We start from the raw sequence: 56,296 nt of genomic DNA, 5'->3' as shown, positions 1-56,296 counted from the left end.
ACGAGGTGCTGATGCTAAGCGATATCGAGATCTCCCGCCAGTCCCCCCGCCTTCCCATCCATGCGCTGGCCGAGCGCTTGCGCATCCCGGCTCAGCTGCTCAGCCCTCACGGTCACTACAAGGGCAAGCTCAGTCTCGATCTGCTCAAGCAACCCGCTGGCAAGGCGGGCAAGCTGGTGCTGGTAAGCGCCATCACACCGACGCCCCTTGGCGAGGGCAAAACGGTGACCACTCTGGGTCTCTCCATGGGGCTCAACCATATCGGCCAGTCCAGTATCGCCACCATACGCCAGCCAAGTCTGGGCCCGGTGTTCGGGGTCAAGGGGGGCGCCGCCGGTGGCGGCCACGCCCAGGTGGTGCCGATGGAGGAGATGAACCTGCACCTCACCGGCGACTTTCACGCCCTTACCGCCGCCCACAACCTGGCCGCCGCCGCCCTCGATGCCCGCCTGTTCCATGAGCGCAAACTCGGCACCGAGTTTACCGCCAGGACGGGGCTGGCACGGCTCGATATCGACCCGGCCAACATCCTCTGGCCGCGCACCCTCGACATGAACGATCGCGCCCTGCGCCATCTCAGCATCGGTCAGGGTGGCCCGAGCGACGGGGTGGAACGCCAGGATCGCTTCGTCATCACCGCCGCCTCCGAGCTGATGGCCATTCTGGCGCTGGCAAGCGATCTTAAAGACTTGCGCGAGCGCATCGGCCGCATCCAGCTGGCCCTCGATAGCCAGGGCCAGCCCATCACCGCCGAGCAGCTGGAAGTCGCGGGTGCAATGACAGTGCTGCTCAAAGACGCGCTGCAACCGACCCTGATGCAGACCACCGAGCAGACCCCTGTGCTGGTGCACGCGGGCCCGTTTGCCAACATCGCCCACGGCAACTCCTCGGTGATCGCCGATCGCATGGCGCTGCAACTGACCGACTATGTGGTGACAGAGGCGGGCTTTGGCTCCGACATGGGGCTGGAGAAGTTCTTCAACATCAAGCACCGCCAGTCCGGCATCACGCCAGCCTGCGTGGTGCTGGTGGCGACGGTGCGCGGCCTCAAGGCCAACAGCGGCCTGCTCGACATCCGCCCCGGTCAGCCGCTGCCCGCTAGCCTGCTGGGGGAAGACTTGCCCACCCTTGAGAAAGGCTGCGCCAACCTCGCCTGGCATATCAACAATGCCCGCCGTTATGGTGTGCCCGTGGTGGTGGCGGTCAACCGCTTCCCCACCGACAGCCAGGCCGAGCTGGATCTGCTGATGTGCGAGGCGCGCCAAGCTGGCGCCTGCGGCACGGCCATCTCCAACGCCTTCACTCAAGGGGGCGCGGGTGCCAGCGAGCTGGCCCGTGCCGTGGTCGCCGCCTGCAAGCAACCGAGCAAGATCACCCTGCTCTACCCCGATGAAATGAGCCTCAGTGCCAAGCTCGCCACTCTGGTGGAGTGCGGCTATGGCGGGCGCGGTGTCCTGCTCTCTGACAAGGCACGCCGCCAGCTGGCGGCGCTCTCGGCCGCAGGCTGGGATCACCTGCCCATCTGCGTGGCCAAGACGCCGCTCTCCATCAGCCACGATCCCGCCAGGAAGGGAGTGCCGACCGATTTCGAGGTGCCCATCGACGAGGTGAAGCTGTGCGCCGGTGCCGGCTTCGTCTATGCGCTGGCGGGCCCCATCATGACCATGCCGGGGCTCGGCAGCCTGCCGGCCTATCGTCATATCGACATCGACGATAACGGCGAGATAGTCGGCTTGAGCTGACGTTCTGCATGCTCAAGCTCGCCAGAAACAACAAGGCCCCGCCAATGGACGGGGCCTTCTGCTATCTGCAAGGTGGCAGCAAGATTTAGAGGGTAAAACGCTGGGTCATATGATGCAGCGAGGTCGCCAGCTTGCTCAACTCGACGCAGGCCTGGGCGGTCTGCTGGGCCCCCTGGGCGTTCTCGTCGGCGGCATTGTGGATGTTGACTATGCTGCGGTTGAGCTCCTCGGTCACCGCATTCTGCTCCTCGGTCGCGGTGGCGATCAGGGTGTTCATGTCGGTGATCTGGGTGACAGCCCCATTGATGGTATCTATGCTGCTGCCGGCATCCCGGGCCAGCCCGACACTCTCCTGCATCTGCTGACGGCTCAGCTGCATGGCGCTGCCCGCCTCGGCGGTACGCTCCTGCAACACTTCGATCATCTTGCTGATCTCTGCGGTGGAATTCTGGGTGCGCTGGGCCAGGGAGCGCACCTCGTCGGCAACGACCGCGAAGCCGCGTCCCTGCTCGCCGGCACGGGCTGCCTCGATGGCCGCGTTGAGCGCCAGCAGGTTGGTCTGCTCGGCGATACCGCGAATGACGTCCAGCACCATGCTGATATTGTTGCTGTCCTGCTCCAGCTGCTGCACCACTGCGCCCGCCTGTTCAATTTTGACCGACACTTCCTCGATGCTGCTGATGGCGCTGCGCACCACCTGGTTGCCCTGAGTCGAGGTGCGAGAGGCATCCTTGGCCGCACTCATGGCATCCGTGGTGTTGCGGGCCACCTCGTTGACGGTGGACTGCATCTCGTTCATGGCGGTGGCGACCTGGGAGACCTCGCTCTGCTGGCGAGCCATGCCGGTGGCGGATTGCTCGGAGATGGCGCTCACCTCCTCCACCGCGCTGCTGAGCTGGCTCACCGAGCCGGCAATTTCGCTCACCAGGTCCGCGAGCGCTCCCTGCATGCGATCGATGGCGGTGCCGAGCTGACCCAGCTCGTCACGCTTGAAGCGACCGCCGCGGATCCACTCCTGCAGTTCACCCTTGCCGAGATCACCGCTCGCGATGCGCTGGGCCTGGCGGGCCAGCATCACCAATGGATCGCGGATCTGGCGGGTCAGCACGGTGGACAGCACGACCGCCAGCCCCAGTCCCAGCAACAGGGCGATGATGATGCTCAGCTTGGCGCTGTCAAACGCCTCCACCACCTGGGTACGGGAGTTGACGGAATAGCCGTGGTTGATGCGGACCAGATCCGCCACCGACGTGGCCAGGTTGGTATAGAGGGTGATCCCCTCGCTCATGAAAAGCTGCTGGGCCTCGGCCAGTTGGCCGCCATCCTGCATCAGCCGGATGCGCTGGTGCAGGGCAACGTACTTGTCCCAGTTCTGCTTGACGATGTCGAAGGTACGACGCTCCTCCACATCCTCCGCCCAGATGGTGGCATCGTGCGCCTTTATCTGCCGCGCCGCATCTTGCAGGCTCTGCTCGCTGGCATCGCGGTAGTGGGCCTTCTGCTGCGGGTCGGCCGCCACCAGAAACACATCCAGCTCATACCGGCGCAGGGTATTGATGGTCTCACCCAGGGTGCTGGTGCGCACTACGGCGGGCAGTATGCTGTCGGTGAAGCCGATGGCCGCTCGGTTCATGTTGCCAAACTGCAGCAGCGAGAAGCCGCCAATGAGGGCCATCATCAGACCGAGCACGGCAAAGCCGGCGGTGAGTTTCTTGCCAATGGTCATGGTACTGGTATTCATGGCATGTCCTGGATATGAGTGAACCGATAACGCTCGTCTGAACCGTACGGATACGGTCCGCTGTCACCGCCTCCATGGCGGCTCATCCAGCCTTGATGAATATGTGTCCTTGCATGAACGAGGCGAACATTTTTGCAAAGTGCCGGGCGCCAGCCTGAATGAAGCATTGCGGGGGGCGACAGCAACATTTCGGTCGAGAGAGCCGCCGGAACATGACACCTTGCTGGCTTGCATGCACTCCCCAGGAGCGCGATCAAGCCATGACAAGGTATATCGACCGGGCCTGCCAATCCCTTGAGGAAAATTGTCGGTGCAGGCGTCCGCCAGCAACCAAATCATCAAGGGAGGCAAAAGGAGGCGAAAGCCAGGAGACATGCCGCAGGGGCGGCACGTCTCCTGGCGGTTCAGCCCTTCAGGCCGGCCAGAAATTCGGCGCGGGTATCGGGCTGGGTCTTGAAGACACCGCCGAGGGAGGTGGTGGTAGTGTAGGAGGTGGAGTCCATCACGCCGCGCGCCTTCACGCAGAAGTGGGTCGCCTTGATGCTGATGGCCACGTCCTTGGTGCCGAGCAGGGTCTGCAACGCCAGCAGTATCTGCTGGGTGAGCCGCTCCTGCACCTGGGGACGGCGAGCGAAGAACTGCACTATGCGGTTGATTTTCGACAGCCCGATCACCTTGCCGCGGGGGATATAAGCCACGTTGGCCAGCCCGTCTATGGTGACGAAGTGGTGTTCGCAGGTGCTGGTGAGACTGATGTCCCGCACCATGATCATCTCGTCCACCTTCATCTTGTTCTCGATCACGGTCACCTTGGGGAAGGTGCTGTAATCGAGGCCGGAGAAGATCTCGTTGACATACATCTTGGCGATGCGGTTCGGCGTCTCCGCCAGGCTGTCATCGGTCAGATCCAGCCCCAGCGTCTCCATGATGGCGCGCATGTGGCCTTCGATCTTCTCCCGTTTCTGCTGACCATCCAGTGTATTGGCCACCAGAGGTGTCTCGAGGCCCTCGGCCTCGAGGGCAGCCCTGACCAACAGGGCTGCCTGGCTTAAGCTCGTCATCTTGTTCCTCTCCCACGCTCAGGGACTGTGATGGCCGTCTTGTCTGTGACGGCATTCGTTGTGGCGCAATAGTAAACGGCGATTATTGTCATAATTCAAGCTAACTCAAGTCCGTCTCCTGACTTTATGTCAATCCGTCGGGTTTTACCCCTTGATGGCCTACCCCATACGGGGAGGATGTCAGAAGACGACCTCTCTTTCGTAACTCTCAGCGTCAGGCGGGCGGGTGTCAGCCCTTGATAAGCCTGCCCATCCACCCTGATTTTTGGGATAATCGGTCTTCAACTACACCAAAAAGAGGTAACGACGATGGGATTTGATACCAGCGGACTACTCCCCCTGAGCGATGCCCTGCAAGGGATGCTGGACCAACTCGCCTGCTGCTGCGACACGGAGCAAGTGCCCTTGCCCCAGGCCCTTGGCCGGGTGCTCGCGGCAGATATCGCCTCCCCCTTGTCAGTGCCTCCGTTCGACAATGCCGCCATGGATGGTTATGCAGTACGGCTGGCCGATCTCGCCGGCGGCGCTCCCCTCATCATGGCGGGCAAGTCCTTCGCCGGTCAGCCCTATCAGGGGGCGTGGCCCGCCGGCCACTGCGTGCGGATCATGACGGGCGCCCCCGTGCCTGAGGGGACGGATGCGGTGGTGATGCAGGAAGAAACGCAGGCCGACGGCGACAGGATCACCTTTTTGACCACGCCGGAGCCCGGCCAGAACATTCGCCGCCGCGGTGAAGACATCCGCGAGGGCGCCAGCGTACTGGGCACCGGTACCCGGCTCACTCCCCGCGAGCTGCCGCTGCTGGCCTCCTTGGGCATCGCCACCGTCAGCGTGCGCCGCCCGCTGCGAGTGGCCATCTTCAGCACCGGGGATGAGCTCAAGTCGGTCGGTACTCCCCTCGCCCACGGCGACATCTACGACTCCAACCGCTACGGCGTGCGAGCCATGCTGGATCGCATGGGCTGCGATTGTCTCGACCTTGGCATCATCCCGGACGACCCCGCCCAGCTGCGCGCCGCTTTCCTTAGGGCCGACCGCGAGGCCGACGCCCTCATCACCACCGGCGGCGTCTCAGTGGGGGAAGCGGATTTCACCAAACAGTTGCTGGAGGAGCTCGGCGAAATCGGCTTCTGGAAGCTGGCCATCAAGCCGGGCAAGCCGTTTGCCTTCGGTCGCCTCCCCCACGCCTGGTTCTTCGGCCTGCCGGGCAACCCGGTCTCCGCCATGGTCACCTTCGATCAGCTGGTGCAACCGGCGCTGGCCAAGCTGGCCGGGCGACAGTTCGAGCGCCCACTTCAACTGCAAGCCATTGCAGCAGAGCCGCTCAAGAAGGCGCCGGGTCGACTCGACTTCCAGCGCGGCATTCTGAGCCAGGGGCCAGACGGCCTGGAGGTGCGCAGCACCGGTTCCCAGGACTCCGCCGTGTTCAGCTCACTGTCGCGGGCCAACTGTTACATCGTCCTCGAACGTGAGCGCGGCAAGGTGGCGGCGGGTGAAACCGTCACCGTCGAACCATTCGGGGGTATGCTGCTGTGAGCGACATTCTCTCGGACGCAGAACTCTTGCGCTACAACCGCCAGATCATCCTCAAATCCTTCGACTTCGAGGGGCAGGAGGCGCTCAAGCAGGCCCGCGTGCTGGTGATAGGTGCAGGGGGCCTGGGCTGTGCCGCCAGCCAGTATCTGGCTATCGCCGGCGTCGGCCAGCTCACTCTGGTGGATTTTGACAAGGTGGAGCTATCCAATCTGCAGCGTCAGGTGCTGCACAGCGATGAGCGCATCGGCCAGTACAAGGTAGACTCCGCAGCCACCTCCCTGCGTGCCCTCAATCCCTGGCTCCAGATAGAGACTCACGCTTCTGTTGCCGACGAGGCTCTGCTCGATTCCCTGCTACCCAGCCATCAGCTGGTGCTCGACTGCACCGACAACCTGGCCATCCGCAATCTGCTCAACCAATACGCGCGCAAACACAGGGTGCCCCTAGTCAGTGGCGCCGCCATCCGGCTGGAGGGACAGATCTGCAGCTTCACCTGGCAGGAGGGGGAGCCCTGCTACGCCTGCCTCAGCGCCCTGTTTGGCGAACAGGCGCTCACTTGCGTCGAGGCGGGGGTGCTCGCACCTGTGGTCGGTCTGGTGGGCAGCCTGCAAGCGCTCGAAGCCATCAAGCTGTTGGCCGGCATGGGCAAGAGCTATAGCGGCCGCCTCCTGATGATCGATGGCCTTGGCGGCACCTTTCGCGAGATGAAGCTGCCCAAGCGCCCCGACTGCCCGGTCTGCTCGCACGGGTGACTCATCCCCGCCAGCCTTTGCGCCAACAAAAAGCCGACCCAATGGGGTCGGCTTTTTGTTGGCATGCCTACGGCGAGGATTAACCGGCGCAGTAAACACGCGCCTCGCGCGGGGTGTAGACACCAAAGGTAACCGCACCTAACAAGCCATTAAGGAAAGTGTGCTGCGCTTCGACACGCACCACTTTATCGGCACCATTACAAACGGCGGCGGCATCGATGGTTTTGCTCTGACCCAGGCCGGAGATGAAGAAGTGATGAGTCACTTCTTTGGTGGGTTTCACTGCATTACCGGAATGCACGGTAAAACCTTGCTGAGCACAGCCCGCCATCATCATTGCAACGGCCGCAGTCAATACCATTTTTTTCATTTTATTATCCCTGACAACATTATTTTTCCCGGCTATGCCGGTGATACGCAAAGAAACATTTTCGTTAATTATCAATTACATAAATACGTAACATGCCTAAGCTCGCGCACACTATCAAAATCCAGAGAGGGCAACAAGGCTTTATTTGAGACTTTATAATGCCTGCACAAAAATCACAGGCTGCAATAAACCCGCGCCGTTCTTGGGGTATAAATTCCCAGCGTCAATGCTGCCATCAAACCCTCCAGTGGTGTCTGCTGCATCTCCACCCGTACCACTTTTTCCGGGTCGCCATGACAGGCCAAAGAAGCATTGACTGTTTCACTCTGACCAATACCTGCCAGTACAAAATCATGGCTAACTTCCCTGGTCGGCTGACCCGGGTTACCCGCATGCACGAAGAAGGTCTGCTGGGCGCAGCCCGATAGCAGCAAGGCGCACCATGCCATCCATACTACTTGTTTCATGTGTTTGATCCTGACGATAACGGCATCTTGATCGAGGCGAAGTGCTTAGAAAATACCCTTGGCCTTGACCTTCTTCATGTTGGCAACCTGGTGCGAGAGGTCCTCGATCAGGGGTTCTGCCTCACCCACCGTCGTAACCTGACGGCCGGGTGCGCTGGCCAGTCGCTGGATCAGTCGATGCTGCTCGCGAATCAGCCTGGATTGCTCTTCAAGCTGACGGGAGAGCAACTGGATACTGCTCTGGAGCGACGATAGATCCTGCTCCACCGCTGACGGCAGTTTGCCTGCGATAGCTTCGGCCAGTTGATCATGATCCAGCGCTGTTGGCAGCCCTTGCCTGAGCTCATCCCACAACTCAGTGGGCTGCTGCTCGCCCAAGCGGCTCACAATCTCATCCACCAGATTGTCCTGTGCGGTGGAGGAAGATTGCTGACCAAGGCGATGGACGATTTCATCCACCAACGAGGCGTTATCTCCCTGCCCCAACTGGGGAAGCAACCGTGCCACTATCTGATCGATCATGACGTCGGCGGCGGGTGGTGCAGCCGAGCTCCCCTCTCCCAGGTTGAAGCCACAACTGGCAAAGGCGTGGCGCAACGTAGTCAAACTCACCTGTTCCGACCCCAGTGCGTTGGCAATGGCCTTGCACAGATTGGGCGCCAGCACATACATGAACATGCCGGAAAGGTAGATATCCTTGTGAAAACGGCTCTTGGAGAAGTCAAACTCCTCGGCGCCATCCTGGATCTTGCGGGCCCGTTGATACCAGTTTTGCAACACCCCGACCGCATAGCGATCAGACTCCAGCGCACCCGGATCCATGTAGATGGAGAAGGTCATGCGCTTGAGTTGACTACTCATCGCCAACCTCGGCCATCACGGCAGCCTCGCGATAAACTTCGTCTTCTTCCGTGGTGTAGAGGCAAATCTCGCGAGCCAACGCAGATTGGGCATCATCCAGCAGCTCGACTCTGTCTCCCAGGGTCGGATAAGCCGCCTTGATCGCCTCATAAATCAGCGAGGCACCACCGCCCACCAGATAGACCCGGTTCGGGTTCTTGGCAAACTTCTTCGCCTCATGAGCAACCTGGGTACCCAGCTCGTCGATCTTGTTCTGCATCTTCTCGAGGATCTTGGGGATCTGGCGCTCGTCGTTCACCACATCGCGCACGAAGCTCATGTCGTGACGACGCTTGATGAACTCATTGGCCACCAGATAACTGGAGTCGCTGTCCGCCGCCGCCAGTGCCTTGCGCACGGCATCGGTCACCATGGACACACCGATCTCGTTGTTGCCATACACATCGGACACATCGTCAAATTCACCGACGATGATGCCCATGTCCAGTGTGGTGCCACCGCAGTCAATCACCAGCGTCTTGGTGAACTCGTTGCAGCCAGAGCCAATCAGTCGGGAAAGGGCCGCTGGCAGGCTCTCTGGCATCACTTCCACGCTGACGATATTGAACAGCTCTCCCTTGTTGAGGGAGATGGCCCGCATCAGGTTGCGGCGTTTCTTCTCGATTTTTTCTTCGTTTCGCTGACAATCGTCCGGGTTGTAAAACTCGGTGATCGGTAGAGTCACGGTAATCGCTACATCACAAGGGATGACGCCGGTCTGTAGCAGCGCGTGGTGAACGGACAGCAGATTGAGGTCGTCGTACTGGTATTCCACGTGGGTAGTCGCCAGTGATTTGTCCGACGTAGCGTCGTAGGTGTACTTGGTATTACCTATCTCGTAGTTGTAGATCTTCTTGTCTTTGCGCAATGCGGCGCTCTTCCAGTCCTTGCGAAAGGAGTTGGGAGAGATGATGGTCTTGAGTACCTTGTTCTCAATCCAGCTCACCTTGACATTGGTTGAACCATCATCAATGGCCATTTTAATTACTTCAGACATGAGGAAATACCTGTTAATAGAGCAAAATGGGTCCGATTGCCTTGCCTTATGCCATTGGCAAGGCAATCGGACCAATACATACACGGGTTAAAGGGCGACAAGTTTAATGAGTTTCTAAAATCCGGTGAAGCAAATGATTAAACCCCGAGGGATCTTCTGCCGGCCAGGCGTGGTGGCCATTGGGGGTATGAATGGTGGCGTTGGGCAGGGCGGCGAACTGCTCCACCCGCTTGGCGAGCGGCAAATAGTCCTGACTGGTGGAGATGATGGCCACCGGCTGCCAGATGGCGCCGAGCCGGGCACGCACCGACCAGCCGGGCAAGGCATCGAGCAGCGCCTTGTAGACCCGCTTCCGGTTGCGCACGAAACGCAGCCGGAAGGTATGGCGCACCAGGGCAAGATCGGGGCCGGGGAAGAGCTCACGCCCCAACCACCAGGCGAGCGGACGCATGCCAAACCAGCGCAGCCACTTGAGGCGCTGGGCGTAACGCTCCTGCTCCCTCGGCGTCTCCAGCAGAAACTCGCTGACGCCGTTGACCAGCACCAGGCCTCGCACCTTGTGCGGGAGTTGCAAGGCCAGCTCCAGCGCCACCATGGCCCCCAGCGACAAACCCACCACCCAGGCGGGCTCCGGCTGCTCGTCGAGCCAGCGCACCACGTCGGCCGCCAGGGTCGCCACGTCGAAGGGCCCCTCCTGCATGCTCTGGCCGTGGCCGCGCAAGTCGAGCGCCACCACCCGGTAATGTTCGGAAAATCGTTCAATCTGCGCCTGCCAGTCGAGACTGGAGGAGCCCAGCCCGTGCAACAGCAACAGCAAGGGGCCCTCCCCCGCACTGCGCAGGGCAAGACCGTTGGATTTCATCACCTGATTGCGACGCATCAGTTCATTGCCTCTCGACTCATCGCCTGAACCATCTCTTGTTGTTATGTTGCCCGTGGTCATCGAGCCACGTTATCAGATCGGCGCCCACTCAGCCTTCGCTGACCAGACTGACTGCCTTGATATAGGCGTAGATCTGCTGCTCCGGCGCCAGCGCCAGCCGGGTGGAGGAGCGGCTGGTGATCCGGGCCAGCAGTATCTGCTCACCCAGCGCCAACTGCAACAGGGTCTGACCGGGCCGCACCTCGCGCACCGCCAGCAAGCGAGTGACGAGACAGTTGGAGAGGCTGGAGTGCTCGATGGGAGCGGTGGCGATCACCACATCCCGCCCCGCCACCTTGATCTGCAAGAGGCCACTCTCGTCAGGCACATGATTCATGGTGACCCGTAGCTGCTGCTCGCCGAGCTGCAGAGTCGCCATCTGCTCGTCATCATCGTAGTGGGCCAGAGTGGCATCCAGCATCACCCCGGCATCGTCGCGACTGGCAAGCGAGAGATCTGTGCGGGCGAAGATCTCGCTAGGCCGCCCCTGCGCTTCCAGCCTGCCACCTTCCAGCAACACCAGCTGATCACACAGCAGGCTCACCTCCTCCATGGCGTGGCTGACGAAGATCATGGGGATGCCGCTCTCCTGCTGCAAGCCCTTGAGCACGTGGGCCTGATGGATGCGGCTGCGTCTGTCCAGCGCAGAAAAAGGCTCATCAAGCAGCAGCAGATCGGGCTCGGCCAGCAGGGCCCGCCCCAGCGCCACCCGCTGGCGTTGGCCACCTGAGAGGGCATGGGCCGGCTGCCCCAGCAGTTCGGCAAAGCCGAGCCGCGTCGCCAGCGCCTCGGGTTGCCAGCGCCCTCGCCCCTTGCGGGCCGCCAGTTGCAGGTTGCCGAGCACGCTCAGATGGGGGAAGAGCCGCGAATCCTGAAACACCAGCCCGATGCGGCGCGCCTCGGGCAGCAAGTCGGCCAGTTCACGCCCTCGCCACCACAGGCGGTCGCCGTTCTTGCGATCCAGCCCGGCCATGATGCGCAGCAGTGTGCTCTTGCCGCAACCGGAGGGGCCGAACAAGCCCAGGATGCCACCCGGCTCAAGGGCCAGTTCGCAGTCGAGGGTAAAAGCGCCAAACTCACGCCTGGCATTAAGTTGCAAGGACTGGCGGTGCAGGGCGTGGCCCCGAGAAGTATTGGCTGATGGGTTCATCCGAACAGCCTCCGTTGCCGGCGCTGCAATACGCCATAGACCAGCACCAGCATCACCAGCGAGAAGCCCATCAGGCCGCCCGCCAGAATATGGGCGTTTTGGTAATCCATCGCCTCCACATGATCAAACAGGGCAATGGAGAGCACCTGGGTCTCCCCCGGGATATTGCCGCCAATCATCAGCACCACGCCAAACTCTCCCAGGGTGTGGGCAAAGCCGAGCGCCGCCGCCATGACGAAGCTGGGCAGCGTCATCGGCAAAATGATGTGAAAGAAGCGCTCCAGCGGCCCGAGTCCCAGCGTGGCGGCAGCTTCGAGCTCCTTGTTGCCCATGTTGACGAAGGCGGAGGTGAGCGGCTGCACCACGAAGGGAAGCGAATAGAGGATGGAGGCCAGCAGCAGACCGAGAAAGCTGAAGGCAAGCGGTGCGCCGAAGGTGTCACGCCACCAGGCACCAAGGCCGTAGGAGGGCGAGAAGGCGAGCAGCAGATAAAAACCGAGTACGGTGGGGGGCAGCACCAGGGGCAGGGCCACCAGCGCCTCCACCAAGGGCCGCAGCTTGTTCTGGCTGCGTGACAGCCACCAGGCCAGCGGCGGCGACAGCAGCAATAGAATGCCGGTGGTGCTGGCCGCCAGCTTCAGGGTCAGCCAGACCGCCTGCAGATCCCCTTCACTCATCGACACGCTCCCGGTTGAAATCAAGCAACGGCATGGTCTGCACCCTCATAGCAAAGCGTGGTCGACCCTAAGGCCGACCACTCATCAAGCAGGTGTGTGCTGGTGCCATCACTGGGGCAGCGCATAACCCGCAGCCTTGATCTGCGCCTGACCCGGTCCCTTGAGCCAGGCGACCAGCGCCTCGACGGCGGCGCCTTTTTTCAGCACCAGCCCCTGCTGTTCGATGGCCGGATACAGCTGGTTAGGCACAGCCCAGGCTTCGCCGGTCTTGCCCGCTTCCACCAGGTTGGCCCAGGCGACGAAGCCCAGTTCGGCGTTGCCGGTATCGACGAACTGCCAGGTCTGGCCTATGTTGGCGCCGGTCAGCAGACGGTACTGTTTGGGATCAATCTTGAGGCTCTCCAGGGTCGCCATGGCAGCGGCGCCATAGGGGGCGGTACGGGCATTGGCGATGGCTAGGTTGCCTTTCCAGCTGCGCAGGCTCGCCTCATCGGGGGCAGGGCCGCCCTTCTTCCACAAGCCCAGCTGGCCGATGGCGTAGGTGAAACGATCGCTGCCCTTGCCCTCTTTCTCCAGCTTCTCGGGGGTGGCCACATCGGCGGAGAGGAAGAGGTCGAATGGCGCGCCGTGACTGATCTGGGTGTAGAGCACACCGGTGGCAGCAGAGCTGATGATGACGCTGTGGCCGGTCTTGGCGGTGAACTCCTTGCCAATGCGCTCTATGGTGCCCTTGAAGTTGGCGGCCACGGCCACCTTCACCTCATCGGCCTGCACGGCAGTGGTGTGCAAGGTGGCGGCGCAGACGCCTGCGATGACAACAGATAACAACGGTTTCATTCCCTTCCTCCTGATGTGAGCCTGGTCTCACCAGGCCCGAAAACAGGGGCCAAAGTCCACGTTGAACCTGCGCCCCTCACGATGAACAGGTCAGATTTTCCAGCGGGCGGCGGCAGTGTTGTCACTCGCCTTGGCCTCGACCCAGCGTTGAATGCCCTCGGCGGTCAGCTCTTTTTTCCAGAACGGGGCCCGGGTTTTCAAGAAATCCATGATGAAGTGACAGGCGTCAAAGGCGGCATCACGGTGGGCACTGCTCACCGCCACCAGCACGATTTGATCGCCAAGCCACAGCTCGCCGATGCGGTGGATCAGGGTGCACTCCTGCAGCGGCCAGCGCTCGCGGGCCTCCTGCACTATGGCGGCCAGCGCCTTCTCGGTCATGCCGGGGTAGTGTTCGAGGGCCAGCCCCTTCACCTCCTCCCCCTGATTGAAGTCGCGCACCTTGCCGACGAAGGTGACGATGGCGCCACTGTCGGCACGGGTGGCGAGGCGGGCATATTCGTCAGCCAGCGAAAAATCGGCCCGCTGCACCAGGATGCGATCTGTGGGCGCCGTGGTTGCTTGGGACATGACTCAGCCTCCGGTCGTTACTGGGAGGAGAGGGAAGAAGGCTACTTCGTCGCCACCGCACAGCTCAGTGGTGCGATCCACGATCGTTATCTCGCTCATCCTCAGCCTCCGGTCACGGGGGGGAAGAAGGCCACTTCATCCCCGTCATTCAGGGCCGTATCGAGCGGCACCAAGGTCTGGTTTACCGCCACCAGCAGTTTGCCTGCCTCAAGGGCCAGCGCCCACTTGTCACCGCGCTCGCTCAAGTCGCGACGCAGCGCTTCGGCGGTGGCGTAGCAGGGCAGACTCAGTTCGTCACAGGCCACCAGCTCTCTTACTTGCGCAAAAAACAGTACCTTGATCATGCCTTCTCTCCTGCACTCGCACCCAGCAGGTCTGTATTCGATCCCACCTGAAAGTGGCCGGATTTGCCACCGCGTTTTTCCACCAGTCGCACCTGTTCGATCACCATGTCCTTTTGCACCGCCTTGCACATGTCGTAGATGGTCAACGCCGCCACCGAAGCTGCGGTCAGCGCCTCCATCTCCACCCCTGTCTTGCCGGATAGCTTGCAGAGGGTGCGAATGTGGACCCTATTGTGCGCCGGCAGGGGTTCGATCTCTACCTCCACCCGGGTAAGCGCCAGAGGGTGACAGAGGGGGATGAGATCTGCCGTTTTCTTGGCCGCCATGATGCCGGCGATACGGGCGGTGGCGAACACATCCCCCTTGTGGTGCTGACCGCTCAGGATCAGGGCCAGGGTTTCCGGTGCCATGGCGACGAACGCCTCGGCGCGGGCCTCACGTTCGGTGACCTGCTTGTCGGTCACATCCACCATGTGGGCTTCGCCGCTTTGGTTGATATGGGTCAGGTTCATCACGCTCCCCTTGAAAGCTGAAATAGTGCTGGGATCAATGGCTCGTGACTCAAAGATGGGTCACGAAGTTGCACGGCTTGGTGCGGGCATCGAGCTGCTCGCGAATAAGTTGCTCCCAGCCCAGCTGGCACGCACCGGTGGAACCGGGCAGACAGAAGATCAGGGTTCGATTGGCCAGACCCGCCAGTGCACGGCTCTGCATGGCCGAGCCCTTGATCTCGGCAAACGAGAGCTGACGGAACAGCTCGCCAAAACCTTGTACTGTGCGCTCGAACAACACCCCCACCGCTTCGGGCACCCGATTCTGCTCATTGAAGCCAGTGCCACCATTGATGATCACCACCTGCACCGCCTCATCGGCGATCCAGTCGCTCACCTGAGCCCGAACACGAAACAGGTTATCAGCACAGAGCGCGCGATCTGCCAGCTGGTGACCCTCTTCGGTGAGGGCTGTGACCAGATAGTCACCCGAGCTGTCATCGGCGTTGGTGCGACTGTCGGAAACCGTCAACACGGCAATTTTGAGGGGAATGAATGCAGTCATGTTCTGTCCCATGGGCAGCTCCTGATAACAAAGGGCCGTGAGCAAAGAGAAGAAGATAGTAGCCAGGATCCTGGTGTGCAGCGCTTGATCAGGGAGGGATCCATACCTGCGCAGGCATGGCCCTTGCCACATGGTCACTCGCTGCGACTCACGGCGGCCCGATTCTACCAAAACTCGTGCCCGAGGGGGGATTTAAAGGACACACAATGCCGTTTTGGTTAGGCTGGCTGCAATATGAACAGGCCGGGCGAACCCGGCCTCATTTCTGGTGGTGGCTTAGAAGCCCTTCACCCCTGTCATGTCAGGCAGCTGGTGAGCGATACCTTTGTGACAATCGATACAGGTACTCTCGCCACTGGCCAGACTGGTGGAGTGCATCTGCGCCCCTCGCTTGCCTTGCAGGGAGAAATCCATGTACTCGAAGTTGTGGCAGTTTCGACACTCCCTCGAATCAGTGTCCTTCATGCGTTTCCACTCCCGCTCGGCCATCTCGCGGCGATGGCTCTCGAACTTCTCGCGGGTATCCACCTTGCCGGTCAGCATGCCCCACAGCTCCTTGGACGCTTGCACCTTGCGAATGATCTTGTAGGTCCATTCGTGGGGTACGTGGCAATCCGGGCAGCTGGCGCGCACGCCGGAACGGTTGGCGTAGTGAATGGTGTCGCGGTATTCCACGAACACGTTGTCCTTCATCTCATGACAACCGGTACAAAACTTCTCGGTGTTGGACGCTTCCATGGCGGTGTTGAAACCGCCCCAGAAGATGACCCCGCCAAAGAAGCCCATCATCAGCAACACCCAGAGGGCGGCCTTCGAGGGAGACTTGAAGGTGGTCCACAGTCGCTGCACAAAACCAGGTAATTTCATCGATGGACTCCTCAGTTCAGGGCTTCATTCAAGGTGGACTTGAAGGTGTCCCGAAGACACTGCAAAAAGCCGGGTAATTTCATCTATCGGTTCCTCAGTTCAGTGCTTCAACCGGTTTAAACGTATTTTCCACCAGCGGCTTGGCATCCGCTTGCGGCACGTGGCACTGCAGGCAAAAGTAGCGACGCGGCGAGACCTCACCCAGCGTCATGCCATCACGGGTCTCGAAGTGAGTCGGACTGATCTTGGGGGCCTTCATCTTGCTGGCATTCTTGAAGCTGTGACAGGCCAGGCACTTGTTGACCTTGTTATCCACTTCATAGTTGCGGGTGTCATGGGGGATCAGCGGTGGCTGATGCATGTACTGGCGATCGTAGAGGTCGCCATCCTTGCGAAAGTTCTTCATGGGGGCGGCTTCGGCCTCGGTCGCGAGATCCGTGGTGCCCCGTTCAGACTTGATGCCACCGGTATCCGTCGTGATTTCGGGACTCTGTGCTGCCATCAAGGACCCTGCCACCAGGCAGGCCAGCATTGCTCCAATCAGCTTTTTCATTATCTGTTCTCCGACGTTTTCTCTGCCTTGACGGCAAAACCTACAGTGATTTCAAAAACTTGCTCCGCGCAGACATCAATGCAACGGCCGCAGTTGGTACACTCTTGAGCCGCAATCAAGGGCCCGTGACCACGCTTGGCACCGTGAACGGGGCCGCGCAGGATGGGACGCTCTGGGCAGACCGCATAACAATCCATACAGTTGCTGCACCGCTCGCGCCCCCTGGCAGAAATCTTGACAAACCCGACCCGGTTGACCAAGGCGTAGAAGGCACCCACCGGGCAAAGATGACCACACCAGCCCCGCTCCACCACAAAGAGGTCAAACAGGAACAGCACCGCCAGCAAGGCCCACCCTGCCCCCATGCCAAACAACAAACCCCTCAGGGTGAGCGAAACCGGATTGACCAGCTCCCACACCAGCACGCCCGCGATAGCCGGGGTCACCAGCACCATGGCCAGCAGCCAGTAACGCGTATTGCGGTTGAACTGACCGTTGCCCTTGAGGCCAAGCCGGGTCCTGGCCCAGGCGGCGGCATCCGTGATGAGGTTGACCGGGCAGACCCAGGAGCAGAACACCCGCCCCCCGACCAGCCAGTACCCCAGCAGCACCAGGGCCGCCCCCAGCCAAAGGGTAGTGATGGGCCAATGGCCCGCCGCCACCGATTGCAGCAGGGTCAGGGGATCCGTGAGCGGGATAGTCTCCAGCAAGAGTGAGCTGGAGAGGTTGCCCTTGAGGATCCAGACGCCCGCCAGCGGCCCCAGCAGAAACAGCCCCAGCACGCAGCACTGGGTCAGACGACGAAGCAGCAGGAAGCGATGTGACCGCCACCAGCCGAGCCGTACGCGCGCCTCGGCCCCCGGATAACGACTCATAGCCCCTCCGGTTTGCGGGTCGGCAGGGTGAGCCGCTCACCGATGAGCGACTTGCCTGCTTTGCGCTTCTCTTCCCAACCGAGCCGGTAGTGATGACCCAGCTCCCCCTTGGCGAGCCGACGGGGCATCACCTTGATGGCAGACTCCTCCAGCACGCAGGCGTGCTCGCACTTGCCACAGCCGGTGCAGATATCGCTGTGCACCGTGGGCAAAAACATGGCGTGCTTGCCGGTGCGCGGGTTGTGCTGCAGCTCCAGAGTGATCGCCTTGTCAATCAAGGGGCAGACCCGGTAGCAGACATCGCAGCGCAGCCCCAGGTAGTTGAGGCAGGTCTCGTGATCGATGAGCACTGCCACCCCCATGCGCGCCTGATCGATGTCGGTCATCCCCTGATCCAGCGCCCCGCTCGGGCAGGCCACCACGCAGGGAATGTCGTCACACATCTCGCACGGCACGGCCCGCGCATCAAAATAGGGGGTGCCGGTGGTCACGGGTTCAAACAGCCGGGCGAGCTTGAGAGTGTCGTAGGGGCAGGCCTGGACGCAGAGCCCGCAGCGCACGCAGGCGCTGAGGAACTCGGCCTCGTCGAGGGCGGCGGGCGGGCGCAGCGCCTGGGCAGGCACGGCTTGAACCTGCTGGCGCGCCATGCCGCCCAGACCGACACCAAGCAGGCCCACACCGCAGGCCCCCTTGGCCATGTCGGCCAGAAACTGGCGGCGACTACGACTCATCTCCCGCGCCCCCGCCTTATGCCTTGACGACCTTGACGGCGCACTTCTTGTAATCCGTCTCTTTGGAGAGCGGATCCGTCGCGTCCAGGGTCAGCTTGTTGACCAGCTGGCTCGCGTCGAAGAAGGGCATGAACACCAGGCCTTTGGGCGGACGGTTGCGGCCGCGGGTCTCGACCCGGGTCTTCACCTCGCCACGGCGGGAGGAGACGATCACCTCTTCGCCGCGACGCACGCCACGGGCCTTGGCATCTTCCGGGTGCATGAAGAGCACCGCATCCGGGAAGGCGCGATAGAGCTCGGGCACGCGACGGGTCATGGTGCCGGTGTGCCAGTGTTCCAGCACGCGGCCGGTAGAGAGCCACATGTCGTACTCTTTGTCCGGCGCCTCGGCGGCCGGTTCGTAAGGCAGCGCGAAGATCACCGCCTTGCCATCGGGCTTGCCGTAGAAACGCACACCCTCGCCCACCTTCACATAGGGGTCGAACCCTTCACGGTAGCGCCACAGGGTCTCCTTGCCATCCACCACGGGCCAGCGCAGACCGCGCGCCTCGTGATACTGATCGAAGGGGGCCAGATCGTGACCATGACCGCGGCCGAAGCTGGCGTACTCTTCGAACAGCCCCTTCTGGACGTAGAAGCCGAAGTGTTCAGCCTCGTCGTTGAGCACACCCTTGCTCTGCTCTTTCGGGAACTGATCGACCTGACCGTTCTTGTAGAGCACCTCATACAGGGTCTTGCCCTTCACTTCCGGCATCTTGGCGATAAGCTCGGCCGGCCACACCTCTTCCACCGTGAAGCGCTTGGCGAACTCCATCAGCTGCCACAAGTCGGACTTGGCCCCTTCCGGCGGCTTGACCTGCTGGTGCCAGAACTGGGTGCGGCGCTCGGCGTTGCCATAGGCCCCCTCTTTCTCCACCCACATGGCGGTGGGCAGGATGAGGTCGGCCGCCTGGGCAGTCACGGTCGGGTAAGGGTCAGACACCACGATGAAGTTGGCCGGGTTGCGGTAACCGGGCAGCCCCTCCTCGTTCATGTTGGGGCCGGCCTGCATGTTGTTGTTGCACATCACCCAGTAGGCGTTGAGCTTGCCGTCTTTGAGCATGCGGTTTTGCAGCACGGCGTGGTAACCCACCTTGTCCGGTATGGTGCCTTCCGGCAGTTTCCAGATCTTCTCGGCGATGGCGCGGTGCTTGGGCTCGGTCACCACCATGTCGGCCGGCAAACGGTGGGCGAAGGTGCCCACTTCGCGCGCGGTACCGCAGGCAGAAGGCTGACCGGTCAGGGAGAAGGGACCCGAGCCCGGGGTGGAGATCTTGCCGGTCAACAGGTGGATGTTGTAGCAGAGGTTGTTGGCCCAGACGCCACGGGTGTGCTGGTTGAAGCCCATGGTCCAGTAGGAGACCACCTTCTTGCTCGGGTCGGCATAGAGCTGGGCCAGCTTCTCGAGCTTGTCTTTGGAGACGCCGGAGAGCTTGGCAACCGAGTCGACATCGTAATCCGCCACGAATTTCGCGAAGTCATCGAAGCTCATGGGGGTGGAGTCGCCACTGTCCGGGTTCTTCGCCTGCTGTTGCAGCGGGTGAGTCGGACGCAGGCCATAGCCGATGTCGGTGACCCCCTTGCGGAACTGGGTGTGCTTGTTGACGAACTCCCAGTTCACCTTGTCGTTCTGGATGATGTAGTTGGCTATGTAGTTGAGGATCGCCAAGTCGGTCTGCGGCGTGAACACCATGCCGTTGTCGGCCAGTTCGAAGCTGCGGTGCTCGAAGGTGGAGAGCACGTGTACCTGCACCTCTTGATGGGACAAACGGCGATCCGAGATGCGTGACCAGAGGATAGGGTGCATCTCGGCCATGTTGGAGCCCCACAACACGAAGGCGTCGGCCTGCTCGATGTCGTCGTAGCAGCCCATGGGCTCGTCCATGCCGAAGGTGCGCATGAAACCCACCACGGCCGAGGCCATGCAGTGACGGGCATTGGGATCCAAGTTGTTGGTCCGCAGCCCCGCCTTCATCAGCTTGGCGGCGGCGTAGCCTTCCCACACTGTCCACTGGCCGGAGCCGAACATGCCGACGGCGGTCGGCCCCTTCTCTTTCAGGGTCGCCTTGAACTTCTCGGCCATGATGTCGAATGCCTGATCCCAGCTGATGGGGGCAAAGTCACCGTTCTTGTCGAACTTGCCATCCGTCATGCGCAACATGGGCTGGGTCAGCCGGTCCTGGCCATACATGATCTTGGACAGGAAGTAGCCCTTGATGCAGTTCAGGCCCCGGTTGACCGGTGCATCGGGATCGCCCTGGGTCGCCACGACGCGCCCATCCTGGGAACCCACCAGCACGGAACAGCCGGTACCGCAGAAGCGGCACGGCGCCTTGTCCCAGGTGATGGCGGTCTTGTCGGTGCTGGTGATCAGGTTGGCCGCCAGCGTGGGGGCACTGACTCCGGCCACGGCCGCGGCAGCAGCCACCGCATTGGCCTTCATAAAGTCGCGTCGACTCAGCTTCATGACATTTCCTCGCATTGCTTAATCACATCAATGACAGCCATAGTGACGAGCCGCGCTGGCTCAGCTTCATGGCGCTTTATTGCTTTTATCGGGCATCGCGAACCTCTCGGCCCCGCCCTCACGGCGTTTCTATTCCTTGCATTCGACATCGAGATCATCGAACTGGTGGTAAATCAGGGCGGCGGACAACACGCCTGGCATGGCATTTATCGCATCTATGGCTGCCATGATGGGGCGCTGGCTGGGCCCTTCCAGGGTCACCACCAGCTTGCCGATCTCACTGACGGCGTGGATCTCGGCTCCCTCGAGGGATGCTATCTGTTCTGCGAGCTGGTGACGCAGGGAGGGCTGGGTCAGCACCACCAGGCTCGATACATGGAACTCTTGGTTCATTGTGGCTCCTGCTTCACACACATCCTGACTCATGTTGGATCCTCGGATTTGGGCGCGCCGACCCGGATGCTGCCCACCGGACAGTCCATCACGCAGGCGCCACAGCCGGTACACGAGGCGGCATCTATGCTGGGGGTCGGTACCCGGCCCAGCACGGGAGAAAAGCGGATCGCGCGGGTTTCGCAGCTATCCTGGCAGCGCTGGCAGAAAACCTGGGTACTGGCCAGACAGCTGGCTTCAATATGGGCTATGTATCGCCAGGGCGCCTCCGTCATGGGACGAAATACCGGCGCCTTGCAGGCCGTGACGCAATCACCGCAGAAGGTGCACTCGCCGCGCAGGAAATCCACCGCAGGATAACCACCGTCGCCCTTGATAAGGATCTGCTCCGGGCAGGCCGCCAGGCAATCGCCACAGCGGGTGCAGTCGGCCACGAACTCGGGCCAGGAGACTGACCAGGGCAACTGAACCTGAGGGTCGCTCGATGTCAGGCGACCTCGAAACAGACCACGACGCGACAGGTTGACCCCATCCGGCATATCGACTCCTTTCTGGTGGTTGATAGCGCACGAGCGAGTCCTATGACAGGCATTTTCAATACCTATTATAAGAGTGGGTGTATATTGCGGCCCTGACAAGGTCAGGGATATACCACTAGGGAGATAAACAGGGGGGATTCTTGCGCTGGATCAAACCCTTGGCGTCAAGAGCGAGAAGGGGGGCAGGTGAAAATACCCCCATTTGAGGATTGCTTATTAATCGACGGCTATTTTTTCAAGCCCACCTAATGGTTAGCCGCCGATGGAAGCCAGATGAGGAGTCATGCCGGCATTGCCCTCGTGCAAGCGGTGGGATGCGGCCTTGCCGGTGAGGGCGACACGAATGCGTTGTTGCAGCGCATCCTGCTGGCTGTCTGCCGCCAGCAGGTCACGCAGCTCCACCCCGTTGTCACCGAACAGGCAGAGATGCAGCTTGCCCACGGAGGAGACCCGCAGCCGGTTACAACCGGCACAGAAATCCTTGCTGTAGGGCATGATGAGCCCCACCCCACCCATTGACTCTGGATGCATGAAGACCTGGGCCGGACCATCGTCCGCACCACGCAACTGCTGAACCCAGCCACTCTCGAGCAGCCGCTGCTTGATGAGGTCACCGCTGGCGTGATGGTTCTGAAACAGGGTATCCATCTCGCCAGTCTGCATCAGCTCGATGAAACGCAGCTCGATGGGCTTGTGCCTGATCCAGGCCAGAAACGCATCCAGTTGATGGTCATTGAGCCCCTTGAGCAGCACCGCATTGATCTTCACCGATTTGAAGCCGGCGGCCAGCGCCGCTTCGATCCCGTCCATCACCTCCGCCAGCTTGTTCTCACCGGTGATCTGGTGAAACTGACGGGGATCCAGACTGTCGACGCTGACGTTGAGGGCGGTGAGGCCCGCATCGAACCACTCCTGGGCGCGCTCTTTCAAGCGGTAGCCATTGGTGGTCATGGCCACCTTCTCTATGCCCGGGGCATTGGCCACCGTCTCTATGATGGCGGTGAAATCCCGGCGCAGGGAGGGCTCGCCTCCGGTCAGGCGCACCTTGCGGGTACCCATGGCGGCGAAGCCAGAGACAATGCGGCGGATCTCATCCAGCGAGAGGAACGACTTGCGCCCCTCTTTGTTGCCGTCCGGAGGACGATAGCCGTCGGGCAAACAGTAGGTACAACGAAAATTGCACACATCGGTGACCGACAGGCGCAAATAGTAAAAACGACGGGAAAAACCATCTTGCAGTGGCGACATAAACACCTTTCCAAATACGGGAGGCCAGGGCATTTCTTTCCTGACCCTTACAGCTCGAACATCGGCTGACGGCGGTTTTCCCCTATCGCAAGGACTTAGGCAAAACAGCTCGGAGTTCATCTAGTTTTTCGATGCTAGCACAAGTTGGAGTACACTCCCATGCTACTTTGTGGGGTTATTGTCTGATGCGAAGGAAGACGATCAGCATGGGAAAGTGGTTCAAAGTGCATTCGGTCAGCAGCGCCATCGGGCGCTCCATGGTGCTCATTCTGTTCATGGCGAGCCTGATCGCCGTGGTGGCCATGGTGACTTTGTTCTACTCGGTGCCCGATGCCAAGGCGATCAACCTGTCGGGTTCGCTGCGGATGCAGGCCTACCGCATGGCCTACGAGATAGAACAGGGCCAGCCTGTGCTGGGACGACTCGATCAGTTTGAACAGACGCTGCATGCGGCCGAGTTGCAGGAGACTCAGCGCTGGATCACCCCCGCCTCCCTGCGCCGTACCTATGGCGAGGTGTTGCTGCAATGGCAGGTGATGCGTGAGCACATCGAGAATGCCACCCCAAGACGCTACACCGACAACACGGAACAGTTTGTGGCGGCCATCGATGACTTCGTCAACCAGATGCAGTACCACGTGGAGTTCAAGGTGCGCATGCTGGCGCTGGCGGAAGGGCTGGGGCTGCTCTCCATCATCACCATCGCCTGGTTTACCGTGCGGTTTACCCGCCAGCAGGTAGTGGCACCGCTCAACCAGCTGGTCTATTGCGCCCGCCAGATCCAGCGCCAGGAGTTCGATCTCACCCTGCCCCCCCATTGTGAGAACGAGCTGGGGGAGTTGTCAGGCGCCTTCGTCACCATGGCCGACGAACTGGGCAAGCTCTATCGGGAGCTGGAGAGCAAGGTGGAAGAGAAGACCGCCAAGCTGCAGCAGGCCAACGACACCCTCTCCTTCCTCTACAGCACAGCCCAGAAGCTGCATGCGGCGCCGCTGAGCCGGCGCACCCTGCTCAAGCTGCTGGAGCGGGCCGCGGCCCATCAGCACATAGACCACATACGGCTGACCCGCTTCGAACACAACGCCATGCCGGACTACATCACGGGGCGCAAGGGCTGGCCCGGCGATCTCGACTCAGTGGTGAGCTTTCATCTGCAGATGGATGAGCAGGAGTACGGCCGGCTTGACGTGATCAGCAGCCACCCCATCGACGAGCGGCTGATGAAGAACTTCTCCATGCTGCTGGCCCAGGTGCTGCACAAGGATCAGACCCTGCTGCAACATCAGCGCCTGCTGCTGATGGAAGAGAGAGCCGTCATCGCCCGCGAGCTGCACGACTCGCTGGCCCAGGCGCTCTCCTACCTCAAGATCCAGTCCACCCTGCTCAAACGCGCCTTCGCCAAGGGGGAGTCTGCCAAGACAGAGGCCGCCATGCAACAGATCGACGAGGGGCTCAGCAGCGCCTACACCCAGTTGCGTGAACTGCTCGGCACCTTCCGCCTCAGCATAGGTGACGCCAATCTGGGGGAAGCCATCAAGGTAATGCTGGAACAACTCAAACCACAGACCCAGGCCGAGATAGGGCTCCATTACGGTCTGGCTGATACGGATCTGGAGGCGGGCCAGCATATCCATATTCTGCAGCTGATCCGTGAGGCAGTGCTCAACGCCATCAAACATGCCAACGCGCAAGTGATTGATGTTAGCTGTGAGACCCTCGCCAATGGTAACATTCAGGTTCAGATTTCAGATGACGGTGTTGGAATAGGGATCGCAAGCTCAGCGGTCAACCACTATGGCCTTAGCATCATGAATGAGCGTGCCAGCAAGTTGCATGGTCTGCTGACCATCAGCGAGCAGCCGCCCAGAGGCACCTGCGTACATCTGACCTTTCCCACCAGCCTAACAAGAGATGCCTGATGGACGAGATGAAATATAGTGTTCTGGTCGTGGATGACCATCCCCTCATGCGCAAAGGGATTGTGCAATTGCTGGCCCTGGAAGAGAACATAGAGGTGGTCGGTGAAGCGTCCAACGGCACCGACGCCGTCGCCATGGCCAAGGAGTCCGAACCGGACCTGATCCTGCTCGACCTCAACATGAAAGGCCTCTCCGGTCTGGATACCCTCAAGGCGCTGCGCACCGAAGAGGTCACCTCCCGGGTGGTGATCCTGACCGTCTCGGATGCCCGCCAGGATGTGGTTGCGCTGCTCAAGGCCGGCGCCGATGGCTATCTGCTCAAGGATACCGAGCCAGAGATGCTGCTCGCCCAGCTGGCGGACGTGATGACCGGCAAGCAGATCCTGAGCGAGCCGCTGCGCCCCTACCTCGAGAACATCTACGAGCTGGATCATCTGCAGCAAAAGCTGGAGAGCCTGACCCGTCGCGAGATGCAAATCCTGCGCGAAATTGCCAAGGGCCTCTCCAACAAGCAGGTCGCCTCCGTGCTTCATATATCCGAGGGCACGGTCAAGGTTCACGTAAAGAGCCTGCTGAAGAAGCTTGAGGCCCAGAGCCGCGTGGAAGCAGCCGTCATGTATCTGGAGCAGCGCAACTAACGCGCTTGCCCCCAAAGCGCTGCAGTTTTATGCGCTGGCAGGGTTGGATGAACGCATGCAACCGAATACCTTGTTGCGCTCTATATTCATGCCTTGACCAGATTGAGAGAAAAACCAAAGCCCCGCATCGTCGGGGCCTTTCTTATCTGCGCCAAATCCGCGCGCTCCTGCCTGCTCGCACCTTGTACTCAGGCCAGCGACGCTGACCCATAAACCGGCCATGCGCATTTTGCACTTGGCTCGTTGCAAGATGCGATGCGCTTCAATTCAGGACGCAAAGAGAACTGGGGCCAAGTAATCCAGATCCAGCCGTATTCAGCTGACTACGAGAGTGCCAAGGCAGAAAAGATGAAAATATAAACATATGATTATTAATGAATTTAATCTCCTCCTCGGAGACTGACACCCCCATTTTGGGGCTTTTTTCATCCTCTGGCACAGTCGCTGCATTGTCCTATTCAGCAACTACTCAATGGAGGACGGAACATGAAACTTCAACCCTTGGCATTGTTCCCCTTGCCTTCCCACATACTGCCTGGTGGCAAGCTTCCGCTGCGTTTGTTTGAACCGCGCCACCTGCAGATGCTCAAAGAGTCATTCATCAATGACCAGGGTTTCGGCATAGTGATGGAAGAGGCGACTACCACGGGCAAGTCCGGGCGCATACTGCCGGTCGGAACCCGGGTGAAGGTGACCGATTTCTACACCCTGAACGACGGCCTGCTCGGTGTCACCGTACTTGGCATGGAACGTTTCTGCATCCATGAGATGGAAACGGATAAGATGGGATTGCGCCGGGCCAAAGTCGAAGCGCTGCCCAACTGGCCAAGCGCCCATTCAGACTTCAGTGACAAACCGCTGGTCACCCGACTGCGGGAAGTGTTCGAGCAGTATCCTGAGCTCGATGAGCTTTATCCGGACAAGCAATTTGACGATGCGGCCTGGCTCTGCCAACGCTGGCTCGAAATTCTGCCCATGCCCATCTATGAAAAACAGATGTTGATTGCCAAACAAAATAGCGAAGCGGCCCGTCAATTCTTGCGCCGACTGATCGCACAGTGAGTCAAAGAGAACATTGCAAAATGCGAATATTCCCACAATGAAAACAATATTTTCGCATTTTGCAAACAACGGTGATCGATAAGAAGCAATAACACAGCCGCAAGCCGCATAAACAGGTTCTGAAAAGTTGGCACGACTTTTTCATATAGAACCGTACAACCCGATTTATCCCGTGCTCTCTTCAGTATTTGCTGAAGAATTGGTCAACTACCCAGTTGACCATTTTTTTTACCTGCGATCCGGCAGCACTGGGCTGATATGGCGCTGCAGACACTCTCTCAGTCGCATCAGGCTGATGGGTTTGGCCAGAAAATCATCCATTCCCTTGGCCAGACAACGGGCCCTGTCTTCGGCCATGGCATTGGCCGTCAACGCGACGATGGGCACCTTGCAACCCAGTTCCCGCAAGCGGCGAGTCGCCTCCAACCCATCCATCTGCGGCATCCTCATGTCCATCAGGATGAGATCCGGCTGCTGCTCCGCCACCTGGGCCAGCGCCTCCAGGCCATTGGCCGCGAGCCGTACCCTGCTCACCAATTTTTGCAGCATGAGGGATACCACCAGCTGGTTGACCGGGCTGTCTTCCACCACCAGCACATCCAGATCCTGAATGGGCAATTGATCCGGCTCGGTCCGGCTGCTGCACTCGCACGGCAGCGCCATGCCGGGCAACTCGAACCAGAAGCAGCTGCCCTGACCGGGAGCGCTCTGCAGACGGATCTCCCCACCCATCAGCTCCACCAACCGTTTGCTGATGGCCAGCCCCAGCCCGGTCCCGGAGAAACGGCGGGTCGCCGAGCTGTCAACCTGGGAGAAGGGCTCGAACAGGAGCGCCTGATCCTCGGCCGAGATGCCGATCCCGGTATCGGTGACCGACACCCGCAGCCGTTGATCGTGCCAACCCAGTTGCAGCAAGACGCTGCCCTGACTGGTGAACTTCACCGCATTGCCGAGCAGGTTGCTGATCACCTGTGACAGACGCACCGGATCCCCCTGCAACTGGGGTGGTACCGCCTCATCCACCCCCCAGCGCAGGACTATGCCCTTGCTCCCGGCGCGCTCTTGCAGCGGTTCGATCAGGGATTGGCACAGCTGAGTGGGGAGCAGGGTCTCGCAATGAAACTCCAGGGTATGGGATTCGATTTTCGAGAAGTCGAGTACATCGTCGATGATGGTCTGCAGCAGACGAGCCGAGTGGGTGGCATGTCCGAGCAGGGTCTGCTGCTGAGGCTCGAACTGGGCATGTTGCAACAGATCCAGCATGCCCAGCACCGCATTCATGGGGGAGCGGATCTCGTGGGTCATCATGGCCAGGAACTGCGACTTGGCGCGGTTGGCCGCCTCGGCCTCATCCCGTGCCCGGGCCAGCTCCTGCTCGCGGCGGATCTGGTTGCCCACATCCCGCGCCGTGCCCCGATAGCCAATGAAGATACCGGCTGCGTCGAAGCAGGGCTCGGCGTTGATCTCCATCCAGCAGGGCCCCCTGGCCAGACTGACCTGGGCTCGCACCGCCCGTACCGGCAGATGCAGCGCGATGAGGCGGCGGTACTTGCCCCACTCGGGATCCCGCCGATCATAGACGTAATCGTAGAGACTCTGACCGGGCGGATGCGCTGTCACATCGCCCTGATAGCCGGGCGCCGACACATAACTTAGCCTGTGCTCCGTGTCCGTCTCCCAGAACCAGTCGGAGGCCATGCCGGCAAAGCTGCGAAAACGCTGCTCGCTGGTCTGCAGCGCCAGCGTCTTGAGCTCGACCAGCTCCTGCAAGCGGGCCCGATAGGCGATGTTGACCAGTGCCTGGGATATGAGCGGACGGCAGCGTTGCATCGCCGCCTTGCTCTTGAGATCGAAGGTGCCCATCACGGCGTGACGACAGATGAGGACGCCGGAGAAACCGGGGGCGCGCAACCCCGTCATCATGACGCTGGCCCAGCCGGCTAGATCGGCCAGCGGCGCCAGCTCGGGCAACTGGGTCGGGTCATAGATGACCAGGGTCTCCCCCTCGATGGCGCGAGAGAAGAGCGAGGTCAGCTGCCAGCGTCGTCCCACTTCGCCATCCTGGGTGCTGAGGTGGGTGATGCCGCCGCCAGCCTCCCAGGCAACCACATCTGCATGTTCGAAACCAATGAAGGGCTTGAGCGCCTGGATGAGACTGTCCAGCACCTGCTCCAGAGTCTGGGCATCGGCCAGCGTCGCGACCCCGCACAACAGGGTCTGCGACTCCTGGCGGTACTTGGCCTCGCGTTCCCGACAACGCACCAGTTCCACCAGCGTGGTCTGCAGCTTGTCACCCAGGGCTTCCAATTCCGTATTACCTATCATCTTGTTTCCAGCGCCGTATGTCAGCTGTCGAGGAAGATCACGCTCGATACCATCAGGTTGCCGTGCGCCAGCTCACCGTGGGGCAGACGCCCCTGTTCACCGAAGGTGAACGGGGTAATGAAGGGGATGTCCCCCAGTCGGGTGTGAAATTGATCGACGAATTGGCATAAGCTATCACCAAGAGCCAAGCGACAACCAGCACAAAAGATCACAAGGGCTCCGAACGGCTGCATCTCAGCGGTCATGCCATACTCGGGTTCGATGCGGGTCACATTCAGACTGCGCTGCAGCAGCCCTTCCTGACTGCTGTACATCAACAGCAGTCGCTCGCCGAGCCGGGTATCGGTAAAGAGGCGCAATCCGCCCCCTTCTGTCACTGCCTCGGGATGGGAGAGCTTGTAGTAGGGCATGTCATCCAGGGTGCCCACCTGGCGGGCCAGCGGCGAGAGGGTGGTGTCCCGCAGTATGGGCCCCACAGGCCAGACTGTGGTTCGCCCGGTCCAACGAGCGTAGACCTCTGCGGCGGGCTCATGATCTATGGTGAGGATCTCGCGCCCCGTCAGGGCGGTAATGGTGCCGCGATGCTCGGTCGGGACATAGCCCGAATGAAACTGGAATGCCAGCTGGCAATCGGGATAGAGCACCGCCAGCACCACTCCCTCGCGGGCACTGCCCTCATCCCAGCACAGCTGCCAGTCACCACTGACACTGTTGTCGGCCGCCGAGCCTCCCACGACAGGGACAGTCGTTCCCAGCTCGGCTTCGATGCTGGCCAGCATCGTCTCCTCCTGACCCGGGCTGGCGTGTAACAGGATGAGCTGAGGCAGCTCGCCGGGACGCCCGCCATCAGCGATGGCGGCGCGCAGCAACTGGCGAATATCTACATCATCTCCCGCCTGCCCCGCCACCCCGTAGGCTCCCTTGTCATCGTAGAGGGCGGCTACCGCCAGCCCTATCCCCTGACGGGCATGGTGGCCGACCTGGGTCATGACGCCGCCGCAGGAGCTGCAACCTATCAGTCGGGTCGTTGGAAACTGCTGCTTGAGGTGCCGACGCAGTTCCTCGGCATCGTGAGCTTGGGTAAAATAGACCAATAACAGCGAAGGGGAATGGGGCGATTGAGCGAGCAGCCGCTCACTGACCTGCCGGGCAGCCAGCAGGGAAGTCTCTTCAAGAGAGTGAGCCGTCAGAAAGTTCAACACCATCTCCTAGTTGTTCATGATGCTGGAGGTAAGCAAAAATCATACCTTTATCAAACAATTATCTGATTTCATCGGCTAGAATGGCCCTCAATTGAGCCCAACCACAGGACAGCTGCATGTGGCAGAAAAACATCAATGACTTTGACCGGGTCGTCGCCATCGGTGGCGGCCACGGCATGGGCCGCGTGCTCTCTTCACTCTCGTTTCTCGGCCAGCGGCTGACCGGCATAGTCGCCACCACGGACGATGGCGGATCCACTGGACGCCTGCGCAAGAGCCAGGAGTGTATCGCCTGGGGAGATCTGCGCAACTGCCTCAATCAACTGGTGACAGATCCCAGCATCGGCAGCCTGTTGTTCGAATATCGTTTCGCCGGCCGTGGCGAGCTGGCGGGCCACAACCTCGGCAACCTGATGCTGCTGGCGCTCGACAACCTCTGCGTGCGCCCTCTTGATGCTATCAAGCTCATCAGTGACATGCTGAAAATAGAGTCACAATTGTTACCCATGTCAGAATTTCCCACCGACCTGTGCGCCCACACCGTCTGTGGCAAGCAGATCCTGGGAGAGGTCTCCATCGATCAGCTCGATACGCCACCGCTCTCCCTGAGCCTGAGCCCGGAAGTATCGGCAACTCGTGAGGCGGTGCAGGCGCTGGCTCAGGCCGACATGATCATACTCGGGCCCGGCAGCTTCCTCACCTCCATCATGCCGCCCCTGCTGCTGGCCGAGGTGGCGCAAGCCATCAATGAGAGCGATGCCATGCTGGTGTTCATCTGCAATCTGGTGGCCGAGAATGGCCCTGCCAGTCAGCTGAGTCTGATCAACCAATGGCGATGGCTGGAGTCACGGGTCGGTACGGGCCGCATCGATGCCATTCTGGCGCCCGCAGGGGAATATCCGGCCGAGTTGGCCAGCCGCCTTATCCAGGCCGAGCTTGGCGAGGCCGAACTCCCTCATCGCCACGACAGACTGAAACTCAAACTGGCGCTGGATCGGGTGATCCAGCAACTGGTCAATCAACGCTGATGGCCACTACGCGCAGCGGTGAACCTGCTGGTTCCCCCTGCGCAGCAAGCTCAGTGGTAGTTGGCAAGGTGAGAGAGCACCTGAGGCAGAGATTGCTCCAGCTGGGTCAGTAGCCGAGCGACCTCATCGGCATCTTCATGCTTGCAGGCCCGCTCCAGCGCCACCACCTGCTGGTAACTGAGCTGAGCACCGTAGCTGCCGCAGGAGGATTTCATGCTGTGGGCGAGCCGCGCCAGCGCGGGCCAATCCCGCCGTTCATAGAGCGGGCGCAGCTGGGCGAGCTGCTCTCCCACTTCCTCGATAAACACCGAGATCACCACCGGCATCATCTCCTGGCCTATGTCTTCCGCCAGCTGTCGCAGCACCTTCTGATCCAACCATTCCATCCCTCAGCCCTCATTTGACGGTATTCAAACAGAACATACTATAGATGCCCGGCGCGACAGCGTCATCCCTCACCCACCTTCTGCTTGTCGACCGGAGAACGGCCGCAAAACGAAAAGTGTGATCCGGTTCTAGTAATGTGGCGATAGGCAGGCCGGATTGAAACATAAATGTTGCCAAAAAATTAACATTTAAACAACAATGGAGGCCGTGAGAATGATGCGACTCAGCAACACCTCTCTCATCCCTTTTGCCTGTATGGCTGCTGCGAAGAACCAGGGTAGGATTCTACCCTGGTATTTTTTTATATTTAAATCAGATAATTACCGAGGCTGATTGCCGCACACGCGCTCACCCAGCCGAAACAGGCTGAACTCGCCGGGCGCCATCCTGACCCAATCTTCATTACCGGTCAGCGGACGGGTCGCGATCAGGGTCACCACGTCATCCGGGGTCGTCTCGCTCTGGAAATCGATGGCCACATCTTCATCCAGCAGCCTCGCCTCGCCAAAGGGCGCCCGCCGGGTGAGCCAGTGCAGGTTGTTGCTGCAGTAGGTCATCACAAATTCCCCATCAGACAGCAGCATGTTGAATACCCCAAACCCGCGCAACTCATCACACAGGGTGGCCAGATGGCGAAACATGGCGGGGAAGTTGGCGGGACGCTTGGGATATTTCTGCTCCAGCCGGTTGAGCAGCCAGCAAAATGCGTGCTCACTGTCGGTGTCGCCCACCGGGCGGTGCCGCCCGGTGGCGAGTCGCTTGTAACCGGTCAGCTGGCCGTTGTGGGCAAAGGTCCAGTAGCGGCCCCACAGTTCACGGGTGAACGGATGGGTATTTTCCAGCGACACACAGCCGCGGTTTGCCTGCCGGATATGGCTGACCACGGCACGGCTCTTGATGGGCAACGCCTGGACCAGCTTGGCTATCGGCGACTGGGCACTGGGCTCGGGATCCTTGAAGGTGCGAAACCCCCTCCCCTCATAAAAAGTGATCCCCCAGCCATCCTTGTGTGGCCCCGTCTTGCCGCCGCGCAGCATCAGACCGGTAAAGCTGAAGCAGATATCGGTCGGCACATTGGCACTCATGCCGAGCAGTTCGCACATAAACAGCGGACTCCTTATTACTGGGCCATCTTTTTTCAATCAGCGGGACCAGCCTGATGCAAAGCACAGCCGATCCCGCCGCTTATGGGGGCAGGCACAACCGGGACATGGCCTGGCGAGGCTCGCACATCCCGGCTGGACATGCTGCCTTACTTGGCCATCTCTTTTTCGACCAGCTGGATCAGGATATGGATCACCTTGATGTGCACTTCCTGAATGCGGTCGGCATAGCCAAAGTGCGGCACCCGGATCTCGACGTCGGCCAGACCCGCCATCTTGCCACCATCCTTGCCGGTCAGCGCGATCACCTTCATGCCTTTGGCATGGGCGGCTTCGATGGCCTTGAGGATGTTGCCTGAGTTGCCGCTGGTGGAGATACCGAGCAGCACGTCACCACGACGGCCGACCGCTTCCACATAACGGGAGAATACATAGTCGTAGCCAAAGTCGTTGGAGACGCAGGAGAGGTGGCTGGGATCCGAGATTGCGATGCCGGCATAACCGGGACGGTTCTCGCGATAGCGGCCGGTCAGCTCTTCGGCAAAATGCATGGCATCGCAGTGGGAGCCACCATTGCCACAGGAGAGCACCTTGCCTTCCTGCTTGAAGGAGTCGGCGAGCAGCCTGGCGGCAGCTTCAATGTTTTTCAGATTCTGCTCATCTGCCAGGAACGCCTGGAGCACGCCGGCAGCTTCGGTCAATTCATTGCGGATCAGTTCTTGGTACATGATGTCTCTTCCAAAATATGGGCGATGTCATTGTCGCACAAGCCAATCCCGGAGTCGCCCCCCCGCCCGTCAAGATGCCGCCTGCAGGACGTTATGCCGATCACAGAGCCAAGGTAACAAGCTTGTAAACATCTTGATAAGTTTGTGCGTATGAATTACAACAGGGGCCATATCCAACAGGTCAGACCTCTGGATCAGCTAACCCACTTTTCACCCAACTTCGGCAACTTATGCAAGGAGCGAAAAATGACGACGACCCTCACTCTGCTCGGGGTGATCCTGGTGATCGGCGCCATGGCTTATCGCCGGGCGTCTCTGTTCACCTCCACGCTTGCCACGGCCGCCGCCCTGGTCGCCGGCACATTCTATGGCCATGTCCCCCTGCTGGTGTGGGCACTGTTCGCCGTGATTGCCATCCCCCTCAATCTGGTGGATTTTCGCCGCAATCAGCTGACCAAGCCGCTGTTCAAGATCTACAAGTCCATCATGCCGGAGATGTCCCGCACCGAGAAGGAAGCCATCGAAGCGGGCACCACCTGGTGGGAAGCAGATCTGTTTGCCGGCAACCCGAACTGGAAGAAACTGCACGCCATCCCCGTCAGCGTGCTGTCAGCCGAAGAGCAAGCCTTCATGGACGGCCCGGTTGAAGAAGTGTGCCGCATGGTCAACGACTGGGAAGTGACCCACGAGCGGGCCGATCTCTCCCCCGAGGTGTGGCAATACCTGAAGGACAACAAGTTCTTCGCCATGATCATCAAGAAGAAATACGGTGGTCTGGAATTCTCCGCCTATGCCCAGTCCTGCGTACTGCAAAAACTGTGTGGCGCCAGCGCCGTACTGGCCTCCACCGTGGGCGTGCCCAACTCGCTCGGCCCAGGCGAACTGCTGCAGCACTATGGTACCGATGAGCAGAAAGACCACTACCTGCCCCGTCTGGCGGTCGGCAAAGAGATCCCCTGCTTCGCACTGACCAGCCCGGAAGCAGGTTCCGACGCTGGCTCCATTCCCGATTTCGGCATCATCTGCAAGGGTGAGTGGGAAGGGGAAGAGGTGCTCGGCATGCGGCTGACCTGGAACAAGCGCTACATCACGCTCGCCCCTATCGCCACCGTACTGGGTCTGGCCTTCAAGCTGCGCGACCCGGATCACCTGCTGGGTGAAGAGGAGGAGCTGGGGATCACCTGCGCCCTGATCCCGACCCACATCAAGGGGGTCGAGATCGGTCGCCGCCACTTCCCGCTCAACGTGCCATTCCAAAATGGCCCGACCCGTGGTGACAATGTATTCGTGCCGCTCGATTTCATCATAGGTGGCCCGGCCATGGCCGGTCAGGGCTGGCGCATGCTGGTCGAATGCCTCTCGGTTGGCCGCGGCATCACGCTGCCTTCCAACAGCACGGGCGGCGTCAAGATGCTGGCCTTGGCGACTGGCGCCTACAGCCGCATCCGTCGCCAGTTCAAGTTGCCCATCGGCAAGATGGAAGGCATTGAAGAGCCGCTGGCCCGTCTCGGTGGCAACGCCTACATCATGGGCGCCGCCGCCAACCTGACGGTGACCGGTATCGATCTGGGGGAAAAACCCTCGGTCATCTCCGCCATCGTCAAATACCACCTCACCGACCGTGCCCAGAAGTGCATCATAGATGCCATGGACATCCACGGCGGCAAGGCCATCTGCATGGGCCCCAACAACTACCTAGCCCGTGGCTATCAGGGAGCCCCGATAGCCGTGACCGTAGAGGGTGCCAACATCCTGACCCGCAGCATGATCATCTACGGTCAGGGCGCCATCCGTTGCCACCCGTATGTGTTGCCGGAGATGCTGGCCGCCAGTCATCCTGACAAGGATCAGGCGCTGAAGGACTTTGACAAGGCGATGTTCAGCCACGTCGGCTTTGCCATCAGCAATCTGGTGCGCAGCTTCTGGCTGGGCCTGACCGGTGCCCGCCTTGCACCCGCACCGTTCAAGGATCAGACCAAGGGTTACTACCAGCAGCTCTCGCGCCTCTCTGCCAACCTGGCCTTCCTGTCAGACATGGCGATGGGCACTCTGGGGGGCGAACTCAAGCGCAAGGAGCGGGTCTCCGCCCGCCTGGGCGATGTGCTGAGTCAGCTCTATCTGGCCTCCAGCGCCCTCAAGCGTTATCAGGATGAGGGGCGTCAGCAGGCGGATCTGCCGCTGCTGCATTGGGCGCTGCAGGATGCCATGTTCAAGGCGCAAGAGGCGATCGACGAGCTGCTGCGCAACTTCCCGAACCGCTGGATTGGCTTGGCCCTGCGCGTCATAGTGCTGCCCCTTGGCCGTGACATGAAGCGCCCGAGTGACAAGCTGGACAGCCAGGTTGCCCGTCTGCTGCAGACGCCGAGCGAGACTCGCAGCCGTCTGGCCATGGGCCAGTATCTGACCCGCGAAGAGGGCAACCCCTTCGGTCTGCTGGAACAGGCACTCGATGACGTGCTCTCTGCCGAACCGCTGTTTGAGAAAGTATGCAAGGCTGACGGTATCAAACGTCCGTTTATGCAGCTGAACAAGGTGGCGGATGCAGGTCTGGCACTGGGAGTGCTCAACCAGACCGAGGCTGACTTGCTGCGCCGTGCCGAAGAGAGCCGCCTGCGCACCATCAACGTCGATGATTTCGACCCCATCGACCTGGTTGCCAACAAGGCCCTGTTCGAGCCATCGGCCTATCACAGAGCAGCCTGACCCACAGGAAAATAGTCAAACGCCTCCCATGTGGAGGCGTTTTTTTATGGGCCTGGATCACGATGACAACAAAGAGATTTCACAGATCAAATTTTATTTCCCAATAAGTTTCCTATCCTTAGTGAAGCAGTTAATGTAAGCACAGGATCCCAAACAGGATTGCATGATGGATGACCAAATCCTGATTATTGATGATGACGATCTGCCCCTTCTCGATAACCAGCAGGCGGGATGGAAGGTGATGATTGTGGACGATGAACCCGAAGTTCATCGCATCACCAAGATCACCCTGAGCAAGTTTGAATTCGATAACAAACCCATTGAATTTTTGCATGCTTATTCAGCCGCACAGGCCAAGGAGTTGCTCGCCAAGACCCCGGATGTAGCCTTGTTGCTGCTCGACGTCGTCATGGAGGTCGATCACGCCGGTCTCGATGTGGTCAAGTTCGTGCGCGAGGATCTGCAGAACAAGATGGTGCGCATCGTGCTGCGGACCGGACAACCGGGTCAGGCGCCGGAAGATGATGTGGTCACCAACTACGACATCAACGATTACAAGGACAAGACAGAGCTCACTTCCCAGAAGCTGCGGACCCTGCTGCGGGCCAGCCTGCGTTCATACCGCGATATACGTACTCTGGAGAGCAATCGCCAGGGGCTGGAGAAGGTCATTGAAGCCTCCAAGGGGATCTTCGAGAAACGGGCGCTGCGCCAGTTTGTCGAGGGAGCTCAGGAGCAACTCGGGGCCCTGCTCAATCTGGAAGAGTCCCAGATCTATGATGTAAAGCAGTTTGCCTACGAGGTACGGGATCAGATCCTGGAACCCCTGCTGCCTGGCCATTCGTCCGTGCGGCTGATCGATGCCCCCCTGATCTTGCGCCAGGCCATGGCCAATCGCGCCAACGTCTATGACGGCAATCAGATGGTGCTCTACTGCCAGAATCCCCGCCATCACCTGCTGTTTCATATCGAGACGACCCGCCATCTCAGCCAGATGGACACGGGCCTGCTGAGCTTGTTTACCGAAAACATCATAGTGGCGCTGGAAAATATCCGGCTTAACGAAGTCATCGCCGACAACCAGCGCGAGATCATCTACCGCATCGGTGAGCTGGTGGAGACCCGCTCCAAGGAGTCTGGGCTGCACGTCAAGCGGGTCGCTCTCTACACAGAGCTGTTCTGCCAGTTGCTCGGCATGAGCGAGGAGCAGAGCGAGCTCATCAAGCGCGCCTCCCCGCTACACGACATCGGCAAGGTGGGCATCCCGGATGCCATCCTCCACAAGCCGGGCAAACTGACCCCGGAAGAGTGGGAGATCATGAAGACCCACGCCCAGCTGGGGCAGGACATGCTCTCCGGCAGCGACCTGGCGCTATTCCAGATAGGCGCCACCATAGCCGGCAACCACCATGAGAAATGGAATGGTAGCGGCTATCCCCGTGGTCTTAAGGGCGATTCAATACCGCTTGAAGGGCGAGTGGTGGCGTTGGCCGATGTGTTCGATGCCCTGGGCTCGGATCGCTGCTACAAGAAGGCGTGGCCGCTGGACAAGGTACTGGCGCTGATTGAAGAGGAGAAGGGACAGCACTTCGATCCCCGGCTGGTGGAGTTGATGCTGGCCAATCTGGACAAGTTTCTCGAAATCCGCGATCAGCACAAGGATATCTACGTCGGGGATCACTGATCCTCCCTCACTGCAACTGGCCAACCGCTACACATGAAAAAGCCGCCTCAACAGGGCGGCTTTTTCATTCAGGGCAAACTCTTACTGTTCGGGTAGGTTCAAGTCCAGCTTGGCCTCGGGTTTGGCTCCCTCATTCTCTGCCTTCTGCGCAGCCATCGCCTTTTGCAATGCTCGGCGTTTTTGCAACAGGATGAATCCAACCCCGCCGAGCAGGGCCACCAGAATACCAACACCGCCCAGCAACCAGAGCAGCCAGCTGCGGCTCTCTTTCTCTTCAAATTTCACCTGGGCGGGTACAGCTGCCGAAGCAGCGGATGCGGCCGAAGGAGGCGGTGCCAGCACGGGGAAAATGTTGAATGACTTGACCGGCAGAGTGACCTGGATCTCGCGGCCCAGACGGGTAGTCCCGTACAGGGTGGCGGTCACGTCATACTGACCAACCTCCTTGATGACGGAGAGATCGACCTCCACTCTGGGCTCGGTCGCCACCGCGCTGAACGCCATGCTGGCACCTACGGTATTGGTTGCCTTGCCCTTGATGATCACGGAAGCGGGATCCAGCTCATCGCCGTCAATTAGGAAAGAGAGCCGGGCACCGTACTCTTTCGACGGCGCCGCCAAGGTATAATTGACCGGTAGCGGGTAGATCAGCACATCCTGATAGCGGGCGCGCGAGAAAACCTGATTGCCGGTACTGTAGAGTGCTCGATACTTGCCGGCCGGAACATCCAGCACCGCCTTGGCGGTCATGACGCCATCACCCGGCACCTCGTCGAGCCCCTTGCCATCATCGCGATAATGGCCGAGCTCCTCATCCAGAATGGGCTCGCCCTGCTGCTTGGCATCGTTGAAGCGTTGCAGCTTCACCGTCATGCCGAGATCCGTGAGGTAGTAGCCCTCCTTGGGCGGAGCATCGTCGATCAGCAACCAGGATTTAAGTTTGACGACTTCCCCCTGATAGAGCTGGGTCGGCAGCAGATCGGTTTCCAGCTTGATGTTCGAGAGAATGCGCACCCTGTTTTCAGGATCCACCTCGCCGATGGCCTGCCAGGGACCCGGCATGGGGTCACGGATGGTGATGAGATCCTGATCCTTGAGCGCCAGCCAACCCACCTCGGGCGGAGTGACCTTGCCGACATAGAGTTTGCTGCCATCGGGCCGCACCAGGATCACAGAAGGGGTGCCCGGCTTGCGCGTCACTATGAAGGTGATCTCCTTCACCCCGTAATCAATGCGAAAGCGATTATCGAGCAGGGGAATGTCGGAGGGGGCAAACACCTCGTTGGCCCCGGCCGTCAGTGAGGTCAGCAGCAGCAGGCCGCTCCATAGCTTGCTCATTGCCGCCACAGGCAGGCTCCTCCTTTCTTCTGGACCAGATCCAGTCTCGCCTCGTGCACGGCCTCGATGTCGGCGCCGGCACGCACGACCTTGAGTGGCGGACGGTTGCTCTCCAGTCGACGGATGCTGGTGTCCTGATTGCGCTCATTCTCTTGGCTTTCGGTGGCCAGGTTCAGCTTGGTCTGGCCACCCGTCATCAGCAGGTAAACGTCAGCCAGGATCTCCGCATCGAGCAAGGCCCCGTGCAAGGTCCGGTGGGAGTTGTCTATGCCGTAGCGATCGCACAGCACATCCAGGTTGTTGCGTTTGCCCGGGAAGAGATCCCGCGCCATTGCCAAGGTATCTGTGATGCTGCAGATATCCTTGGTCTTGAAGTTGAGTCCGAGCTTGCCGAACTCATAGTCCATGAAGCTCACGTCAAAGGGCGCGTTGTGGGCGATAAGTTCGGCGCCACGGATGAACTCGATGAAGTCGTTGGCGATCTGGCTGAACGGGGGCTTGTCGGCCAGGAAGGCATCCGTGATGCCGTGCACCTGGATGGCCTCGGGATCCACCAGCCGATCCGGCTTGATATAGACGTGGTAGTGATTGCCGGTCAGCTTGCGGTTGATCACCTCCACACAGCCGATCTCTATGATGCGGTGTCCCAGATAGATGGGGCCACCGGCGGTGTTCATACCTGTGGTTTCAGTATCCAGAATAATCTGGCGATTCAGTTGGGGTGTGTTCATGATCCAATCTATGTCAAACTTCGGCCTTACCCGCTAGTTTACCCCAAGACTCATGCTAAAAAAGATCGATTGCTCATGTTAAAACACATTGATTTATACACGGATGGTTCCTGCCTAGGCAATCCTGGCCCGGGTGGCTATGGCGCCGTCCTGGTCTATGGTGACCACCGCAAGGAGATTTCCGGTGGTTTTCGGCTGACCACCAATAACCGGATGGAGCTGATGGCCGCCATCATGGGGCTGCGCACCCTCAATGCGGCCTGCCAGGTACGGCTCACCACCGACAGCCAGTATGTGCGCCAGGGGATCACCCAGTGGATCATCGGCTGGAAGAAGAAGGGATGGATGACCTCAAACCGCCAACCGGTCAAGAACGTCGACCTCTGGAAGGAGCTGGATGCGGAAGTGGCCCGCCATCAGATCGAGTGGCTCTGGGTCAAGGGACACTCAGGTCACCCCGAGAATGAACGCTGCGATGAGCTGGCACGCGATGCCGCCAGTGGCAAGCAGCTCGCCGAAGACACCGGCTATCAACCCTGATCCCACCTGTCAAAGGGTGACTAGCGTCTTTGACCCGAGCGGTTACGAGTCGCCCGTCGAGGATATGGATTACCAGCCCTGACGCGCCATGCCCGGTGCCGCTATCGACTCAGGCAAACGCCAGCGACGGCGCACCGGGATGAGTGGAAAACGCCGCTTGCGCGCCGCGATCACATAGACAGATGCAAAGGGTCTGCAGTAATCCCGCCCCACACTCTCCCGCCACCAGCCAATCCGGCTCTGCTTGCTCATGAACGAATAGCCGAAGCGCTCATCGAACATCACCTCGCAACCGAGCAGTTGCAACCAGTCCGTCACCCGCGCCGGAGTAAACATGCGCGCCGACCAGGGCAGATGTTGACGCAGGAAAGGCAGACAATGACCGATACCGACCAGACTGAGCGGGTTATAGCCGCTGACGATGAGCCAGCCATCGTCGGTCAGCACACGTTCGGCCTCACGCAGTACCTGATGGGGGTCGGGCGAGAAATCGAGACTATGGGCGAGCAGACAGGCATCCACGCTGCCGGTTCGTACCGGCAAGGCCAGCGGATCGCCCTTGATATCCAGCAGCCGGCCGCTGGGGGCAACCCCGATCTGGTGGCGGATGGAAGAGCAGCCACAGGAGAGCTCGGCGCTCAGGGCGCCGACTTTAAGCAGATGATAACCAAACAGATGTGGGCACCAGCTGTCGAGCCGCTCCTGGATCTCGGCCGCCACCCAGTCCCCCATGGGTAACGCCGACCAGCTGGTCGGGATCTCGATTTGTTGTTCGGTACGTGCCAACTGCATAATAGGGCTCAACTTGGGGTTCGAACGCCATCCAGTTATATAAGATACCCTCCATAAAGAGAAGCGAACTCATGTATACCGTTATCACAGTTCCAGCCTTTACCGACAACTACATCTGGTTGATCCGACACGAAAATCACTGTCTGGTGGTTGACCCTGGCGAAGCGGCCCCCGTGCTGGAGCGGCTGGCTGCGCTGGAGCTGCAACTCGACGCCATCCTGCTGACTCACCACCACCAGGATCATGTAGGCGGCGTCACCGCCCTGCTCACCCAGTTCCCTCATGCAAGACTCTATGGCCCCAAACATGATCCCATGCCCGATCACCATGGTCAGTGGCTCGATGACGGGGATCAGATCAACTGGCATGGTCTGAGCCTGGATGTCATCCACGTGCCCGGCCATACCCGTGGCCATATCGCCTACCACGGCAATGGCATGTTGTTCTGTGGGGATACGCTCTTCTCCGCCGGTTGTGGTCGCCTGTTCGAAGGGACCCCGGCCCAGATGCATGACTCGCTGCAACGGCTCGCCGCCCTGCCCGATGACACCCTCATCTATTGTGCCCATGAGTACACCCTCTCCAACCTGCGTTTCGCCTACGCGGTCGAGCCCGACAACAGGGCGATCCAGCAGCGGATCGGGCTGATCAGCAAACTGCGTCAGCAGGGCCTTCCGAGTCTCCCCTCCCGGCTGGGGGATGAGCGTGAGTTCAACGTTTTTCTGCGTTGCGAACAGGATTCCGTGAAATTTTCTGCTGAGAAACACGCCTTAAAATGCTTGGAAAATCCAGAGGATACCTTCGCCGTGCTACGCAGCTGGAAGGACGTTTTTTGAACAAACCTTGATCAGGGGGCCATTGCCCCTTATGATGCCAGCTGTTTTTCAAGAGATGACCTGAGCGAGATGAAGGTACGAACGGCCTTATTGGCGGCACTGTTTCTCAGCGGCTGCCAAAACCTGAGCCATCAGGATGACCGGGCGCTAACGGCAATCGAGCCGATCAAGTCCCCCCAAGTCAACAAAAAAGCGTATAAAAAACATTCGGCGCGCTTCCTGTTCGGTGACGAACAGATCGACGAACTGGATGACACCGAGAACCTGTGGGTGCGTATCAGCGACGATATGCAGTTTGATCCGCAGGAGAACGAGCGTGTCCGCCAGCAGCGTGATTGGTTGTTGCGCAATGATAAGCATCTGGCGACCATTGCCAGCCGGGCTGAGCCCTACCTGTATCTGATGGTAGAGGAAATCGAACGGCGTGAGCTGCCAATGGAGCTTATTACCATCCCCATGATCGAGAGCATGTTCGATCCCCACGCCCGTTCCCGCAGCAATGCGGTGGGTCTGTGGCAGTTCGTTCCTGCGACCGGCAAGAACTTCGGCCTGCGCCACGACAACTGGTACGACGGCCGCCGCGATGTGCTGGCTTCCACCAATGCCGCGCTGGATTATCTGGAGTATCTGAACCGTTTCTTTGATGGTGACTGGCTGCAAACCCTGGCCGCCTACAATGCCGGTGAAGGACGCGTGCGCAATGCCATAGTCCGTAATCAGAAGGCCGGTCGCCCAACCGACTACTGGTCCCTCGACCTGCCTCGTGAGACCCGGATGTATGTGCCCAAGATCTTGGCCATGGCTGACATGATCCGCAACGCGGACAAATACAATGTCACCCTGCCGGTACTGGCCAACAAGCCGCAACTGCGGGTGGTCAACACCGGGGGCCAGATCGATTTGAACGTGGCAGCCCAGCTGGCGGGTCTGCGCCCGGCCCAGTTGAAAGAGGTCAATCCGGCCCTGAGCCGCTGGTCGACCTCGCCTCAGGGTCCCTATCGCCTGCTGGTACCGGTCGAATATGCCGATACCCTGGAACTGGCCTTGGCCGATCTGCCCCAAAGCGAGCGCATCCGCACCCGCTCCTATCAGGTCACCAGTGGCGACACCCTCTCCCGCATCGCCAAGAATCATGGGGTGAGCGTGCAGCAGATCAAGCTGGCCAACAAGCTGCGCGGCAACAACCTGCGCCGTGGCCAGACTCTGATGATCCCGACCAGTGGCAGCAAGCAGGTCACCAGCCAACCAGCCCAGAGCAAGTCGCAGCAAGTTGCCAGTCGCAGCGGCAGCAAGATCCAGTACAAGGTGCGTTCCGGTGACAATCTGTGGAGCATCAGCCAGGCACATGGAGTGACCCATGATCAGCTGGCCAAGTGGAACGGTCTCGATGCCAAGTCTGCCCTGAAACCAGGCATGAAGCTGGTGGTCTGGCCCAAGCAGGGCAAGAGCAGCAACAAATCCATGGTCTATCAGGTGCGTCGGGGTGACTCCCTCTCCTCCATTGCCGCCCGCTTTCAGGTTGCCGTGATGGATGTGATGCGCTGGAATCAGCTGGGCAAGAGCGATTACCTCAAGCCGGGCCAGGAGCTGACCCTGTTCGTGAAGAACAACAGCTGAGCCACAATCACTTCATAAAAAAACACCCCGCCAAGTGCGGGGTGTTTTTTTATCGGTGCCGACAGCTAGCTGGTGCAGCCGAGGGCCATCAGGGGGTGATGGCCTGGGCCGCGAAGCGGGCCATGATGGGATTGTGATCCGAGGCATCGGTCGCCGGGCTGCTCACTTCCACCAGATCCAGATTGCGGTAGTAAAGGTGATCCAGCGGGCGGCCAAACGCGGTACGGCGCAGATCCGGCACCGGAATGGCTTCCTGCAGCCCCAGCTCGCCCACCAGCTTGTTCAGCCAGAATTCGCGCTTGTCGCTCCAGGTGTTGAAATCCCCCGCCAGAATGACAGGTCCCTGATGGCGATGGATGAGGGCGGTCAGATCATTGAGCTGCTCGCGGAAGGTGGCCATCCCAAGTTCGAAGTTGACCGCATGCAGGTTCACCACCAACACACCGTCAGGATCGTCTTGCAAGGGGTACAAGCTGACCAGACCGGACTTGGGAATGCGTAGCAGAGGCTCGGGTGAACGAACGCCGCAGACGAAGGCCTGTGGCGTTTTGGCGACTGTCATGACGCCAAACGAGACGCCACCCTGGGTGAACGCCTGCAACTGTTGCCACTGGAACTCACCGGCCTTGAGCCACGCCAGCATGTCCGGGCGGGTCGCTGACTCCTGCAGCAGCACCAGATCCTGAGATTTCGCATACTCGTCCAGCCCCTCGCGCCAGTTTTTACGCTGACCCTTATAGAGGTTCCAGACGGTGATGCCAAACTCGCGGGGCAAGGCGGTGGACGCCAGCGCCACCAGCGGCGGCTTCTGGCAATTGACGCCGGGAATGATGCCCTGCGCCGTCACCAGATGATCCTGATCCGGCACCTCGAAACAGCCGACCAACCCCAACGTCAGCAGCGACGTTCCCAGAATGCGATAACTATTTTTCATTGGCTAACAACCACCTGCCTCTGCATTGTGTCATGACCATCACAAATGTCATCGCAGCCGACTAGGCTCATGACTCGTGTCCGGCCCGGCGCATCCAGAAGGAATTCAACGATGGCGAGACAGCACCAGTACCGCGTGACATTTTATGATCAACAAGGAAATTGTCATCAAGTGGAGCTTTCCACCGTCTACCAAATCAGACGGGATCCCCAGTGCGATCTCTGCCTGTTCGACACTGAGCAGTGTGTCGGCTCGGAAGAGATGCTGGAACGCATGATACGGCAAAAAACCGGCTTTGAGCAGGAAATATCCATCATCAACGCCCGGCTGATCTGAGCCGGATCAGACTGGAACCGGGCGGGATTTGCCCTGATCGTCGATGGCGACGTAGGTGAAAATTCCCTCGGTCACGCAGTAACGCTGGGCTTCGTTTGCACGCAGCACCGGCTTGACCCAGACCTCCAGTTTAAGGCGCATGGAGCTGCGGCCAATCTTCAGGCAACGCCCGTAGCAACACACCACATCGCCTACCTTGACCGGGCTGTGAAAGGTCATGCCCTCGACGGAAACGGTACAAATACGTCCTTTTGCCAGCTCCTTGGCCATGATGCCCCCACCTATATCCATCTGGGACATGATCCAGCCCCCGAAGATGTCGCCATTGGGGTTGGTATCGGCTGGCATTGCCAGGGTTCTCAGCAACAGCTCCCCATCGGGGTGACGTCTTGTATCTACCATCATTACCGCTCTCTCTATATGGATGGCGGCATGATAGGGGGCGAGCCCCGCCTTGGCAAACCTCAATTGCCCCGCAACCCCAGCCCGCCGCGGCCCTGGAGTCGCATGTCACCGCTCGGGAGAAGAGCCCTGAGCAGGCCAGACACGCCTCAGTGGCCCCGTGCGGCCAGTTCGGCGAACCAGTGGGCCGGATCGGGCCAGCGATAGGCAAAACCGAGTTGCTCACAGATGCGCTGACCCTCGACGGGGACAAACTGGCCGGCCGGCTCGATAAACACCGGAGCCGGCAGGCCGAGCTGGCGGGCCGCAAAGGGATAAAATTGCTCGCGGCGCGGATGGACAGGCGCACTCAGGTTGTAGGCATCGCCATCCTTGCCTTGTGCCAGCATCAGCTGGCAAGCGACCACCACGTCATCCAGATGCACCAGGTTGACCGCCTGACCACCGCCCTCCAGGGTCTTGCCCGCCAAGAAACGTCCGGGATGGCGATCCGGGCCGTACAGGCCGGCGGGACGCAACACCATTGCACACGCAAAGCCTGCCTCCAGCATCGCCTGCTCGGCGGCCAGCATCCGCATCCCGCGGGCGTGGGCAGGGGCCGGCTGTTCATCCTCCCCCTGCCCCGGCGCCCATACCGAGGTGGCGCTCACGAACAGTACCCTCTGCACACCCGCAGTCTTGGCCAGCTGGCACAGGCGGGCGATGGCCGCCGGGTAATCCTCCGTCTTGCTCGGTGGCACGCAGATCACCAGCTCGCGGCAGTGCAACGGCAAGGCGCCCAGCTGGGCCGACAGTTGCAGCGGCCAGGCAGCGACCCCTTCGGTCGTCAGGCGCGCGGCCTTCTCGGCCGAGCTGACCGTCACCACCACGGCCTTGCCTTGCGCCTGCAATGCCCTCGCCAGCGGCAGCCCCAACCAACCTGCCCCCACTATCCCCGTCTGCTGTTTACATTCTGTTGTCATTGGCAAAAATCCTGGCAAAAAAAAACGGCCATCCATGATGACCGTCGAAAGTAACGAAGGAAATAGCTGGATTGACCAGTTACCTCCCACAGCGGGAAAATCGGGAGCGCAGGCTCCTAATTCGTGGGGCCTATGCTAGTGGCAGGCAGGCCAAAAAGCTTTGAAGCAGATCACAGTTGAAAAGGATTTCTGAAAACGCTTTCAATTTTTTGGCTGCGCATCGCCGAAAAATTGGCCCATTCAGGGCCAATTCTGTCTCGTCAGGCGACGGATTCGCGTCTGACCAGCTCGGCTTCGAACTTGAGCGCCAGCCCGTCGACCGGCTTGTGATCCAGCAGGCGCAAGGCCAACTCGGCCGCCCGTCCCCCCATCTCCTCGATGGGATAGCGCACCGTGGTGAGCTTGGGGTAGATGTAGCGGGCGTAGGGTATGTCATCGAAACCCACCACGGAGATCTGCTGCGGTATCTTGTAGCCGCGCTCCAGCAGGCAGGAGATGGCCCCCGCCACCATGGCATCGTTAAAACCGAGCACGGCGGTGAACTCGACGCCCCGCTCCAGCAGCTCACCCATGGCCACATAACCGCCATTTTCATCGGCGAAGGCACGACCAATCAAGGCAGGATCCAGCTCGATACCCGCCCGTTGCAAGGCGTGGTGATACCCTGCCATCCGCTGCTGGCCATCGACGAACTCTTCATCATCCGAGGTCACGAAGGCGATCTTGCGATGACCCGCATCCAGCAGATGCTGGCAGGCGGTGGTAATGCCGGCCTGGTTGTCCAGCCAGACACAACGATCCTCGGCACCCGGCACCTGGCGGTTGATGAAGACGATGGGAGTGTTGCCGGCCACCAGCTCGCTCAGCTCCTCGTCGGGTAGCGCCTTGCTGTGCAGGATCAGCGCATCGCACTGGCGCTGCAGCAGCGCCTGGATGGCGTGACGCTCGCGCACCGCATCGTGGTTGCCGGACATGACGATGGTGAACTTGTCCGCCTTGTCGACCATGGTCTCGATGCCGCGCATCATCTGGGCGAAGAAGGGGCCGCCACACAGGTCCCCCACCAGCACGCCGATGCAGTTGGACCGCTTGCTGACCAGTGCCTGGGCAAAACTGTTGGGACGAAAATTCAGTTCCTTCATGGCCGCCAATACGGCCTCACGCTTTTCTGGTGCCACCTGAGCCGTGTTGTTGATCACCCTCGACACAGTTGAAATGGACACATTAGCCAACCGAGAAACGTCTTTAATCGTTGCCACTATCAATTCCTTTGTTGGGGAAGCCTGTCTGTGTTGATCGAGCGATTATATCGAACCTGTCAGACCAAGACGTGGCGCCCGATCACCTGACAGGTTTCCTTTTGTAACAAAACCTTATGGGATAATAACCATTTTGGGGAGGGAAAGGGAATCTGGCCGCCGCCGGGGCGGCGGCCGTCTCAATAAGCGTGACTCAGCTCGCGATCGGACATGAAACGCAGCGGCTGCTGCAACTTGTGCTGATAGATGAGATCGAACGACAACACGTTCTGCACATAGTTGCGCGTCTCCTTGTAGGGGATGCTCTCGACCCAGACATCCATCGGCTTGTCCGCACTCTGATCACGCCAGCGTTTCACCCGGCCCGGCCCGGCATTGTAGGCCGCCGCCGCCAGGATACGGTTGCCGTCATACACATCCAGCAACCGCTTGAGATAGGCGCTGCCAAGGCGGATGTTCATGGCGGGATCAAACAGCTGCTCCTCGTTGCGATAGGGCACCCCCAGCTTGCTGGCGGTCTCCCTGGCGGTGGAGGGCATCAATTGCATCAGGCCACGCGCTCCGACCGGCGATTGCGCCAGCGGATAGAGGGCACTCTCCTGCCGGGAGATGGCGTAGAGCAGGCTGGTATTCATGGTCCGCTCCTGCGCCATCTGGGAGAAGGTACGCTTGAGCGGCAGCGGGAAGCGCAGATCGAGCGCATCCCAGGCCTCTGCCCTGATGCTGGCCAGGATCGCCAGCTCATGCCAGCCCTGCTTGAGGGCAATGTGGCCAAACTCGATGCGCTGGGCCACGGGATTGCGGTCCAAGTTGTGGATCCACTCAGCGCGCGCCGCCGTGATCTCGTTCATGTCCAGCAGTTCACGCACCCGCAGCAGGAAGGGCCAACGGGCGCTGGCGGTGCGCCAGTCCGGCACCTGCTTCACCGCGCTCTGGTTCTTCATCCGATAAGGCACGCCGCTGCGCTGCGCCGCCATGAAGCCGTAGAAGCCGCGCAAATTGGCGGTTTCCAGATAGAGATCCCGCGCCGGTTTCTTCTGACCCTGCACCTCCAGCGAACGGGCCAGCCAGTAACGCCAGCGATCTTCCTTCTGCAGGGCGATGGGCATACGCTTGACCCAACCGGAGAGCCCGCGCCAGTCCTGCTCCCAGATGGCGAGCCGGGCCCGCAGCTCCAGCAGATCCGGATCGACCAGTCGCACGACGGTGGCATCCACCCAACCGCGCTGGGCAGTGGCACGGTCCAGCAGCAGGCGGCGAGCCACGGCTCGCTCCACCGGCTTCAGCTCTGCAGGGGTCAACCCGAAGCGCGTGCGCATCGCGGGCAATTGGCGCAGCACGGATTCGGGCTGCTGATTGGCATAACGGGCCAGGCCCAGCAGCAACAGTCGCTTTGAGGGGGCCGCGGTGGAAAAATAGGCCGGATTCATCGCCTTGGCGGGCTGCTCGAACAGGGCGATCATCTGATCGCCATAAGGCTGCATGCCGCTGCCAAGCTGGGCACCGAGATGACGGATCAGGTTCGGGTTCTCCGCTTCAAACGCCAAGGTCATGCGGGTCCAGATCTTCTCCTGAGTACGCAAACCGGCCTGCTGCCAGAGCTGGAACAAGGGGGTACAGGCATCGGGACGAGACTGGCCACTGAGCCAGAGCTTGCCCGCCTCCTGCAAGGCCTGCGTCTGCTGCCCCGTGTAGTAGCGCGCCTGATAATGCATGCAGAGCAGATCGGTAGAGCTCGGCTTGGCCGGATAGAAGCGCAGGAACTGCGACCATTGCTGGCTCTGGGCCAGATAAGTGAGGTAACTACGCTCCAGCCGGTTGGATTGCGGCGTATCGCCGTGTTGTCGGATGAATCTGGACACGTCGTCATACTCTGCCGCTCCTGGCCGAAAGGCCAGCTGGTAATAATCCAGATAGGGCAGCAGCGGATAGTTGGTCAAACGGGCTCGAATTTGCTGGAAACGGGCTTGATCGTCGGCACGAACCGCGTCATAGGCCTGTCGATAGAGGGACTGTTCCATGGTTTGCGCCGCGACTGACGCCAGCAGCCCTGGCACGCACAGCGCCGATAATATGATTCCCTGCACGGCTTTCACGAGAGACTTCTCCATTGAGAGGCAATGCCACCGCCCGCTGGCGGTGGTCTTGTATCCCCACATTCTACCCGTTAACGCCAAGGGCTACAGCTCGCTCACCACACTATTTTTCGCGCCTGAAACGGCGCCATCAGGGCGGGAAAGACGTTTGACATAACGTTCCAGATAGGGGACGGGCAGCGGCTTGGAGGCCAGGTAACCCTGATAGAAATGGCAGCCCTGGGCCTGTAGAAACTCCAGCTGCTGGCGTGACTCCACCCCTTCTGCCGTCACGTTGAACCCCATGTGGCGAGCCATGGCGATCACGGCCTCGACGATGGCCATGTTGTCGCCATCCTTGGGTATGTCCTGAATGAAGGAGCGATCTATCTTGAGCTCATCGGCCGGCAGCCGTTTGAGGTAACTCAGGGAGGAGTAACCGGCGCCGAAGTCATCGATGGCAAAGCTGATGCCGAGCGCTTTGAGCTCGCTCATCTTGCTGATGGTGTCTTCCGCATGACCGAGCACCACGGATTCGGTGATCTCCAGATTCAGACAGGCGGGATCCATGCCAGTGGCGGCCAGCACGTCGTGAATGCGCTCGACAAAGTCGGTGGCATGGAACTGCTTGGCACTGACATTGACCGACAGCTGGGGGATGTGGATGCCGTTTTCTTCCCACAGCACATACTGGGCGCACGCCTCGTGCAGCACCCAGTTGCCGATGTCGACGATGAGATCCGTCTCCTCGGCGATGGGAATGAACTCGGCGGGCGAGACCAGCGCCCTGCCCGGTGGCTGCCAGCGGATCAGCGCCTCAACCCCGATGATGTCTCCCCCTTCCACCATGTGCTGTGGCTGGTAGTAGAGGGTCAGCTCCTGCTGGCTCAAGGCATTGCGCAGCTCATTGTGAATGAGCAGCCGACGATCCGCCTGCTGCTGCATGGAGGCATCGAAGAAGCGCCGGGTCTTGCGGCCCGCCGATTTGGCCTGATACATGGCGGTATCCGCCTGCTTGAGCAGATCGTCCACCCCCTGCTCACGGCCGGGGAAGAGGGTAATGCCGACGCTGGCCCCTATGTGCAGCACCTGCCCGCCATGGGTGTAGGGGGCCGCAATCTCGCTGATGAGCCGCTCGGCGATGAGGTCGGCCTGCATCTCCGCCTGGGGCGGGCTGGCCGACAGCGAAGGCAGCAGCAGCACGAACTCGTCGCCACCCAGCCTCGCCAGGCAATCCCCTTGGCGCACCAACCGTTTGAGACGAGTGGCCACCTCCTTGAGCAGCCAGTCGCCGGTGGCGTGACCCAGGGAGTCGTTGATGGTCTTGAAGTGATCAAGATCGATGAACAGCAGGGCCCCGATCAGGTTATCGCGGCTCGCCTCGCTGAACGCCTGCGCCAGGGTTTCGTGCAGCTGGCGGCGGTTGGGCAGGCCGGTCAGCTCGTCGTAGTAGGCGAGATCCTGAATGCGGCGCTCGGCCTCCTTTCGCTCGGAGATGTCTTCGAAACAGATGACGAAGTGGCTGATCACCCCCTTGTCATCCTGCACGGGCGTGACGATTTCCCACTGGGGATAGATGTGGCCATCGACGTGCAGGCGCAGAGTCTCTCCCTGCCAGCGGCTCAGGGTGTTGAGCTCATAGCCCAGCCCTCCCAGCCCTGACCAGAGATCATTGCCAAGATGCAGACCTATCACCCGCTGGCTGTCAAAGCCGGTGATCTGGCTGAAGGCATGGTTGACCCGCAATATCTTGAAGTCGGGATCCGTGATGATGATGCCTTCATGGGTTTCGAAGGCCACTGCGGAGAGCCGCAGCTGGGCATCGCTCTGCAATCGCTCCAGCTCGGCCACCATGCGCACGGAGAAAATAGTCAGCACTGAGCCCAGGTTGGGGATCTCTATCTCGCTGGAGAAGAGCAGCGCCAGATGGCCCAGGATCTGACCGTGTCTGTCAAATAGCGGCTGGGCATAATAACGCTGTCCCGCTTTCAACTGCGGATTGAGCTGGCAATTGGCCTCGATGGTGACCACGCAGGCCTCACCACGCCGATAGACCTGCTGGCAGGGCATGCCCGCGAGTTCGTACTCCTTGAGGTCAATACCGTGACAGGCCAATACCTTGAGGCGATCGCTGCTGGTGCGCTCCGCCAGCCAGACCGCATCCGCCACCAGAATATGGGCGAGCTGGTTGATCAGGGTATCGAAAAAGTCGAGCCCGGTTCTGGCGGACAGCGCCTGGGCCAACTGGGCCAGCAGGGGATCTTGCAACAGGGGAAGCTGCTGGGACAGCTCGGCAGGCAGCGGCGTGCTGCGGGTGGTATCCAGCGGAGCCAGCCAGCCACAGCATACCTGCTGGGCAGAGACGTACTGGCCGCTCCAGAGCACATGGCGCACCTCGCCATCCTCGTCCATCAGGTGACCAATGAATTGGGCAGGTTGGCGTGAGTGATAGAGTCTGGAGAGAAAATCAGAGAAGCCGGGTTCATCGTCCACAGCCAGCTGACCGGCCCAGGGGTGTGCCCCCTCCCCTTGCCATAGCTGGTAAGAGGCATGATCGGACAGGCTCCACTGTTCATGTTGCCGATCATAAAACCACATCATCTGAGTGGCCTGCTGTTTCATCTACTACTCCAACACCACGACAACCACGTTCAATACCCTGACAACTTGATAGAGCCCACATCCCCCTCTCGTACTACGGGCATAGTGCGATACGTGAGAAGTGCGAAAGAGGCGATACTATGCGGTGAAAACCGGACATGAGGTCGACATGCGGCGCTGCCAAGAGGGGACAGAAACGATCCAAGTTTTCCCATACTGCCTGCCTGTTTCATGGAGCTCAAGTGCTTTTTGACGCAGAACGGGAAAAGATCACAATTTATAAGCCGCGTAATAGTAAAGGATTGATTTCGTGACCAAGATCACATTTCAATATTCCACTATGAGTAGTCTGAAGGTGAAGACACAAGCAAGACGACCCGAAGGGGGCCAATATGAAAATCGAAATTACCAGCAAAATCATCGACATCACCCCGGCTATCCGCGAGCGCATTGAGTCCCGCTTTGAAAAGCTCGAACGTCTTCAGGTGCCTCTTATCACACCCCATGTGATTGTCTCCAAAGAGCGTCTGATGTTCATCGTTGAAGCCAGTGCTGGCATCCCCAACGGCAAATTGTTTGCCCAGGCAGAACACGAGGATATGTACGCCGCCATCACCGAACTGGGACAAAAGCTGGAGCGTCAGCTCAACCGCCATATCGAAAAGCCCATGGCTCGTCGGGCGGCCGCCAGTACCAAGGAAGTCGTACCCCAAGCGGATGAAGTCGACGCATAATCTGTCGCACATCACACGAATCAAATACCAAGGCGGGATCTTCCCGCCTTTTTGCATCCTGACGTTGCCGCAAATCGATGACCCTTTGCCTCTCCTTGCCCCGTCTCAACTTAACCAGTGCAGACGGGCATCCACCCCCTGTTGCAACGCATCCAGAATTGGCAGCATGAGCAGCGGATCGTCACGCCTTGGCTGATCCGCCTGTTTGCGTTGCCAGCGCTCGCGACCCAGAGGCGAGAGGTTGTCATACACGGCGGGATCCAGCGTCGGCTGCGGGCCCAGCAAGGGCGGCGAGCGCAACGCAAGCCAGAGCCTGACATCCACCATGGAACCTCCCTGCTGCAACCGCTCGTTGAGTCGCACGCCCTCTCCATCGTCCTCCCCCCCTTGCAAGGGGGGCACCACCGGCAACGCAAAGCGGCTGCGCCAATCCTGGGGATCCGGCTTGGATACGGCCGCCGGATCGAACCAGGGCTGCTCTTCCACAGCATCGGTCAGCAGAGCCAGGTGCAGACGAAAATCGGCCCTGTCGCCATGCTGAAGATCCTGGTTGAGACGTTGCCCCAGTTGGGCCTCGTCAACCAACAGCTGATCACGTATCGCGCTGGGTAGCATGAGATAACTCTTGGAAATGGTGGTTTCATCACTTATCGGCTGCAAAACGGATCCTGTGAGCAGGAAAAATCTCGCCAAGGGGTTCACAACAGCGGAAGATCTGTTAGTATGCGCCTCGCACTTGTGGAGGGGTTCCCGAGCGGCCAAAGGGATCAGACTGTAAATCTGACGGCTCTGCCTTCGAAGGTTCGAATCCTTCTCCCTCCACCATTATTCAGAAAGCCCGGCCTATGCCGGGCTTTCGCATTTCTGACCAGGCACAGTTCACTCCGATTCATCAAGCGACTCAGATAAAATGGCACTACATCAAGAGATGGTGAAAGGTTAACTCCCGAGGTAGGTCATTACCTTGATAGCAGCTATCCTGGATACCCAAGCCTGAACCGCCCCGGCTTCTTTAGACACTTTTGAGCCGTTCGAAATATTGCTTCTCACACTCTACTGGCGATAGCCCATTGTTGAAACTGTGCCGGCGCTTGGGGTTGTAAAACATTTCAATGTAATCGAACACATCCTGTCGGGCTTCCTCGCGATCCGCATAGGTTCTACGTCGGATCCGCTCGCGTTTGAGGAGCTGGAAGAAACTCTCCGCCACCGCGTTATCATGACAATTGCCGCGTCTGCTCATGCTGGCCTTGAGCCGGTGCTCCCGCAAAAAATCTTGCCAGTCATAGCTGCTAAACTGGCTCCCTTGATCGGAATGAACCAGCACTTCCTGCTCGGGTCGCCGTCGCCACACCGCCATCAGTAATGCGCTGATGGCCAGCTCTCGGTCAATCCGTGGCCTCATTGACCAACCAATGACTTGTCGTGAGAACAAATCCAATACCACGGCCAAATAGAGCCAGCCTTCATGGGTTCGGATATAAGTGATGTCCGTTACCCAGACCTTATTTGGCTCAGTCACATCGAACTGGCGTTCAAGATGATTCGGTGCAACGACCGTTGGCCGGCCACCATAATGACCGGGACGGCGACGATAACCGGTTTGTGAACGTACGCCTTCATGGCGCATTAATCGCGCCACTCGGTGTTTCCCACAGGTCTCGCCCATCTCTCGCAGGTCATCCCAGATCTTGCGATAACCATAAACGCCCCCGCTTTCTAGCCAACATTGCTTGATCTGGCCCAGGAGGCGTTGGTCTTCCAGGGCTTGGGCAGATAAAGGCTGGTGCTGCCAGGCATAATAACCGCTCGGGTGGACATTCATCATCCGACACAGTCTGCGGATGGGATGTGTGGACGCGTGCTCCCGGATGAAGGCGTACCTTACCCTGACAGCTTGGCAAAGTACGCGGCAGCCTTCCTAAGAAACACCCTCGATTGCCTGTAGGGTAAAACCAAATTCGGCGGCCCGACGGTGCAATCCCTTGACCACCCGATCGCGGTACTGCTGCTCGTAGTGATCGGCGCCAGGATCCTGATATTCCATACCAAAACGCATGGCGTTATAGAACAAGACCGCAATCTTGCGGGCCGTGGCGGTGACCGCCTTCGCTTTGCCGATGCGCGCTGACAAGCGTCGGTAGAATGCCCCCAGCGCTGTATTTGTTCTGCCGATGGTCACCGCTGCCAGTCGTAGGTGGGCGGTTACTCGATTCTTGGTCTTGCGAGTATGAGCTGACAACACCTTGCCACCACTGATCCGGCAGCCCGGAGCCAGTGTCAGCCATGAGGTGAAGTGTTGGGCCGTTCGCCAGCGACTCAGATCCGTTCCACACTCGGCCACCAGACGCAGTGCCAGGTAAGGGCCAATGCCATGGATCTGGGTCAGATCGATACCGACCAGTTGATAGAGCAAGGTGCGGACATCAAAGTTGAGTGCGTTCGGCTGCCGGGTACGGTGGCGAGGTTTTGGTAGCGCTTCGCTGGGACGGGGCTTGCCACGAGAGAGTTGTTGCAAGCTTTGGGCAATCTGCTCATCACAGAGAGAAATCTGGGTCTGGTAGGCGTCATACATGGCCAGTGCCTGACTCAAGGCAAACACATGCTCGGGCTGGTAATTACGTTGGATAGTTTCGACGCTCGACTGACAGCGCAGGTCGCGCATGGCGGCAAGCATCGTGGCATTTCGCTCTCCTGCGACAATGGCACGGATGATCCGCATACCGGTGGCGCCGGTGATGTCACTCACCACATGCTGCAATTGCGGGTTCATGTGAGTTAGCGCCTTCTGCATGTGCTGGATATGGGCCGCAGCGTAATCGAGGTGACGTTCACGTAGCCGCAGATAACTGCGCAGCGCGGCGATCTCCCGCTCAGGATGGAAGCTGGCGCGCAGTAGACCGCAAGCATGCAGGCGCTGGATCCATTGCGCATCGTTGACGTCGGTTTTACGTCCAGGTACGGCCCGGGCATCCCGGGCGTTAGCCAAGATGACCTGTAAGCCATGGGTCTCTAGGATCTCGTACACGGGTATCCAGTACACGCCTGTTGACTCCATTGCCACGGTGGTGATCCCAAGCTCGACCAACCAAGTAGCCATACGCTCCAGGTCTGCCGTGAAAGCCTGAAAGGTTTGCACAGGTTCTTCAGCGAGCGCTGTGGGCACCGCAACCACATGGAACCGCGAACCGATATCGATGCCCGCTGCGCGTGCATGGATGATCGGCAAACCGTGTTCAGTGTTGTGCTTTTTCATGATACCCCTCCATCACAAATAGTGCCGGACGGGGACTCGGATTCGATCACATTCCTAAACGGGGTCACCAAGGTGCCACCACTCACGGGTCCGCAGCTTTCCCTGGGTCAGGTTTTTTGACGGGGACTCAGCCTCCAAAAAGCAAACGACCACTGTCCGGTGAGATCAGTGTAGTGGACGTGTGTATGGAGATGGTATTCACCTGACAGTTGCCCACAAAAGGGAGTGGTCATACGGCTTCAAACCGGATAACAAAACGGTACCCCTACC

Annotated in this window: 52 protein-coding genes, 1 tRNA gene, 1 pseudogene and 1 riboswitch; of the genes and pseudogenes, 15 read left to right on the top strand and 39 right to left on the bottom strand. The window is 60.0% G+C overall.

All coding sequences use genetic code 11. The annotated features are described in order from the left end of the window. Nucleotides 1-11 precede the first annotated feature (11 nt). Nucleotides 12-1,742, top strand: coding sequence for a formate--tetrahydrofolate ligase (locus ACW5XD_RS16985; RefSeq protein WP_456495870.1), 1,731 nt, complete (start codon nt 12-14; stop codon nt 1,740-1,742). Between the two features lie 85 nt (nt 1,743-1,827). On the opposite strand, the gene ACW5XD_RS16980 is transcribed toward ACW5XD_RS16985, so the two are convergent. Together ACW5XD_RS16980 and folE are read right to left on the bottom strand one after the other, a co-directional pair. After that, the gene (locus tag ACW5XD_RS16980; RefSeq protein WP_456495869.1) at nt 1,828-3,483 is read right to left on the bottom strand and encodes a methyl-accepting chemotaxis protein; all 1,656 of its coding nucleotides are present in this window, start codon (nt 3,481-3,483) and stop codon (nt 1,828-1,830) included. 404 nt (nt 3,484-3,887) lie between these two features. Then, entirely contained in the window at nt 3,888-4,544 is a 657-nt protein-coding gene (gene folE / locus ACW5XD_RS16975; protein WP_456495868.1) for a GTP cyclohydrolase I FolE, read from the bottom strand. A gap of 309 nt (nt 4,545-4,853) precedes the next feature. On the opposite strand from folE, the gene moeA reads away from it, so the two are divergent. Both moeA and moeB read left to right on the top strand, forming a co-directional pair. Further along, nucleotides 4,854-6,080, top strand: coding sequence for a molybdopterin molybdotransferase MoeA (moeA, locus tag ACW5XD_RS16970; RefSeq protein ID WP_456495867.1), 1,227 nt, complete (start codon nt 4,854-4,856; stop codon nt 6,078-6,080). Continuing rightward, on the top strand, nt 6,077-6,832 hold the full coding sequence (moeB, locus tag ACW5XD_RS16965; RefSeq protein WP_456495866.1) for a molybdopterin-synthase adenylyltransferase MoeB: 756 nt from the start codon (nt 6,077-6,079) through the stop codon (nt 6,830-6,832). Before moeA ends, moeB begins: the two co-directional genes overlap by 4 nt. Nucleotides 6,833-6,911: 79 nt before the next feature. On the opposite strand, the gene ACW5XD_RS16960 is transcribed toward moeB, so the two are convergent. The 20 genes from ACW5XD_RS16960 to moaA all read right to left on the bottom strand — a co-directional run bounded on the left by ACW5XD_RS16960 (nt 6,912) and on the right by moaA (nt 22,834). Beyond that, a complete protein-coding gene (locus ACW5XD_RS16960; protein WP_017410450.1) occupies nt 6,912-7,202 on the bottom strand; it encodes a Bor family protein in 291 nt (96 codons plus the stop codon). A gap of 173 nt (nt 7,203-7,375) precedes the next feature. Beyond that, complete coding sequence (locus ACW5XD_RS16955) at nt 7,376-7,669, bottom strand: Bor family protein (RefSeq protein WP_456495865.1); 294 nt, start codon at nt 7,667-7,669, stop codon at nt 7,376-7,378. Nucleotides 7,670-7,714: 45 nt separating this feature from the next. Next, complete coding sequence (locus tag ACW5XD_RS16950; RefSeq protein WP_456495864.1) at nt 7,715-8,530, bottom strand: hypothetical protein; 816 nt, start codon at nt 8,528-8,530, stop codon at nt 7,715-7,717. Beyond that, on the bottom strand, nt 8,523-9,566 hold the full coding sequence (gene parM, locus ACW5XD_RS16945; RefSeq protein ID WP_456495863.1) for a plasmid segregation protein ParM domain-containing protein: 1,044 nt from the start codon (nt 9,564-9,566) through the stop codon (nt 8,523-8,525). The genes ACW5XD_RS16950 and parM overlap by 8 nt, the downstream gene beginning before the upstream one ends. A 103-nt stretch (nt 9,567-9,669) precedes the next feature. Next, nucleotides 9,670-10,446, bottom strand: a complete 777-nt coding sequence (locus tag ACW5XD_RS16940) for an alpha/beta fold hydrolase (protein WP_456495862.1) — start codon at nt 10,444-10,446, stop codon at nt 9,670-9,672. A gap of 91 nt (nt 10,447-10,537) precedes the next feature. Beyond that, nucleotides 10,538-11,638 carry a molybdenum ABC transporter ATP-binding protein gene (gene modC, locus ACW5XD_RS16935; protein ID WP_456495861.1) on the bottom strand — a complete coding sequence of 367 codons (1,101 nt, stop codon included), beginning with the start codon at nt 11,636-11,638 and terminating at the stop codon, nt 10,538-10,540. Beyond that, entirely contained in the window at nt 11,635-12,315 is a 681-nt protein-coding gene (gene modB, locus ACW5XD_RS16930) for a molybdate ABC transporter permease subunit (RefSeq protein ID WP_456495860.1), read from the bottom strand. Before modB ends, modC begins: the two co-directional genes overlap by 4 nt. 108 nt (nt 12,316-12,423) lie before the next feature. Then, a complete protein-coding gene (gene modA, locus ACW5XD_RS16925) occupies nt 12,424-13,152 on the bottom strand; it encodes a molybdate ABC transporter substrate-binding protein (RefSeq protein ID WP_456495859.1) in 729 nt (242 codons plus the stop codon). Between the two features lie 90 nt (nt 13,153-13,242). After that, nucleotides 13,243-13,722: a molybdopterin synthase catalytic subunit MoaE gene (gene moaE, locus ACW5XD_RS16920; RefSeq protein WP_456495858.1), complete on the bottom strand. Its 480-nt coding sequence runs from the start codon at nt 13,720-13,722 to the stop codon at nt 13,243-13,245. Nucleotides 13,723-13,823: 101 nt separating this feature from the next. Beyond that, nucleotides 13,824-14,066, bottom strand: a complete 243-nt coding sequence (moaD, locus tag ACW5XD_RS16915) for a molybdopterin synthase sulfur carrier subunit (protein ID WP_456495857.1) — start codon at nt 14,064-14,066, stop codon at nt 13,824-13,826. Next, nucleotides 14,063-14,578: a cyclic pyranopterin monophosphate synthase MoaC gene (moaC, locus tag ACW5XD_RS16910; RefSeq protein ID WP_456495856.1), complete on the bottom strand. Its 516-nt coding sequence runs from the start codon at nt 14,576-14,578 to the stop codon at nt 14,063-14,065. Before moaC ends, moaD begins: the two co-directional genes overlap by 4 nt. Before the next feature lie 49 nt (nt 14,579-14,627). Beyond that, nucleotides 14,628-15,134, bottom strand: coding sequence for a molybdenum cofactor biosynthesis protein B (gene moaB, locus ACW5XD_RS16905; RefSeq protein WP_456495855.1), 507 nt, complete (start codon nt 15,132-15,134; stop codon nt 14,628-14,630). Between the two features lie 264 nt (nt 15,135-15,398). Then, nucleotides 15,399-15,989 carry a cytochrome c3 family protein gene (locus ACW5XD_RS16900; protein WP_043138459.1) on the bottom strand — a complete coding sequence of 197 codons (591 nt, stop codon included), beginning with the start codon at nt 15,987-15,989 and terminating at the stop codon, nt 15,399-15,401. A gap of 94 nt (nt 15,990-16,083) precedes the next feature. Then, nucleotides 16,084-16,542 (bottom strand): nitrate reductase cytochrome c-type subunit, encoded by a 459-nt coding sequence (locus ACW5XD_RS16895; RefSeq protein WP_456495854.1) that lies wholly within the window; start codon nt 16,540-16,542, stop codon nt 16,084-16,086. Beyond that, nucleotides 16,542-17,417, bottom strand: a complete 876-nt coding sequence (gene napH / locus ACW5XD_RS16890; RefSeq protein ID WP_456495853.1) for a quinol dehydrogenase ferredoxin subunit NapH — start codon at nt 17,415-17,417, stop codon at nt 16,542-16,544. Before napH ends, ACW5XD_RS16895 begins: the two co-directional genes overlap by 1 nt. Beyond that, nucleotides 17,414-18,148: a ferredoxin-type protein NapG gene (gene napG / locus ACW5XD_RS16885; RefSeq protein ID WP_456495852.1), complete on the bottom strand. Its 735-nt coding sequence runs from the start codon at nt 18,146-18,148 to the stop codon at nt 17,414-17,416. The genes napH and napG overlap by 4 nt, the downstream gene beginning before the upstream one ends. Nucleotides 18,149-18,164: 16 nt before the next feature. Continuing rightward, on the bottom strand, nt 18,165-20,654 hold the full coding sequence (gene napA / locus ACW5XD_RS16880) for a nitrate reductase catalytic subunit NapA (RefSeq protein ID WP_456495851.1): 2,490 nt from the start codon (nt 20,652-20,654) through the stop codon (nt 18,165-18,167). Nucleotides 20,655-20,783: 129 nt separating this feature from the next. Then, complete coding sequence (locus ACW5XD_RS16875) at nt 20,784-21,047, bottom strand: chaperone NapD (RefSeq protein WP_456495850.1); 264 nt, start codon at nt 21,045-21,047, stop codon at nt 20,784-20,786. A 29-nt stretch (nt 21,048-21,076) separates the two neighbouring features. Further along, nucleotides 21,077-21,586 carry a ferredoxin-type protein NapF gene (gene napF, locus ACW5XD_RS16870; RefSeq protein WP_043557196.1) on the bottom strand — a complete coding sequence of 170 codons (510 nt, stop codon included), beginning with the start codon at nt 21,584-21,586 and terminating at the stop codon, nt 21,077-21,079. Between the two features lie 252 nt (nt 21,587-21,838). Then, nucleotides 21,839-22,834: a GTP 3',8-cyclase MoaA gene (gene moaA / locus ACW5XD_RS16865; RefSeq protein WP_456495849.1), complete on the bottom strand. Its 996-nt coding sequence runs from the start codon at nt 22,832-22,834 to the stop codon at nt 21,839-21,841. Then, nucleotides 22,822-22,961: riboswitch (molybdenum cofactor riboswitch) on the bottom strand. (Overlaps the previous gene by 13 nt.) Before the next feature lie 79 nt (nt 22,962-23,040). Here moaA and narQ point away from each other — a divergent pair. The 3 genes from narQ (at nt 23,041) to ACW5XD_RS16850 (ending at nt 26,453) form a co-directional block, all read left to right on the top strand. Continuing rightward, a complete protein-coding gene (narQ, locus tag ACW5XD_RS16860) occupies nt 23,041-24,753 on the top strand; it encodes a nitrate/nitrite two-component system sensor histidine kinase NarQ (protein ID WP_043138475.1) in 1,713 nt (570 codons plus the stop codon). Then, a complete protein-coding gene (gene narL / locus ACW5XD_RS16855; RefSeq protein WP_011705476.1) occupies nt 24,753-25,391 on the top strand; it encodes a two-component system response regulator NarL in 639 nt (212 codons plus the stop codon). Before narQ ends, narL begins: the two co-directional genes overlap by 1 nt. A gap of 486 nt (nt 25,392-25,877) precedes the next feature. Further along, nucleotides 25,878-26,453: an LON peptidase substrate-binding domain-containing protein gene (locus ACW5XD_RS16850; RefSeq protein ID WP_456495848.1), complete on the top strand. Its 576-nt coding sequence runs from the start codon at nt 25,878-25,880 to the stop codon at nt 26,451-26,453. A 228-nt stretch (nt 26,454-26,681) separates the two neighbouring features. Here ACW5XD_RS16850 and ACW5XD_RS16845 read toward each other — a convergent pair whose 3' ends face one another. Together ACW5XD_RS16845 and ACW5XD_RS16840 are read right to left on the bottom strand one after the other, a co-directional pair. Next, the gene (locus tag ACW5XD_RS16845) at nt 26,682-28,778 is read right to left on the bottom strand and encodes an ATP-binding protein (RefSeq protein ID WP_456495847.1); all 2,097 of its coding nucleotides are present in this window, start codon (nt 28,776-28,778) and stop codon (nt 26,682-26,684) included. A 20-nt stretch (nt 28,779-28,798) separates the two neighbouring features. Continuing rightward, nucleotides 28,799-29,983: an FIST signal transduction protein gene (locus ACW5XD_RS16840; RefSeq protein ID WP_456495846.1), complete on the bottom strand. Its 1,185-nt coding sequence runs from the start codon at nt 29,981-29,983 to the stop codon at nt 28,799-28,801. Between the two features lie 113 nt (nt 29,984-30,096). On the opposite strand from ACW5XD_RS16840, the gene ACW5XD_RS16835 reads away from it, so the two are divergent. Beyond that, on the top strand, nt 30,097-31,008 hold the full coding sequence (locus tag ACW5XD_RS16835; RefSeq protein ID WP_456495845.1) for a gluconeogenesis factor YvcK family protein: 912 nt from the start codon (nt 30,097-30,099) through the stop codon (nt 31,006-31,008). Between the two features lie 50 nt (nt 31,009-31,058). Here the strand turns inward: ACW5XD_RS16835 and ACW5XD_RS16830 are convergent, their stop codons facing one another. From ACW5XD_RS16830 to lpcA, 3 genes are all read right to left on the bottom strand, one after another. Next, nucleotides 31,059-31,394 carry an Hpt domain-containing protein gene (locus tag ACW5XD_RS16830; RefSeq protein ID WP_456495844.1) on the bottom strand — a complete coding sequence of 112 codons (336 nt, stop codon included), beginning with the start codon at nt 31,392-31,394 and terminating at the stop codon, nt 31,059-31,061. A 321-nt stretch (nt 31,395-31,715) separates the two neighbouring features. Beyond that, on the bottom strand, nt 31,716-32,498 hold the full coding sequence (locus ACW5XD_RS16825) for a class II glutamine amidotransferase (RefSeq protein WP_456495843.1): 783 nt from the start codon (nt 32,496-32,498) through the stop codon (nt 31,716-31,718). A gap of 149 nt (nt 32,499-32,647) precedes the next feature. Next, nucleotides 32,648-33,226: a D-sedoheptulose 7-phosphate isomerase gene (gene lpcA, locus ACW5XD_RS16820; RefSeq protein ID WP_042872411.1), complete on the bottom strand. Its 579-nt coding sequence runs from the start codon at nt 33,224-33,226 to the stop codon at nt 32,648-32,650. A 246-nt stretch (nt 33,227-33,472) separates the two neighbouring features. Here lpcA and fadE point away from each other — a divergent pair, with 246 nt between their 5' ends. Beyond that, nucleotides 33,473-35,929, top strand: a complete 2,457-nt coding sequence (fadE, locus tag ACW5XD_RS16815) for an acyl-CoA dehydrogenase FadE (RefSeq protein ID WP_456495842.1) — start codon at nt 33,473-33,475, stop codon at nt 35,927-35,929. Between the two features lie 166 nt (nt 35,930-36,095). Further along, nucleotides 36,096-37,613 (top strand): HD domain-containing phosphohydrolase, encoded by a 1,518-nt coding sequence (locus tag ACW5XD_RS16810; RefSeq protein ID WP_456495841.1) that lies wholly within the window; start codon nt 36,096-36,098, stop codon nt 37,611-37,613. 81 nt (nt 37,614-37,694) lie between these two features. Here the strand turns inward: ACW5XD_RS16810 and ACW5XD_RS16805 are convergent, their stop codons facing one another. Both ACW5XD_RS16805 and dnaQ read right to left on the bottom strand, forming a co-directional pair. After that, complete coding sequence (locus ACW5XD_RS16805; RefSeq protein ID WP_456495840.1) at nt 37,695-38,951, bottom strand: TIGR03503 family protein; 1,257 nt, start codon at nt 38,949-38,951, stop codon at nt 37,695-37,697. Continuing rightward, nucleotides 38,948-39,682, bottom strand: a complete 735-nt coding sequence (gene dnaQ, locus ACW5XD_RS16800; protein ID WP_456495839.1) for a DNA polymerase III subunit epsilon — start codon at nt 39,680-39,682, stop codon at nt 38,948-38,950. Before dnaQ ends, ACW5XD_RS16805 begins: the two co-directional genes overlap by 4 nt. A 75-nt stretch (nt 39,683-39,757) precedes the next feature. Here dnaQ and rnhA point away from each other — a divergent pair, with 75 nt between their 5' ends. Beyond that, nucleotides 39,758-40,222 carry a ribonuclease HI gene (gene rnhA, locus ACW5XD_RS16795; protein WP_042872419.1) on the top strand — a complete coding sequence of 155 codons (465 nt, stop codon included), beginning with the start codon at nt 39,758-39,760 and terminating at the stop codon, nt 40,220-40,222. A gap of 69 nt (nt 40,223-40,291) precedes the next feature. Here rnhA and ACW5XD_RS16790 read toward each other — a convergent pair whose 3' ends face one another. Then, nucleotides 40,292-41,014, bottom strand: coding sequence for a class I SAM-dependent methyltransferase (locus ACW5XD_RS16790; RefSeq protein WP_456495838.1), 723 nt, complete (start codon nt 41,012-41,014; stop codon nt 40,292-40,294). Nucleotides 41,015-41,085: 71 nt separating this feature from the next. On the opposite strand from ACW5XD_RS16790, the gene gloB reads away from it, so the two are divergent. Both gloB and ACW5XD_RS16780 read left to right on the top strand, forming a co-directional pair. Continuing rightward, nucleotides 41,086-41,850, top strand: coding sequence for a hydroxyacylglutathione hydrolase (gene gloB / locus ACW5XD_RS16785; RefSeq protein ID WP_456495837.1), 765 nt, complete (start codon nt 41,086-41,088; stop codon nt 41,848-41,850). A gap of 69 nt (nt 41,851-41,919) precedes the next feature. Further along, nucleotides 41,920-43,467 carry a LysM peptidoglycan-binding domain-containing protein gene (locus ACW5XD_RS16780; RefSeq protein ID WP_456495836.1) on the top strand — a complete coding sequence of 516 codons (1,548 nt, stop codon included), beginning with the start codon at nt 41,920-41,922 and terminating at the stop codon, nt 43,465-43,467. A gap of 88 nt (nt 43,468-43,555) precedes the next feature. Here ACW5XD_RS16780 and ACW5XD_RS16775 read toward each other — a convergent pair whose 3' ends face one another. Beyond that, nucleotides 43,556-44,401 carry an endonuclease/exonuclease/phosphatase family protein gene (locus ACW5XD_RS16775; RefSeq protein ID WP_456495835.1) on the bottom strand — a complete coding sequence of 282 codons (846 nt, stop codon included), beginning with the start codon at nt 44,399-44,401 and terminating at the stop codon, nt 43,556-43,558. Nucleotides 44,402-44,512: 111 nt separating this feature from the next. Between ACW5XD_RS16775 and ACW5XD_RS16770 the strand changes: the two genes are divergently transcribed. Beyond that, complete coding sequence (locus ACW5XD_RS16770; RefSeq protein WP_042872430.1) at nt 44,513-44,737, top strand: hypothetical protein; 225 nt, start codon at nt 44,513-44,515, stop codon at nt 44,735-44,737. Between the two features lie 6 nt (nt 44,738-44,743). On the opposite strand, the gene yciA is transcribed toward ACW5XD_RS16770, so the two are convergent. The 5 genes from yciA to ACW5XD_RS16745 all read right to left on the bottom strand — a co-directional run bounded on the left by yciA (nt 44,744) and on the right by ACW5XD_RS16745 (nt 52,057). Further along, on the bottom strand, nt 44,744-45,142 hold the full coding sequence (gene yciA, locus ACW5XD_RS16765; protein ID WP_080741131.1) for an acyl-CoA thioester hydrolase YciA: 399 nt from the start codon (nt 45,140-45,142) through the stop codon (nt 44,744-44,746). A 146-nt stretch (nt 45,143-45,288) separates the two neighbouring features. Continuing rightward, entirely contained in the window at nt 45,289-46,101 is an 813-nt protein-coding gene (locus tag ACW5XD_RS16760) for an NAD-dependent epimerase/dehydratase family protein (protein ID WP_456495834.1), read from the bottom strand. 260 nt (nt 46,102-46,361) lie between these two features. Continuing rightward, entirely contained in the window at nt 46,362-47,360 is a 999-nt protein-coding gene (locus ACW5XD_RS16755) for a LacI family DNA-binding transcriptional regulator (protein WP_456495833.1), read from the bottom strand. 179 nt (nt 47,361-47,539) lie between these two features. After that, entirely contained in the window at nt 47,540-49,456 is a 1,917-nt protein-coding gene (locus ACW5XD_RS16750; RefSeq protein ID WP_456495911.1) for a transglycosylase SLT domain-containing protein, read from the bottom strand. Between the two features lie 84 nt (nt 49,457-49,540). Beyond that, nucleotides 49,541-52,057 (bottom strand): putative bifunctional diguanylate cyclase/phosphodiesterase, encoded by a 2,517-nt coding sequence (locus ACW5XD_RS16745; RefSeq protein ID WP_456495832.1) that lies wholly within the window; start codon nt 52,055-52,057, stop codon nt 49,541-49,543. 371 nt (nt 52,058-52,428) lie between these two features. On the opposite strand from ACW5XD_RS16745, the gene hpf reads away from it, so the two are divergent. Next, nucleotides 52,429-52,770 carry a ribosome hibernation-promoting factor, HPF/YfiA family gene (gene hpf / locus ACW5XD_RS16740; RefSeq protein ID WP_456495831.1) on the top strand — a complete coding sequence of 114 codons (342 nt, stop codon included), beginning with the start codon at nt 52,429-52,431 and terminating at the stop codon, nt 52,768-52,770. Nucleotides 52,771-52,875: 105 nt separating this feature from the next. Here the strand turns inward: hpf and ACW5XD_RS16735 are convergent, their stop codons facing one another. Continuing rightward, a complete protein-coding gene (locus ACW5XD_RS16735) occupies nt 52,876-53,385 on the bottom strand; it encodes a VC2046/SO_2500 family protein (RefSeq protein WP_456495830.1) in 510 nt (169 codons plus the stop codon). Between the two features lie 125 nt (nt 53,386-53,510). Here ACW5XD_RS16735 and ACW5XD_RS16730 point away from each other — a divergent pair. Further along, nucleotides 53,511-53,595: transfer RNA gene (locus ACW5XD_RS16730), tRNA-Tyr, on the top strand. Between the two features lie 187 nt (nt 53,596-53,782). On the opposite strand, the pseudogene ACW5XD_RS16725 reads toward ACW5XD_RS16730, so the two are convergent. Both ACW5XD_RS16725 and ACW5XD_RS16720 read right to left on the bottom strand, forming a co-directional pair. Continuing rightward, nucleotides 53,783-54,691: pseudogene (locus tag ACW5XD_RS16725) on the bottom strand (IS3 family transposase); the annotation flags it as partial. After that, nucleotides 54,692-56,026 (bottom strand): IS110 family RNA-guided transposase, encoded by a 1,335-nt coding sequence (locus tag ACW5XD_RS16720; protein WP_456495829.1) that lies wholly within the window; start codon nt 56,024-56,026, stop codon nt 54,692-54,694. It abuts the pseudogene before it with no gap. Nucleotides 56,027-56,296 lie beyond the last annotated feature (270 nt).

Source organism: Aeromonas enterica (assembly GCF_054052465.1).
The sequence above is the reverse complement of the archived record's forward strand: the minus strand, read 5'-3'. Positions and strand labels throughout refer to the sequence as shown.

Excerpts from the sequence above, each read along its gene's own strand:
- rnhA (WP_042872419.1), top strand. The coding sequence starts at position 39,758 with ATGTTAAAACACATTGATTTATACACGGATGGTTCCTGCCTAGGCAAT.
- moaC (WP_456495856.1), bottom strand. The coding sequence starts at position 14,578 with ATGAACCTGACCCATATCAACCAAAGCGGCGAAGCCCACATGGTGGAT.
- parM (WP_456495863.1), bottom strand. The coding sequence starts at position 9,566 with ATGTCTGAAGTAATTAAAATGGCCATTGATGATGGTTCAACCAATGTC.
- narL (WP_011705476.1), top strand. The coding sequence starts at position 24,753 with ATGGACGAGATGAAATATAGTGTTCTGGTCGTGGATGACCATCCCCTC.
- ACW5XD_RS16735 (WP_456495830.1), bottom strand. The coding sequence starts at position 53,385 with ATGCTACCCAGCGCGATACGTGATCAGCTGTTGGTTGACGAGGCCCAA.
- ACW5XD_RS16805 (WP_456495840.1), bottom strand. The coding sequence starts at position 38,951 with ATGAGCAAGCTATGGAGCGGCCTGCTGCTGCTGACCTCACTGACGGCC.
- dnaQ (WP_456495839.1), bottom strand. The coding sequence starts at position 39,682 with ATGAACACACCCCAACTGAATCGCCAGATTATTCTGGATACTGAAACC.
- ACW5XD_RS16760 (WP_456495834.1), bottom strand. The coding sequence starts at position 46,101 with ATGACAACAGAATGTAAACAGCAGACGGGGATAGTGGGGGCAGGTTGG.
- napH (WP_456495853.1), bottom strand. The coding sequence starts at position 17,417 with ATGAGTCGTTATCCGGGGGCCGAGGCGCGCGTACGGCTCGGCTGGTGG.
- ACW5XD_RS16985 (WP_456495870.1), top strand. The coding sequence starts at position 12 with ATGCTAAGCGATATCGAGATCTCCCGCCAGTCCCCCCGCCTTCCCATC.
- modB (WP_456495860.1), bottom strand. The coding sequence starts at position 12,315 with ATGAGTGAAGGGGATCTGCAGGCGGTCTGGCTGACCCTGAAGCTGGCG.
- ACW5XD_RS16745 (WP_456495832.1), bottom strand. The coding sequence starts at position 52,057 with ATGAAACAGCAGGCCACTCAGATGATGTGGTTTTATGATCGGCAACAT.
- ACW5XD_RS16900 (WP_043138459.1), bottom strand. The coding sequence starts at position 15,989 with ATGAAATTACCTGGTTTTGTGCAGCGACTGTGGACCACCTTCAAGTCT.
- ACW5XD_RS16940 (WP_456495862.1), bottom strand. The coding sequence starts at position 10,446 with ATGCGTCGCAATCAGGTGATGAAATCCAACGGTCTTGCCCTGCGCAGT.
- ACW5XD_RS16850 (WP_456495848.1), top strand. The coding sequence starts at position 25,878 with ATGAAACTTCAACCCTTGGCATTGTTCCCCTTGCCTTCCCACATACTG.
- napA (WP_456495851.1), bottom strand. The coding sequence starts at position 20,654 with ATGAAGCTGAGTCGACGCGACTTTATGAAGGCCAATGCGGTGGCTGCT.
- moaB (WP_456495855.1), bottom strand. The coding sequence starts at position 15,134 with ATGGGACAGAACATGACTGCATTCATTCCCCTCAAAATTGCCGTGTTG.
- ACW5XD_RS16780 (WP_456495836.1), top strand. The coding sequence starts at position 41,920 with ATGAAGGTACGAACGGCCTTATTGGCGGCACTGTTTCTCAGCGGCTGC.
- ACW5XD_RS16895 (WP_456495854.1), bottom strand. The coding sequence starts at position 16,542 with ATGAAAAAGCTGATTGGAGCAATGCTGGCCTGCCTGGTGGCAGGGTCC.
- gloB (WP_456495837.1), top strand. The coding sequence starts at position 41,086 with ATGTATACCGTTATCACAGTTCCAGCCTTTACCGACAACTACATCTGG.
- moeA (WP_456495867.1), top strand. The coding sequence starts at position 4,854 with ATGGGATTTGATACCAGCGGACTACTCCCCCTGAGCGATGCCCTGCAA.
- ACW5XD_RS16980 (WP_456495869.1), bottom strand. The coding sequence starts at position 3,483 with ATGAATACCAGTACCATGACCATTGGCAAGAAACTCACCGCCGGCTTT.
- moaD (WP_456495857.1), bottom strand. The coding sequence starts at position 14,066 with ATGATCAAGGTACTGTTTTTTGCGCAAGTAAGAGAGCTGGTGGCCTGT.
- ACW5XD_RS16720 (WP_456495829.1), bottom strand. The coding sequence starts at position 56,026 with ATGAAAAAGCACAACACTGAACACGGTTTGCCGATCATCCATGCACGC.
- folE (WP_456495868.1), bottom strand. The coding sequence starts at position 4,544 with ATGACGAGCTTAAGCCAGGCAGCCCTGTTGGTCAGGGCTGCCCTCGAG.
- yciA (WP_080741131.1), bottom strand. The coding sequence starts at position 45,142 with ATGATGGTAGATACAAGACGTCACCCCGATGGGGAGCTGTTGCTGAGA.
- hpf (WP_456495831.1), top strand. The coding sequence starts at position 52,429 with ATGAAAATCGAAATTACCAGCAAAATCATCGACATCACCCCGGCTATC.
- modC (WP_456495861.1), bottom strand. The coding sequence starts at position 11,638 with ATGAACCCATCAGCCAATACTTCTCGGGGCCACGCCCTGCACCGCCAG.
- ACW5XD_RS16775 (WP_456495835.1), bottom strand. The coding sequence starts at position 44,401 with ATGAAAAATAGTTATCGCATTCTGGGAACGTCGCTGCTGACGTTGGGG.
- ACW5XD_RS16875 (WP_456495850.1), bottom strand. The coding sequence starts at position 21,047 with ATGAACCAAGAGTTCCATGTATCGAGCCTGGTGGTGCTGACCCAGCCC.
- ACW5XD_RS16810 (WP_456495841.1), top strand. The coding sequence starts at position 36,096 with ATGGATGACCAAATCCTGATTATTGATGATGACGATCTGCCCCTTCTC.
- moaE (WP_456495858.1), bottom strand. The coding sequence starts at position 13,722 with ATGTCCCAAGCAACCACGGCGCCCACAGATCGCATCCTGGTGCAGCGG.
- modA (WP_456495859.1), bottom strand. The coding sequence starts at position 13,152 with ATGAAACCGTTGTTATCTGTTGTCATCGCAGGCGTCTGCGCCGCCACC.
- ACW5XD_RS16960 (WP_017410450.1), bottom strand. The coding sequence starts at position 7,202 with ATGAAAAAAATGGTATTGACTGCGGCCGTTGCAATGATGATGGCGGGC.
- fadE (WP_456495842.1), top strand. The coding sequence starts at position 33,473 with ATGACGACGACCCTCACTCTGCTCGGGGTGATCCTGGTGATCGGCGCC.
- ACW5XD_RS16770 (WP_042872430.1), top strand. The coding sequence starts at position 44,513 with ATGGCGAGACAGCACCAGTACCGCGTGACATTTTATGATCAACAAGGA.
- ACW5XD_RS16840 (WP_456495846.1), bottom strand. The coding sequence starts at position 29,983 with ATGGTGTTGAACTTTCTGACGGCTCACTCTCTTGAAGAGACTTCCCTG.
- ACW5XD_RS16835 (WP_456495845.1), top strand. The coding sequence starts at position 30,097 with ATGTGGCAGAAAAACATCAATGACTTTGACCGGGTCGTCGCCATCGGT.
- ACW5XD_RS16845 (WP_456495847.1), bottom strand. The coding sequence starts at position 28,778 with ATGATAGGTAATACGGAATTGGAAGCCCTGGGTGACAAGCTGCAGACC.
- napF (WP_043557196.1), bottom strand. The coding sequence starts at position 21,586 with ATGCCGGATGGGGTCAACCTGTCGCGTCGTGGTCTGTTTCGAGGTCGC.
- lpcA (WP_042872411.1), bottom strand. The coding sequence starts at position 33,226 with ATGTACCAAGAACTGATCCGCAATGAATTGACCGAAGCTGCCGGCGTG.
- moaA (WP_456495849.1), bottom strand. The coding sequence starts at position 22,834 with ATGTCGCCACTGCAAGATGGTTTTTCCCGTCGTTTTTACTATTTGCGC.
- ACW5XD_RS16950 (WP_456495864.1), bottom strand. The coding sequence starts at position 8,530 with ATGAGTAGTCAACTCAAGCGCATGACCTTCTCCATCTACATGGATCCG.
- narQ (WP_043138475.1), top strand. The coding sequence starts at position 23,041 with ATGGGAAAGTGGTTCAAAGTGCATTCGGTCAGCAGCGCCATCGGGCGC.
- ACW5XD_RS16825 (WP_456495843.1), bottom strand. The coding sequence starts at position 32,498 with ATGTGCGAACTGCTCGGCATGAGTGCCAATGTGCCGACCGATATCTGC.
- ACW5XD_RS16830 (WP_456495844.1), bottom strand. The coding sequence starts at position 31,394 with ATGGAATGGTTGGATCAGAAGGTGCTGCGACAGCTGGCGGAAGACATA.
- ACW5XD_RS16955 (WP_456495865.1), bottom strand. The coding sequence starts at position 7,669 with ATGAAACAAGTAGTATGGATGGCATGGTGCGCCTTGCTGCTATCGGGC.
- napG (WP_456495852.1), bottom strand. The coding sequence starts at position 18,148 with ATGAGTCGTAGTCGCCGCCAGTTTCTGGCCGACATGGCCAAGGGGGCC.
- ACW5XD_RS16790 (WP_456495838.1), bottom strand. The coding sequence starts at position 41,014 with ATGCAGTTGGCACGTACCGAACAACAAATCGAGATCCCGACCAGCTGG.